The organism is Pseudomonas brenneri (assembly GCF_007858285.1).
Taxonomy (GTDB): Bacteria; Pseudomonadota; Gammaproteobacteria; order Pseudomonadales; family Pseudomonadaceae; genus Aquipseudomonas; species Aquipseudomonas brenneri.
Genome location: NZ_VFIL01000002.1, coordinates 1 through 56,230 on the forward strand (window position 1 = coordinate 1; position 56,230 = coordinate 56,230).

53 protein-coding genes (1 of these 53 cut by a window edge) are annotated in these 56,230 nt (G+C 59.9%); 34 read left to right on the forward strand and 19 right to left on the reverse strand.

The genetic code is table 11. From position 1 onward, the window contains the following. Positions 1-195 (forward strand): IS3 family transposase (locus FJD34_RS03245; RefSeq protein ID WP_146552175.1); only part of this gene is annotated, 195 nt, incomplete at its 5' end. A 158-nt stretch (positions 196-353) separates the two neighbouring features. Here the strand turns inward: FJD34_RS03245 and trmA are convergent. Beyond that, on the reverse strand, positions 354-1,433 hold the full coding sequence (trmA, locus tag FJD34_RS03250; RefSeq protein WP_065942818.1) for a tRNA (uridine(54)-C5)-methyltransferase TrmA: 1,080 nt from the start codon (positions 1,431-1,433) through the stop codon (positions 354-356). Continuing rightward, positions 1,430-2,725, reverse strand: a complete 1,296-nt coding sequence (locus tag FJD34_RS03255) for an NCS2 family permease (protein ID WP_032861840.1) — start codon at positions 2,723-2,725, stop codon at positions 1,430-1,432. The genes trmA and FJD34_RS03255 overlap by 4 nt, the downstream gene beginning before the upstream one ends. 211 nt (positions 2,726-2,936) lie before the next feature. On the opposite strand from FJD34_RS03255, the gene FJD34_RS03260 reads away from it, so the two are divergent. Then, positions 2,937-3,383, forward strand: a complete 447-nt coding sequence (locus tag FJD34_RS03260; protein ID WP_032861841.1) for a DUF4879 domain-containing protein — start codon at positions 2,937-2,939, stop codon at positions 3,381-3,383. Positions 3,384-3,404: 21 nt separating this feature from the next. On the opposite strand, the gene FJD34_RS03265 is transcribed toward FJD34_RS03260, so the two are convergent. Then, complete coding sequence (locus FJD34_RS03265; protein ID WP_065942819.1) at positions 3,405-4,637, reverse strand: MFS transporter; 1,233 nt, start codon at positions 4,635-4,637, stop codon at positions 3,405-3,407. Between the two features lie 344 nt (positions 4,638-4,981). On the opposite strand from FJD34_RS03265, the gene FJD34_RS03270 reads away from it, so the two are divergent. The 3 genes from FJD34_RS03270 to FJD34_RS03280 are packed head-to-tail and all read left to right on the forward strand — an operon-like array spanning position 4,982 to position 7,612. Next, a complete protein-coding gene (locus tag FJD34_RS03270) occupies positions 4,982-6,421 on the forward strand; it encodes a cytochrome ubiquinol oxidase subunit I (protein WP_032861843.1) in 1,440 nt (479 codons plus the stop codon). A 3-nt stretch (positions 6,422-6,424) separates the two neighbouring features. Beyond that, on the forward strand, positions 6,425-7,432 hold the full coding sequence (cydB, locus tag FJD34_RS03275; protein ID WP_032861844.1) for a cytochrome d ubiquinol oxidase subunit II: 1,008 nt from the start codon (positions 6,425-6,427) through the stop codon (positions 7,430-7,432). Between the two features lie 12 nt (positions 7,433-7,444). Beyond that, positions 7,445-7,612, forward strand: a complete 168-nt coding sequence (locus FJD34_RS03280) for a DUF2474 domain-containing protein (protein ID WP_065942821.1) — start codon at positions 7,445-7,447, stop codon at positions 7,610-7,612. 49 nt (positions 7,613-7,661) lie between these two features. Here FJD34_RS03280 and FJD34_RS03285 read toward each other — a convergent pair whose 3' ends face one another. Both FJD34_RS03285 and FJD34_RS03290 read right to left on the reverse strand, forming a co-directional pair. Beyond that, positions 7,662-8,786 carry a methyltransferase gene (locus tag FJD34_RS03285; protein WP_090292106.1) on the reverse strand — a complete coding sequence of 375 codons (1,125 nt, stop codon included), beginning with the start codon at positions 8,784-8,786 and terminating at the stop codon, positions 7,662-7,664. Between the two features lie 164 nt (positions 8,787-8,950). Beyond that, complete coding sequence (locus FJD34_RS03290; protein WP_090292104.1) at positions 8,951-9,661, reverse strand: helix-turn-helix transcriptional regulator; 711 nt, start codon at positions 9,659-9,661, stop codon at positions 8,951-8,953. 305 nt (positions 9,662-9,966) lie between these two features. On the opposite strand from FJD34_RS03290, the gene FJD34_RS03295 reads away from it, so the two are divergent. Continuing rightward, positions 9,967-10,743 carry a ferredoxin--NADP reductase gene (locus FJD34_RS03295; RefSeq protein ID WP_032861847.1) on the forward strand — a complete coding sequence of 259 codons (777 nt, stop codon included), beginning with the start codon at positions 9,967-9,969 and terminating at the stop codon, positions 10,741-10,743. A gap of 45 nt (positions 10,744-10,788) precedes the next feature. Here the strand turns inward: FJD34_RS03295 and mscL are convergent, their stop codons facing one another. Next, positions 10,789-11,205 (reverse strand): large-conductance mechanosensitive channel protein MscL, encoded by a 417-nt coding sequence (gene mscL / locus FJD34_RS03300; RefSeq protein WP_032861849.1) that lies wholly within the window; start codon positions 11,203-11,205, stop codon positions 10,789-10,791. A 286-nt stretch (positions 11,206-11,491) separates the two neighbouring features. On the opposite strand from mscL, the gene katB reads away from it, so the two are divergent. From katB to radA, 3 genes are all read left to right on the forward strand, one after another. Then, positions 11,492-13,033 (forward strand): catalase KatB, encoded by a 1,542-nt coding sequence (gene katB / locus FJD34_RS03305; RefSeq protein WP_090292102.1) that lies wholly within the window; start codon positions 11,492-11,494, stop codon positions 13,031-13,033. A 134-nt stretch (positions 13,034-13,167) separates the two neighbouring features. Next, complete coding sequence (locus FJD34_RS03310; protein ID WP_032861973.1) at positions 13,168-13,698, forward strand: ankyrin repeat domain-containing protein; 531 nt, start codon at positions 13,168-13,170, stop codon at positions 13,696-13,698. 35 nt (positions 13,699-13,733) lie between these two features. Continuing rightward, on the forward strand, positions 13,734-15,101 hold the full coding sequence (gene radA, locus FJD34_RS03315) for a DNA repair protein RadA (RefSeq protein ID WP_032861851.1): 1,368 nt from the start codon (positions 13,734-13,736) through the stop codon (positions 15,099-15,101). 67 nt (positions 15,102-15,168) lie between these two features. Here the strand turns inward: radA and FJD34_RS03320 are convergent, their stop codons facing one another. Then, positions 15,169-15,537 carry a PilZ domain-containing protein gene (locus FJD34_RS03320; RefSeq protein WP_032861853.1) on the reverse strand — a complete coding sequence of 123 codons (369 nt, stop codon included), beginning with the start codon at positions 15,535-15,537 and terminating at the stop codon, positions 15,169-15,171. Positions 15,538-15,711: 174 nt separating this feature from the next. Between FJD34_RS03320 and FJD34_RS03325 the strand changes: the two genes are divergently transcribed. From FJD34_RS03325 to yjiA, 3 genes are all read left to right on the forward strand, one after another. Then, the gene (locus tag FJD34_RS03325; RefSeq protein ID WP_065942823.1) at positions 15,712-17,778 is read left to right on the forward strand and encodes a carbon starvation CstA family protein; all 2,067 of its coding nucleotides are present in this window, start codon (positions 15,712-15,714) and stop codon (positions 17,776-17,778) included. Between the two features lie 15 nt (positions 17,779-17,793). Further along, a complete protein-coding gene (locus FJD34_RS03330; RefSeq protein WP_032861855.1) occupies positions 17,794-17,991 on the forward strand; it encodes a YbdD/YjiX family protein in 198 nt (65 codons plus the stop codon). A gap of 156 nt (positions 17,992-18,147) precedes the next feature. After that, positions 18,148-19,107: a GTPase gene (gene yjiA, locus FJD34_RS03335; RefSeq protein ID WP_090292099.1), complete on the forward strand. Its 960-nt coding sequence runs from the start codon at positions 18,148-18,150 to the stop codon at positions 19,105-19,107. A 140-nt stretch (positions 19,108-19,247) separates the two neighbouring features. Here the strand turns inward: yjiA and glyA are convergent, their stop codons facing one another. From glyA to FJD34_RS03350, 3 genes are all read right to left on the reverse strand, one after another. Next, positions 19,248-20,501 carry a serine hydroxymethyltransferase gene (gene glyA / locus FJD34_RS03340; protein ID WP_032861858.1) on the reverse strand — a complete coding sequence of 418 codons (1,254 nt, stop codon included), beginning with the start codon at positions 20,499-20,501 and terminating at the stop codon, positions 19,248-19,250. A 178-nt stretch (positions 20,502-20,679) separates the two neighbouring features. Then, positions 20,680-24,531: a bifunctional diguanylate cyclase/phosphodiesterase gene (locus FJD34_RS03345; RefSeq protein ID WP_090292097.1), complete on the reverse strand. Its 3,852-nt coding sequence runs from the start codon at positions 24,529-24,531 to the stop codon at positions 20,680-20,682. 118 nt (positions 24,532-24,649) lie between these two features. Further along, on the reverse strand, positions 24,650-25,255 hold the full coding sequence (locus FJD34_RS03350; protein WP_090292096.1) for a LysE family translocator: 606 nt from the start codon (positions 25,253-25,255) through the stop codon (positions 24,650-24,652). 254 nt (positions 25,256-25,509) lie between these two features. On the opposite strand from FJD34_RS03350, the gene ettA reads away from it, so the two are divergent. Together ettA and gdhA are read left to right on the forward strand one after the other, a co-directional pair. Then, positions 25,510-27,174 (forward strand): energy-dependent translational throttle protein EttA, encoded by a 1,665-nt coding sequence (ettA, locus tag FJD34_RS03355; RefSeq protein WP_032861975.1) that lies wholly within the window; start codon positions 25,510-25,512, stop codon positions 27,172-27,174. Positions 27,175-27,452: 278 nt separating this feature from the next. Next, positions 27,453-28,790: an NADP-specific glutamate dehydrogenase gene (gene gdhA / locus FJD34_RS03360; protein ID WP_032861862.1), complete on the forward strand. Its 1,338-nt coding sequence runs from the start codon at positions 27,453-27,455 to the stop codon at positions 28,788-28,790. A gap of 108 nt (positions 28,791-28,898) precedes the next feature. Here gdhA and FJD34_RS03365 read toward each other — a convergent pair whose 3' ends face one another. The 3 genes from FJD34_RS03365 to FJD34_RS03375 form a co-directional block, all read right to left on the reverse strand. Further along, a complete protein-coding gene (locus FJD34_RS03365) occupies positions 28,899-29,255 on the reverse strand; it encodes a hypothetical protein (RefSeq protein ID WP_090292094.1) in 357 nt (118 codons plus the stop codon). A 176-nt stretch (positions 29,256-29,431) separates the two neighbouring features. Next, positions 29,432-31,285 (reverse strand): Lnb N-terminal periplasmic domain-containing protein, encoded by a 1,854-nt coding sequence (locus tag FJD34_RS03370; protein WP_032861864.1) that lies wholly within the window; start codon positions 31,283-31,285, stop codon positions 29,432-29,434. Between the two features lie 91 nt (positions 31,286-31,376). Further along, positions 31,377-31,865, reverse strand: a complete 489-nt coding sequence (locus FJD34_RS03375) for a DUF3015 domain-containing protein (RefSeq protein WP_032861865.1) — start codon at positions 31,863-31,865, stop codon at positions 31,377-31,379. Positions 31,866-32,130: 265 nt separating this feature from the next. Here FJD34_RS03375 and FJD34_RS03380 point away from each other — a divergent pair, with 265 nt between their 5' ends. Both FJD34_RS03380 and FJD34_RS03385 read left to right on the forward strand, forming a co-directional pair. Beyond that, positions 32,131-34,569 carry a Lon protease family protein gene (locus FJD34_RS03380; RefSeq protein WP_032861867.1) on the forward strand — a complete coding sequence of 813 codons (2,439 nt, stop codon included), beginning with the start codon at positions 32,131-32,133 and terminating at the stop codon, positions 34,567-34,569. Between the two features lie 288 nt (positions 34,570-34,857). Next, complete coding sequence (locus tag FJD34_RS03385) at positions 34,858-35,178, forward strand: PA4575 family protein (RefSeq protein ID WP_032861868.1); 321 nt, start codon at positions 34,858-34,860, stop codon at positions 35,176-35,178. 10 nt (positions 35,179-35,188) lie between these two features. On the opposite strand, the gene FJD34_RS03390 is transcribed toward FJD34_RS03385, so the two are convergent. Beyond that, a complete protein-coding gene (locus tag FJD34_RS03390; protein ID WP_090292092.1) occupies positions 35,189-37,009 on the reverse strand; it encodes a hypothetical protein in 1,821 nt (606 codons plus the stop codon). Between the two features lie 165 nt (positions 37,010-37,174). Here FJD34_RS03390 and FJD34_RS03395 point away from each other — a divergent pair, with 165 nt between their 5' ends. Together FJD34_RS03395 and FJD34_RS03400 are read left to right on the forward strand one after the other, a co-directional pair. After that, complete coding sequence (locus FJD34_RS03395; protein WP_029292073.1) at positions 37,175-37,663, forward strand: TIGR00645 family protein; 489 nt, start codon at positions 37,175-37,177, stop codon at positions 37,661-37,663. Positions 37,664-37,809: 146 nt separating this feature from the next. Next, positions 37,810-38,427: an FKBP-type peptidyl-prolyl cis-trans isomerase gene (locus FJD34_RS03400; RefSeq protein WP_032861870.1), complete on the forward strand. Its 618-nt coding sequence runs from the start codon at positions 37,810-37,812 to the stop codon at positions 38,425-38,427. A gap of 136 nt (positions 38,428-38,563) precedes the next feature. Here FJD34_RS03400 and FJD34_RS03405 read toward each other — a convergent pair whose 3' ends face one another. The 3 genes from FJD34_RS03405 to FJD34_RS03415 form a co-directional block, all read right to left on the reverse strand. Further along, complete coding sequence (locus FJD34_RS03405; RefSeq protein WP_090292090.1) at positions 38,564-38,821, reverse strand: PA4570 family protein; 258 nt, start codon at positions 38,819-38,821, stop codon at positions 38,564-38,566. Between the two features lie 196 nt (positions 38,822-39,017). After that, positions 39,018-39,359 (reverse strand): zinc ribbon domain-containing protein YjdM, encoded by a 342-nt coding sequence (locus tag FJD34_RS03410; protein WP_032861873.1) that lies wholly within the window; start codon positions 39,357-39,359, stop codon positions 39,018-39,020. Positions 39,360-39,541: 182 nt separating this feature from the next. Continuing rightward, positions 39,542-40,510, reverse strand: a complete 969-nt coding sequence (locus FJD34_RS03415; protein ID WP_032861875.1) for a polyprenyl synthetase family protein — start codon at positions 40,508-40,510, stop codon at positions 39,542-39,544. Positions 40,511-40,887: 377 nt separating this feature from the next. Here FJD34_RS03415 and rplU point away from each other — a divergent pair, with 377 nt between their 5' ends. The 5 genes from rplU to FJD34_RS03440 all read left to right on the forward strand — a co-directional run bounded on the left by rplU (position 40,888) and on the right by FJD34_RS03440 (position 44,632). After that, positions 40,888-41,202, forward strand: a complete 315-nt coding sequence (gene rplU, locus FJD34_RS03420) for a 50S ribosomal protein L21 (RefSeq protein ID WP_003176051.1) — start codon at positions 40,888-40,890, stop codon at positions 41,200-41,202. A 34-nt stretch (positions 41,203-41,236) separates the two neighbouring features. Then, on the forward strand, positions 41,237-41,494 hold the full coding sequence (rpmA, locus tag FJD34_RS03425) for a 50S ribosomal protein L27 (protein ID WP_029292052.1): 258 nt from the start codon (positions 41,237-41,239) through the stop codon (positions 41,492-41,494). A 194-nt stretch (positions 41,495-41,688) separates the two neighbouring features. Beyond that, positions 41,689-42,912 carry an Obg family GTPase CgtA gene (gene cgtA / locus FJD34_RS03430; RefSeq protein ID WP_032861876.1) on the forward strand — a complete coding sequence of 408 codons (1,224 nt, stop codon included), beginning with the start codon at positions 41,689-41,691 and terminating at the stop codon, positions 42,910-42,912. A gap of 123 nt (positions 42,913-43,035) precedes the next feature. After that, positions 43,036-44,154, forward strand: a complete 1,119-nt coding sequence (gene proB / locus FJD34_RS03435; protein WP_032861877.1) for a glutamate 5-kinase — start codon at positions 43,036-43,038, stop codon at positions 44,152-44,154. A gap of 13 nt (positions 44,155-44,167) precedes the next feature. Then, the gene (locus FJD34_RS03440; protein WP_032861878.1) at positions 44,168-44,632 is read left to right on the forward strand and encodes a CreA family protein; all 465 of its coding nucleotides are present in this window, start codon (positions 44,168-44,170) and stop codon (positions 44,630-44,632) included. Between the two features lie 127 nt (positions 44,633-44,759). On the opposite strand, the gene rpsT is transcribed toward FJD34_RS03440, so the two are convergent. After that, on the reverse strand, positions 44,760-45,038 hold the full coding sequence (rpsT, locus tag FJD34_RS03445) for a 30S ribosomal protein S20 (RefSeq protein ID WP_032861879.1): 279 nt from the start codon (positions 45,036-45,038) through the stop codon (positions 44,760-44,762). A gap of 253 nt (positions 45,039-45,291) precedes the next feature. Between rpsT and murJ the strand changes: the two genes are divergently transcribed. From murJ to ispH, 6 genes are all read left to right on the forward strand, one after another. Continuing rightward, the gene (gene murJ / locus FJD34_RS03450; protein ID WP_065944248.1) at positions 45,292-46,830 is read left to right on the forward strand and encodes a murein biosynthesis integral membrane protein MurJ; all 1,539 of its coding nucleotides are present in this window, start codon (positions 45,292-45,294) and stop codon (positions 46,828-46,830) included. Positions 46,831-46,948: 118 nt separating this feature from the next. Continuing rightward, positions 46,949-47,887 (forward strand): bifunctional riboflavin kinase/FAD synthetase, encoded by a 939-nt coding sequence (gene ribF, locus FJD34_RS03455; RefSeq protein WP_090292089.1) that lies wholly within the window; start codon positions 46,949-46,951, stop codon positions 47,885-47,887. A 13-nt stretch (positions 47,888-47,900) separates the two neighbouring features. Beyond that, positions 47,901-50,732 (forward strand): isoleucine--tRNA ligase, encoded by a 2,832-nt coding sequence (gene ileS, locus FJD34_RS03460; RefSeq protein WP_090292087.1) that lies wholly within the window; start codon positions 47,901-47,903, stop codon positions 50,730-50,732. Then, complete coding sequence (gene lspA / locus FJD34_RS03465; protein ID WP_065944246.1) at positions 50,725-51,234, forward strand: signal peptidase II; 510 nt, start codon at positions 50,725-50,727, stop codon at positions 51,232-51,234. The genes ileS and lspA overlap by 8 nt, the downstream gene beginning before the upstream one ends. A 7-nt stretch (positions 51,235-51,241) precedes the next feature. Next, the gene (fkpB, locus tag FJD34_RS03470) at positions 51,242-51,679 is read left to right on the forward strand and encodes an FKBP-type peptidyl-prolyl cis-trans isomerase (protein WP_174553312.1); all 438 of its coding nucleotides are present in this window, start codon (positions 51,242-51,244) and stop codon (positions 51,677-51,679) included. 139 nt (positions 51,680-51,818) lie between these two features. Then, positions 51,819-52,766: a 4-hydroxy-3-methylbut-2-enyl diphosphate reductase gene (gene ispH / locus FJD34_RS03475; RefSeq protein WP_065944245.1), complete on the forward strand. Its 948-nt coding sequence runs from the start codon at positions 51,819-51,821 to the stop codon at positions 52,764-52,766. On the opposite strand, the gene FJD34_RS03480 is transcribed toward ispH, so the two are convergent. Beyond that, positions 52,720-53,298 carry a GspH/FimT family pseudopilin gene (locus tag FJD34_RS03480; RefSeq protein WP_090292085.1) on the reverse strand — a complete coding sequence of 193 codons (579 nt, stop codon included), beginning with the start codon at positions 53,296-53,298 and terminating at the stop codon, positions 52,720-52,722. The two genes, ispH and FJD34_RS03480, sit on opposite strands and share 47 nt — an antisense overlap. Positions 53,299-53,501: 203 nt before the next feature. On the opposite strand from FJD34_RS03480, the gene pilV reads away from it, so the two are divergent. The 5 genes in view from pilV to thiO are tightly spaced (at most 42 nt apart) and all read left to right on the forward strand, a layout consistent with a single transcriptional unit that may run on beyond the window. After that, a complete protein-coding gene (pilV, locus tag FJD34_RS03485; RefSeq protein ID WP_032861887.1) occupies positions 53,502-53,987 on the forward strand; it encodes a type IV pilus modification protein PilV in 486 nt (161 codons plus the stop codon). Continuing rightward, a complete protein-coding gene (locus tag FJD34_RS03490) occupies positions 53,984-54,691 on the forward strand; it encodes a PilW family protein (RefSeq protein WP_090292083.1) in 708 nt (235 codons plus the stop codon). The genes pilV and FJD34_RS03490 overlap by 4 nt, the downstream gene beginning before the upstream one ends. A 34-nt stretch (positions 54,692-54,725) precedes the next feature. Then, on the forward strand, positions 54,726-55,223 hold the full coding sequence (locus FJD34_RS03495; protein ID WP_090292081.1) for a pilus assembly PilX family protein: 498 nt from the start codon (positions 54,726-54,728) through the stop codon (positions 55,221-55,223). Positions 55,224-55,235: 12 nt separating this feature from the next. Continuing rightward, complete coding sequence (locus tag FJD34_RS03500; protein ID WP_090292079.1) at positions 55,236-55,634, forward strand: type IV pilin protein; 399 nt, start codon at positions 55,236-55,238, stop codon at positions 55,632-55,634. Between the two features lie 42 nt (positions 55,635-55,676). Continuing rightward, positions 55,677-56,230: the 5' portion of a glycine oxidase ThiO gene (gene thiO, locus FJD34_RS03505; RefSeq protein ID WP_090292076.1), read on the forward strand. Its footprint extends 547 nt past the window's final position; only the first 554 of its 1,101 coding nucleotides appear in the window; it begins with the start codon at positions 55,677-55,679; its stop codon lies beyond the right edge, outside the window.

Genomic DNA, 56,230 nt, shown 5'->3' on the forward strand with positions numbered 1-56,230 from the left:
AATGCGGCAATGGAGAGCTTTTTTGGTACGCTTAAGTCCGAGTTTTTCTACCTGAAGCGTTTCGAGAGCGCTGAGGAACTGAAAGCCGGTCTGGACGAGTACATCCACTACTACAACCATGACCGCATCAAGCTAAAGCTCAATGGCATGAGCCCTGTGAAATACAGGACTCATGCTGCTGAGGCTGCTAGCTGAAACTGTCCAACTTTTCGGGGGCAGTCCACTTATGTGGGAGCGGGCTTGCTCGCGAATGCGGTGGGTCAGCCAACTACTTGGCAACTGATCCACCGCCATCGCAGCCTCGCCGGGGCTCGAAAACTCCCACATTTCTGGATCTGCTGTGCCCTGACGGGTTAGCGCCGGGTCAGCAGGACGCCCGACTCCATATGGTGGGTCCACGGGAATTGGTCGAACATGGCACAACGGGTGATGCGGTGCGTGTCATGCAGTTGCGCGATGTTGGCCGCCAGCGTTTCCGGGTTGCAGGAGATGTACAGGATGTTCTCGAAGCGCCGGGTCAACTCGCAGGTGTCCGGGTCCATGCCCGCGCGAGGTGGGTCGACGAATACGCTACCGAACTCGTAGCTCTTGAGGTCGATGCCGTGCAGGCGTCGGAACGGCCGCACTTCGTTCAGGGCTTCGGTCAGTTCTTCGGCGGACAGGCGCACCAGGGTGACGTTATCCACCGCGTTTTCATCGAGGTTGCTCAGGGCGGCATTGACCGACGTCTTGCTGATCTCGGTGGCCAGAACCTTGCGCACGCGGGTCGCCAGGGGCAGGGTGAAGTTGCCATTGCCGCAATACAACTCCAGCAGGTCATCACTGCGATCGCCCAGGGCGTCATAGGCCCAGTTGAGCATCTTCTGGTTCACCGTGCCGTTGGGCTGGGTGAAGGCGCCTTCGGGTTGGCGATAGCTGAAGGTGCGACCGCCGACAGCGAGTTTCTCGATCACGTAGTCGTGGCCGATCACATCACGCTTGCCCTTGGAGCGGCCGATGATGCTGACGTTCAGGTCGGCAGCCAGCTGGTTGGCAGCGGTGTGCCAGTGTTCGTCCAGCGGGCGGTGATAGCACAACGTGATCATCGCGTCGCCGGCCAGGGTGGTGAGGAACTCCACTTGGAACAGCTTGTGGCTCAGGGCGGCGCTGGCTTGCCAGGCGGCCTTGAGTTGCGGCATCAACTGATTGATGCGCAGGCTGGCGATGGGGAATTCTTCGATCAGGATCGGCGTGCGCTTGTCGTCCTGGGAGAACATCGCGTAGTGGCGCTGGCCACCTTCGCGCCACAGGCGGAACTCGGCGCGCAGGCGGAAGTTCTGCAGGGGCGAATCGAAGACCTGCGGCTCGGGCGCGTCGAACGGCGCGAGCAGGTCACGCAAACGCGTGACCTTGTCTTGCAGTTGCAGGGCGTAACTTGCTGCATCAAAAGTCATGCGGGGAACCAGCCTAGCTTGATCACGAACAGGATCGACAGAATCACCAGCGCTGGGTTGAGTTCACGGTAGCGGCCCGTAAGCAGCTTGATACCGGTCCAGGCGATGAAGCCGAAGGCGATGCCGTTGGCGATGGAGTAAGTGAAGGGCATCGCCAGGGCGGTGATCACCACCGGCGCGGCAACAGTAATGTCGTCCCAGTCGATTTCCGCCAGGCCCGAGGTCATCAGCACCGCGACAAACAGCAGCGCGGGAGCGGTGGCAAACGCCGGGACGCTGGCCGCCAGCGGCGAGAAGAACAGCGCCAGCAGGAACAAGATCGCCACCACGATGGCGGTCAGGCCGGTGCGGCCGCCGGCACTCACGCCAGCAGCAGACTCGATGTAGCTGGTGGTGGTCGAGGTGCCCAGCAGTGAACCGGCCATGGCGGCGGTGCTGTCGGCGATCAGGGCGCGGCCCATTTTCGGCATGTGGCCGTCCTTGCCCATCAGGCCGGCGCGCTTGGCGACGCCGATCAGGGTGCCGGAGTTGTCGAACAGGTCAACGAACAGGAAGGCGAAGATCACGCTGATCAAGCCCACGTCCAGGGCGCCGGCGATGTCCAGTTGCAGGAAGGTCGGGGCCAGGGACGGTGGCATCGATACCACGCCGCCGAATGGGGTCACGCCGAGCGCGATGGCTGCGATGGTCACCGCGAGGATGCCGATCAACACCGCGCCGCGCACTTTCAGGGCTTCCAGGGCCACGATCAGGAAAAAGCCCAGGGTCGCCAGGATCGGTGCAGGTTTGGCCAGGTCGCCCATGCCCAGCATGGTCGCCGGGTTGCTGACCACGATCCCGGCGTTATGCAGGGCGATCAGCGCCAGGAACAGGCCGATACCGGCGGCAATCGCCGAGCGCAGGGGCAGCGGGATCGCATTGATGATCCATTCGCGGATGCGGAAGATCGACAGCAGGAAAAACAGCACGGCGGAGATAAATACCGCACCGAGCGCCACTTGCCAGGTATGGCCCAGGTGCAGGACCACGGTGTAGGTAAAGAAGGCGTTCAGGCCCATGCCCGGTGCCAGGGCGATCGGGTAGTTGGCGATCAGGCCCATGATCGTCGAACCGATGGCCGCCGCCAGGCAAGTGGCGACAAACAGCGCGCCCTTGTCCATGCCGGTCTCGCCGAGGATGCTCGGGTTGACGAACAGAATGTAGGCCATGGCCAGGAACGTTGTGATACCGGCGAGAATCTCGGTACGCACGTTGGTGTTGTGTGCCTTGAGTTGAAACAGCTTTTCCAGCATGCCTGCTCCCTGTGGCGCGCTTGGCGCCGTGATTTGTTGACCTCAAAGTCAAAGCACAAACTGCGCCAAGCGCCGCGTGTTTTCTAGAGAGGATCGGAAAAAGCGGCGCATCATACCAGCAGGTCGACGGCCTGTGGCGCCCAGCCTCGGTTTTGTTGAGTGTGGCCTTGAGGCATACTCCGTCGACGTTCAGTCCTGAGTCATCCAAAGCATGAAAAAAGCCATCGCGTGCAGTCTAGCCCCGTTCGCCTGTATCGGCCTGTGGCTGGCGGCGGCACCGGCATGGGGCGCGCCTGCACCGGCCTTGAGCGAGGTGCGGGTGTTCCAGGTGCAGTCCCAGGCGTGCAACGAGTCCATCGCCGAGGGCGCCGACAGCACCCGGCAGTGCCAGCACCGTGGGCCGACGCAGGTCTCGGTGATGGAAGTGGGCCTTGGCAATAATTCCATCGCCACCTTTGATGGGGCGCGGCTTGCGGGGCGCAGTACGGCTATCTGCCAAGTCGGCTCCAGCAGCCAGGCGTGCAATGGCGCTGGTACGTTGATGGGCTACGTCTATGTCTTTGACGTGGATATCCGCGCAGCGGGCTGGTTCGAGTACAGCAACACGTCCATCAATGTGCCGCGCAACACCTTGAAGACTCAGCTACGCATCCAGTAATGGCCCCATGTAATTACAGGGTCAGGGCGCCTCGGCCGGCGTATGCATGCGGTCCCGCTTGGCCAGCGTCGGGAACAGTTTGATCCACACCCCGGTCACCACCAGCGTGCCGACCCCGCCCAGCACCACGGCGGGCACCGTGCCCAACCAGTGGGCGGTAACGCCGGACTCGAACTCGCCCAACTGATTGGACGCCCCGATAAACAAGCCATTGACCGCACTGACCCGCCCGCGCATTTCATCGGGGGTTTCCAGTTGCACGAATGAGGCACGGATCACCATGCTGATCATGTCCGCCGCCCCCAGCACCACCAGCACCGCCAGGGAGAACCAGAATGACGTGGACAGGCCGAAGGCAATGGTCGCCACGCCAAACACGCCGACGGCGGTAAACATCACACGGCCCACGTGCCGGTCCACGGCAAACCGCGCCAGCCACAACGACATCAGCAGCGCGCCCACCGCTGGCGCCGAACGCAGCAGCCCCAGGCCCCATGGGCCGGTCAACAGGATGTCCTTGGCAAACACCGGCAGCAACGCGGTGGCGCCGCCCAGCAACACGGCGAACAGGTCCAGGGAGATCGCCCCGAGGATGTCCGGCCGGCTGCGGATAAAGCGAATCCCCGCCAGCAACGAGTCCAGCGTTGCCTTGCCTTTGTTCAGCGGGGTTTGCCGCGCCGGCAGGTTGAGGGTCAGCACACAAGCAATCAGGTACAGCAGCACCGTCGGGCCATACACCCAGGCGCTACCGAAGGCATAAAGCAAACCGCCCAGGGCCGGCGCGACGATGGTTGCCGATTGCTGGGCCGACTGCGCCGCTGCCACCGCCCGTGGGAACAGGGCACTGGGCACGATGCTCGGCAGCAGGGCCTGGGTGGTGGGCATTTCGAAGGAGCGGGCAGCGCCGAGCAGGAACGCCAGGATAAAAATCATCTCGCGGGTGACATTGCCCGTCAGGCTGCCAATCACCAGCGCCAGGGCGATCATCGCCTGCAACGTCTGGCAAATGGCGGCGACCTTGCGTCGTTCGTAACGGTCGGCGACATGCCCGGTGTGCAGCATGAACAGCACCCGCGGTACAAACTCCACCAGGCCTACCAACCCCAGGTCCAGCACGTTGCCAGTCAGTTGATAGAGGTTCCAGCCGATGGCCACGGTGAGCATCTGGAAGCCACTGGCGGTAAAAATCCGTGCCAGCCAGAACGCTATAAAAGGACGGTGATGACGTAACAGCAGCGGGGTTTCACTGGGCATCGGCAGGGACTGGACTGAGCGTGGGGAAAGGCGAGATTAGCACCAACCTGTAACAAATAGTTGCTGCTTCGGAAATATCCTTAGCAAGGCATCTATTTTGCTGAGTCAACCTGTCACGCGGCAAAAGACCACACAGTCCAACCTGGAAAATGGGACTACTCTTTCATCGTTGCTTGATCCAGATCAATGCTGACTTGAGTGTTGTGCTGGCGGCCGCAAGGCCAGAATCCCTACGTGGTTGGTAAAAAAAGAACGAATTGCAATTCGCCACACTCCATATCCGTGGGGGCAGTGGGTGCAGGCCTCCCTGCTTGCAGCCGGTATTACCTGACAGAGGAAGACTTATGTTCGGTTTGGAGGCGCTAGATCTCGCCCGAATTCAATTCGCGTTCACCATCTCGTTCCATATCCTGTTCCCGGCCATCACCATTGGCCTGGCCAGTTACCTCGCGGTGCTGGAGGGCCTGTGGCTCAAGACCCACAACGATACCTACCGTGACCTCTACCACTTCTGGTCGAAGATCTTTGCCGTCAACTTCGGCATGGGCGTGGTCTCGGGCCTGGTCATGGCCTATCAGTTCGGCACCAACTGGAGCCGCTTCTCGGACTTCGCCGGTTCCGTCACGGGGCCCTTGCTGACCTATGAAGTGCTCACCGCGTTCTTCCTTGAAGCGGGCTTTCTTGGGGTGATGCTGTTTGGCTGGAACAAGGTCGGGCGCAAGCTGCACTTCTTTGCCACGGTGATGGTGGCCGTCGGTACGTTGATCTCGACGTTCTGGATCCTTGCCTCCAACAGTTGGATGCAAACCCCGCAAGGTTTTGAAATCGTCGATGGCCGGGTGATCCCGACCGATTGGCTGGCGGTGATCTTCAACCCCTCGTTCCCCTATCGTCTGGCGCACATGGCCACGGCGGCGTTTGTCGCCACCGCGTTCTTCGTCGGCTCCTCGGCGGCCTGGCACTTGCTGCGGGGCAAGGACAACCCGGCGATCCGCACCATGCTGTCGATGGCAATGTGGATGGCGTTGATCGTCGCACCAATCCAGGCGGTCATCGGTGACTTCCACGGCCTCAATACGCTGAAGCACCAACCGGCGAAAATCGCCGCCATCGAAGGCCACTGGGAAAACATCGGCAATGAGCCGACCCCGCTGATCCTGTTCGGCTGGCCGGACATGAAGGAAGAGCGGACCAAGTACAAGGTGGAAATCCCCTACCTGGGCAGCCTGATTCTCACCCACTCCCTGGACAAGCAAGTGCCGGCCCTCAAGGAGTTCCCGCCCGAGGATCGCGCCAACTCGACCATCGTGTTCTGGTCGTTCCGGATCATGGTCGGCCTGGGCATGTTGATGATCTTCACCGGCCTGTTCAGCCTCTGGCTGCGCAAGGGCGGCAAGCTCTATAGCAACAAACCCTTCCTGTACCTGGTGCTATGGATGGGCCCGTCGGGGTTGATTGCGATCCTGGCCGGCTGGTTCACCACCGAAATCGGGCGCCAGCCCTGGGTGGTCTACGGCTTGATGCGCACGGCGGACGCCTCCTCCAACCACAGCGTGGTGCAGATGAGCATCACCCTGGCGCTGTTTGTGGTGGTGTACTTCGCCCTGTTTGGCGCCGGCCTGGGCTACATGATGCGCCTGGTGCGCAAAGGCCCGGTGACCCACGAAAGCACCGAGCCGGCCCACGGTGGCCCCGGGCAGCAACGCACCCCGGCGCGTCCATTGTCGGCGGCCGATGACAGCGGCGACGCCGATCACGGCGACACTCTGAACAAGGGGAATTGAGTCATGGGTATTGATCTTCCGCTGATCTGGGCCGTGATCATCATCTTCGGCATCATGATGTACGTGGTCATGGATGGCTTTGACCTGGGGATTGGCATTCTCTTCCCCTTTATCCCGGGCAAGACTGACCGCGACGTGATGATGAACACCGTCGCCCCGGTCTGGGACGGCAACGAAACCTGGCTGGTACTGGGGGGCGCGGCGTTGTTCGGCGCGTTCCCGCTGGCCTATTCGGTGGTGCTCTCGGCGCTGTACCTGCCGTTGATCCTGATGCTGATCGGCCTGATCTTCCGCGGCGTGGCCTTTGAGTTCCGCTTCAAGGCCAAGGATGACAAGCGCCACCTGTGGGACAAGGCGTTTATCGGCGGCTCGCTGGCCGCCACCTTCTTCCAGGGCGTGGCGCTGGGGGCATTCATCGAGGGCATTCCGGTGGTCGACCGCCAGTTCGCCGGTGGTTCATTGGACTGGTTCTCGCCGTTTGCTTTGTTTTGCGGTGTGGCCTTGATCGTGGCCTATGCGCTGCTGGGCTGCACCTGGCTGATCATGAAGACTGAAGGCAAGTTGCAGGAGCAGATGCACAACCTGGCACGACCGCTGGCGTTCGTGGTGTTGGCGGTGATTGGCATCGTCAGTATCTGGACGCCCCTGGCTCACCCGGACATCGCTTCGCGCTGGTTCACCCTGCCGAACCTGTTCTGGTTCCTGCCGGTGCCGATCCTGGTCCTGGTGACCATGTACGCCCTGGTGCGTGCCGTGGCCCGCAATGCTCATTACGCGCCGTTCCTGTTGACACTGGTGTTGATCTTCCTGGGGTACAGCGGCCTGGGCATCAGCTTGTGGCCGAACATCATCCCGCCGTCGATCTCGATCTGGGACGCTGCCGCGCCGCCGCAAAGCCAGGGCTTCATGCTGGTAGGCACGCTGTTCATCATCCCATTCATCCTGGGCTACACCTTCTGGAGCTATTACGTGTTCCGCGGCAAGGTGACCCATGAAGACGGCTATCACTAGGAGGCGTGCACCATGAGCGGTAAACCTTCACTGGACGACATCGAACAGGCCGAGAAAAAGCCGCTCTGGCAGCGCCTGGGCTGGCTGGCGATGATCTGGACCGGCAGCGTCCTGGCCCTGTTCGTGGTGGCCAGCCTGATGCGCATGTTCATGAACGCCGCTGGCTTGAGCACTCACTGACATCCCACGCTGTCTTGACCCTCCTTGCGGAGGGTTTTTTTTGCGTGGCTTATTTACGGGCCTTGAGGATCACGAACTTTGGCGTCGCCGCCACCTGCTCCACCCCACGGAACAGGCGCGCCAGCTTGCTGTGATAACCCAGGTGGCGGTTGCCGACGATGTACAAGGCGCCGCCGACCACCAGCGCTTCGCGGGCCTGCTGGAACATGCGCCAGGCGAGGAAATCGCCCACCACCTGCTGTTGGTGGAACGGTGGGTTGCACAACACCACGTCCAAAGATTGCGGCTCCTGGTCTGCCAGGCCGTCGCCGGGGCGAATAGTCACTGGCCGCTCGCCCAGTGCCGCCTGCCAGTTTTCGGCCGCTGATTGCACGGCCATATAGGACTCGTCCACCAGGGTGTATTGCGCTTCGGGGTTTTGCAGGGCGCTGGCAATCGCCAGTACGCCATTGCCGCAACCCAGGTCTGCCACGCGGGCACTGCCCAGGTTTTGCGGCAGGTGGGGGAGGAAGGCGCGGGTGCCGATGTCCAGGCCTTCGCGGCAGAACACGTTGGCGTGGTTAAGCAATTCGATGGCCGGTACGTCCAGGCGATAGCGCGTGGGGTAGGGCGACACGGCCTGCGGTCGATCAGCCTGGGTGGCGATCAGCAGCCGGGCCTTTTTTACCGCCAGCGACGCGTGCATCGGCCCGATGTAACGCTCCAGCAGTTCACCGGCGGCGCGGGGCAGGTGCTTGACCATTGCGCCCGCGATCACTTCGGCGCCGGGTGCCAATTGGCCTTGCAGACGGATCAGTTGCTCTTCCAGCAGCGCCAGGGTTTTCGGCACCCGGATCAGCACACGGTCGAATGGCCCGTGAGGGATCTGGCTGGCGGGAACCACGGTGACGGCATCGAAGGTCTTGTGATTGCGCACCAGGTTTTTTTGCAGGGCCTGGGTGCCGAGGAACGAATCGCCGCTGGTGGTGACATGCACATGCCCCTCAAGACTGGCCGCCAGTGCGCCAAAGCTGTCATTGAGCACCAGCACGCGGGTGCTGCTGGCCGGTTGCTGCTCGGCCAGGTGGGCGAGCAAATACTCGTCGGCCGCATCGAACGCCTGCAGCGGTTCATTTTGCTGCTCGGGCTGGCGGATCAAGTCGAGTTGGGCGAAGGGGCTTTCGAGCAGGGGCATGGCGGGGGGAACTCTGGATGATCGACGGGTGTTCCCGGCTGGGCGAGGAACCTCCTGAGTGGACTGCGACGCGGGTGTTGAAGGGCTGCGTCATCACTCAGAACTGGCCGTAAATGTTACGTTTTTTTCCAGAGGATTACATTCGGTGTTTTAACCCGCAGCCTTTAAAAGAGGCCATGTTTCACGGCGCTCATCACGGCGGCAATCTTATTGTTGACCCCCAGCTTTCTCATCGCGCTACTGATATGAAACCCCACGGTGCGTTCTGACAGGCACAGGATCGTGGCGATATCGGCCGCCGTTTTGCCCAGTGCCGACCATTGCAGGATCTCGGTCTCGCGACTGCTGAGTTTGCTGGGACACTGGAAATCAGGCGCCTTGGCATATTTCTGTACCGCTACGGTATGCAAGGCATGACATATCCACAGTACCTGGCCGGTTTTCTCGTAGAGTTCATGGGCTTGCACCAGGCCATTGCGCCGCGCCAGGCAGATCATGCTGAAAAAGCCGTGGAAGTCATGCACCGACTGTGCCCAGCCATGACTCAGACCGTGGGTTTGGGCATGTGCCCACATGTCAGGGACTGCGGAAAAGGTTTTTTCCTCCCAGACGATCGGTAGCACATTGTGTTTGCAGTGGCTGACCAGCGGGTCCAGTTCGAAGTAGTGTTGTGTTTTGTAGAGGGTGTTCCATTCATCCGGATAGTTGTTGAGGTTGATGTTCTGGGACAGGCGATAGAGGGCATTGGAGCCCATGGTAAAACCGCAGTATTCGAAGCCTAGCTCATACGTGATGTTCAGGGCCGCTTCGAACATTGTGGTCACTTCATCCTCACCTTCCAGTTTAGGGAGACGTGTGTTGCGCCAGTGGACCATCGGTAACTCTCCATGAGGTACATATTGGTTTGTACATGACGCACTTCCTATAGCGTCACCGGGTCGAGTGTAGGACAGCATCTAAACGCTAGGTGGGATATTTCGCACTTATCGCGGCGGTTTTTAGCAGTTTTGACAGGGGTACAGACGCCAGGAGGCCTGTGTGTGGGACTTCGCCAGATCGTATGAGTCGTAGGTCCGTACAACATGGTCTGTCAGCCTGGCTGGATGCCACTACAAACCGGCGGTGTTTCCGGGCGACACTTTGGGCGACACTAGGGATTACCTGTAAACCGGAGCCCCCCATGACGGCCAGTGCTGAAAAATTCACCCGCCAGACCCTGATTGATGTGCAGTCATTGACCCCCAGCCTGTTCACCCTGCGTACCACCCGCGATCCGGGTTTTCGGTTCACCGCCGGGCAGTTTGTTCGCCTGGGCGTGACCAAGCCCGATGGGAGCCTGGTGTGGCGTGCTTATTCGGTGGTGTCATCGCCCTTTGATGAGTTCCTGGAGTTTTTCTCCATCGTGGTGCCTGGCGGCGAGTTCACCAGTGAACTGAGCCGCCTGCGCGTTGGCGATGAGTTGCTGGTGGAGCGCCAGGCCACCGGTTTTTTGACCTTGAATCGCTTTGTCGATGGTCGCGACCTATGGCTGCTGGGCACCGGCACGGGCATTGCGCCATTTCTGTCGATCCTGCAGGACTTTGAAGTCTGGGAGAAATTCGAGCGGATCATCCTGGTCTACAGCGCCAGGGAAGCCCGGGAACTGGCCTACCAGACACTGATCGCGCAATTGGGTGAGCGTGAATACCTGAGCGAATACGCCCATAAACTCACCTACCTGCCCATCGTGACGCGTGAGCAGCACCCGGGCGCATTGAATGGGCGTATTACCACCCTGATCGAAAATGGCGAACTGGAGCGGGCGGCGGGCGTGGACCTGACGCCGGAGCATTCACGGGTGATGATTTGCGGCAACCCGCAGATGATCGATGACACCCGCCAGTTGCTTAAACAACGGGATATGCAATTGAGCCTGGCCCGCAGACCGGGGCAAGTCGCCGTAGAAAACTACTGGTAGAAAAAAGGCGCCTGGTCAGAGGCGCCTTTTCATGTTGCGAGTCGGTTACAAGGGCTTGTTGTTCTGGGCCTTGAGCAGATCGCGGATCTCCCCCAGCAGTTCCTCTTCCTTGGTGGGCACCGGTGGCAGGGTTGGTGCCACGGCTTCTTCGCGCTTGAGGCGGTTGATGGCCTTGACGCCCATGAAGATTGCGAACGCAATGATCACGAAGTCGATGATGCTCTGGATGAATTTGCCGTAGGCCAGGACTACTGCAGGGATATCGCCCTGAGCGGCCTTGAGCGTTACCGCCAGGTCCCCGAAGTTCACACCGCCGATCAACACGCCGATGGGTGGCATCACTACGTCGCCCACAAAGGATGAAACAATTTTGCCGAAGGCGGCGCCGATGATAATACCGACCGCCATGTCGACCACATTACCTTTGACCGCGAAGGCCTTGAACTCACTGAGCACGCCCATAGGTTATTCCTTGTTACAGTTGAGAGGGGAGAGTGCAGTGTAAGTCAGTCTGCAGTGGCTTGCGCGACACAACTGTTAACACTGTTCGTTGTTATCGACATATTAAATCGCAAATAGTTTGCAAAGTGCCATCATTCGCGCGCGGATTACCCGTGATTTCAGGGCTTTACCAGATTATTTTTTCAATCGGGTAGGTCAGGGTTTTCTATTTATCTTCTGGCGTTCAGGGCTCTAGCCTCTGGCAAGCACCTGTTCGAGTGCAATAAAACAACCAGAGGAACGCCTGATGAAAAACCTTATTAGTCGCAGGTCTATTGCTGCGCGAACTGTATTGATAATTGCCAGTGCCAGTCTGCTATCGGTGTCTGTACAGGCCGCTAACTTGACGCGCGATAATGGTGCGGCGGTTGGCGATAATCAGAACTCGCAAACGGCTGGCGCGACCGGCCCGGTATTACTGCAAGATGTGCAGTTGATCCAGAAACTGCAGCGCTTTGATCGTGAACGTATCCCCGAGCGTGTGGTACATGCCCGTGGTACCGGGGCCCATGGCACCTTCACGGTCACCGACAACCTCAGCGACCTGACCAAAGCCAAGGTATTTGCCGCAGGCGAGGCCACACCGGTGTTCGTACGCTTCTCTGCCGTCGTCCATGGCAACCATTCCCCGGAAACCCTGCGCGATCCTCGCGGTTTCGCCACCAAGTTCTATACCACCGAAGGTAACTGGGACTTGGTGGGCAATAATTTCCCCACCTTCTTTATTCGCGATGCGATCAAGTTCCCGGATATGGTGCACGCCTTCAAACCTGACCCGCGCACTAACCTGGATGACGACTCCCGCCGCTTCGACTTCTTCTCCCATGTTCCAGAAGCCACCCGCACATTGACCGAGTTGTATTCGGACTCCGGTACGCCGGCCAGTTACCGGGAAATGGACGGTAATGGTGTACATGCCTACAAGTTGATCAATGCCAAGGGGCAAGTGCACTACGTCAAGTTTCACTGGAAGAGCCTGCAGGGCATCAAGAACCTGGACCCCAAACAAGTTGTCGACGTCCAGGGTCGTGATTACAGCCATATGACTAACGACTTGGTCACCCATATCAACAAGGGCGACTTCCCCAAGTGGGATTTGTATGTGCAGGTCCTCAAGCCCGAAGAACTGGCCAAGTTTGATTTCGACCCCTTGGATGCCACCAAGATCTGGCCCGATGTGCCCGAGCGCAAAGTCGGGCAAATGGTGCTGAACCGTAACCCGGCCAACGTTTTCCAGGAAACCGAGCAAGTGGCCATGGCCCCGGCGAACCTCGTCCCGGGCATCGAACCGTCGGAAGACCGGATGTTGCAAGGTCGGGTGTTCTCCTACGCCGATACGCAAATGTATCGCCTGGGAGCCAACGCCCTGCAACTGCCGATCAACGCCCCACGGATTACCGTCAACAACGGCAACCAGGATGGCGCCATGAACTTCGGCAAGACCACCAGCGGCGTGAACTACCAACCAAGTCGCCTGGTACCACGCGAAGAGTTGCAAAGTGCACGTTACAGCCAGATGCCCCTGGCCGGCAGCACCCAGCAGGCGAAGATCCAGCGTGAGCAGAACTTCAAGCAGGCGGGCGACTTGTACCGCTCCTACAGCCAGAAGGAACGCCAGGACTTGATCGATAACTTCGGTGGCTCCCTGGCGACTACGGATGACGAGAGCAAGCACATCATCCTGTCGTTCCTCTACAAGGCCGACCCGGAATACGGCACTGGCGTGGCCAAGGTCGCCAAGGGCGATCTGGCGCGGGTCAAGGCACTGGCTGAAAAGCTGAACGACTGATTAACTCCTCTGTGTAGGCGCGAGCTTGCTCGCGAAGCTCTCAAAGGCACCGCGTAGATTCAGGATTAACGCGGTGCCCTTGCGTTTTTCGCGAGCAAGCTCGCTCCTACAGGGGGCCATGGAGGAATTTGATGATGCGTAGCTTTATAGGAGCGCTTTTGGCCTGTTGGTCCTTGAGTGTGTTCGCTGACCCACAGGCCCTCAAGGCGCAGTTGCAGGACTACTACTTCGATGCCGCCCGGCGTGGCGACGTGGAAATGCTCAATACCTTTATCGAGGCCGGCTATTCCCTGAGTACCGTTGATGACAAGGGCTACACGGCGCTGATTCTCGCCGCCTATCACGGGCAGGGGCCGGCCGTGGAGCGGTTGCTGGCTGCCGGTGCCGATGCCTGTGTCCAGGACAAGCGCGGCAATACCGCGTTGATGGGCGCCATTTTCAAGGGCGAGTTGAAAATCGCTCAGCGTTTGCTGGGTGCCGACTGCAATCCCGACCAGCGTAATGGCGCCGGGCAGACGGCGGCGATGTTCGCCGGGCTGTTCCAGCGCGTCGAATTACTGGATGCACTCAAGGCCAAGGGCGCCGACCTGAACGCCGAAGACCCGGTGGGAAACAGCGCTTCACGATTGGTCAACGGGGAAATCCGGACCCCGGCGCCACGCTGAGCTATCATCGCGGTTTTTCGGTTGGAGGTTCTCAGGTGGCAAAGGCCAAGCGCATGTACGGCTGCACGGAGTGCGGCGCGACCTTTCCCAAGTGGGCGGGCCAGTGTGGCGAGTGCGGTGCGTGGAACACCCTCACGGAAACCATGATTGAAAGCGGCGGTGCGGCGGCGCCTAGCGGTCGCGCAGGCTGGACCGGGCAACAAGCCCAGATCAAGACCCTGGCCGAGGTCAGTGTCGAAGAGATACCGCGTTTTTCCACGGCGTCCGGCGAACTTGACCGGGTGCTCGGTGGCGGTCTGGTGGACGGTTCGGTGGTGCTGATTGGCGGTGACCCGGGTATCGGTAAGTCGACCATCCTCCTGCAGACCCTGTGCAGTATTGCCAGCCGCATGCCGGCCCTGTACGTCACTGGCGAAGAATCCCAGCAACAGGTGGCCATGCGCGCCCGGCGCCTGGGCCTGCCCCAGGACCAACTGCGGGTCATGACCGAAACCTGTATCGAAAGCATCATCGCCACCGCCCGTGTGGAAAAGCCCAAGGTGATGGTGATCGACTCGATCCAGACGATCTTCACCGAGCAACTGCAATCGGCGCCGGGTGGGGTATCCCAGGTGCGGGAAAGTGCGGCGTTGCTGGTGCGCTACGCCAAGCAGAGCGGCACGGCGATTTTCCTGGTGGGCCATGTGACAAAAGAAGGCGCGTTGGCCGGTCCTCGGGTGCTGGAGCACATGGTTGATACAGTGTTGTATTTCGAAGGCGAGTCCGATGGGCGCCTACGCTTGTTGCGGGCGGTGAAAAACCGTTTCGGCGCGGTCAACGAGTTGGGTGTATTCGCCATGACGGATCGGGGGCTGAAAGAAGTCTCCAACCCGTCGGCGATCTTTCTGACCCGTGCCCAGGAAGAAGTACCGGGCAGCGTGGTGATGGCAACGTGGGAAGGTACCCGGCCGATGCTGGTGGAAGTCCAGGCCCTGGTGGACGACAGCCACCTGGCCAACCCGCGCCGCGTGACCCTGGGCCTGGATCAGAACCGCCTGGCGATGTTACTGGCGGTGCTGCATCGCCACGGTGGGATCCCGACCCATGACCAGGACGTGTTCCTCAACGTGGTGGGCGGGGTCAAGGTGCTGGAAACCGCGTCGGACCTGGCATTGATGGCGGCGGTGATGTCCAGCCTGCGTAACCGGCCGCTGCCCCATGACCTGTTGGTGTTTGGTGAGGTCGGCCTGTCGGGCGAGGTGCGCCCGGTGCCCAGCGGCCAGGAGCGCCTCAAGGAAGCGGCCAAGCATGGCTTCAAGCGCGCCATCGTGCCCAAGGGCAATGCGCCGAAGGAGTCGCCGCCGGGGCTGCAGATTATTGCGGTCACGCGCCTGGAACAGGCACTGGATGCCTTGTTCGAATAACCAACAACACCACAAAACCAATGTGGGAGGGAGCAGGCCCCTTCCATATTTTGTCCTGTGTTGTCAGTCAGATGTTCAGCAACTCCCCCAGCTCTCGATGCAGTTCATCCTCATCGCCAAGATTCAGCTCGATCAGCCTGCGCAAATGGGTGATCGAATCCAGGTCGATATGCTCGCAGACAAACCCCAACTGACCCTTGTCGTCATGGGTTAACCGCACTTGCATCTGCACATCGGTCTCGGCGTCCAGATGGATGTCCACATCAAACGGCTCGTCACCCTTGCCCAACCACGGCGCGGGTTTTTGCACCAACAACCCCTTGAGCGATAAATCCACCAGTTGCACCGGCCATTGCTGGCCGTTCTGCTTGAGTTCAGTCCTGGCATCGAAGGCAATCCGCCGAAAACGGCGGCGATCTGACGGCTGGTCGCTCATGGTGAAACCCTCTGTAGATACAGGGATTGTAGCCTTGCGCCATTATCGGGCGTTTATTTCGCTTTTTTTTCACCCCGGCAAGGCTCTAGACCAACGTAGGGGGCTGGTCTTTAGGGCCCAGCGCGCTAAACTCCGGATGGCTGTCTTTCTGTCCAACCTGGCTGGAATATAAAAATGAAAAATAATAATAGCCTGCTACGCCACCTACCCTGGCTGTTGCTGGCAATCGTAGGAGCGTGCGCCCTGGGCGTAGTGGCCTTGCGTCGCGGCGAGGCGATCAACGCCTTGTGGATTGTAGTCGCGGCAGTCGCCATTTATCTGGTGGCTTATCGTTACTACAGCCTGTTCATCGCAAATAATGTGATGCAACTCGATCCACGGCGGGCCACCCCCGCAGTGCTCAACAACGACGGTCTGGACTATGTGCCGACCAACAAACATATTCTGTTCGGTCACCACTTCGCGGCCATCGCTGGCGCGGGGCCGTTGGTCGGCCCGGTATTGGCGGCGCAGATGGGCTACCTGCCAGGTACCCTGTGGCTGATTGCTGGCGTGGTGCTGGCGGGTGCAGTGCAAGACTTCATGGTCCTGTTCCTGTCCACCCGTCGCAACGGCCGCTCCCTGGGGGACATGGTCCGCGAAGAAATGGGCCGCATTCCCGGGACCATCGCGCTGTTTGGCTGCTTCCTGATCATGATCATCATCCTTGCGGTGCTGTCGCTGATCGTGGTCAAGGCCCTGGCCGAAAGCCCGTGGGGCATCTTCACGGTGATGGCGACCATCCCGATCGCGATGTTCATGGGCGTGTACATGCGCTACATCCGCCCGGGCCGCATCGGCGAAATCTCGATCATCGGCGTGTTGCTGCTGCTGGGTTCGATCTGGCTGGGCGGGCAGATTGCCGCTGATCCGGTATGGGCCAAGGCCTTCACCTTCACCGGGATCCAGATCACCTGGATGTTGGTCGGCTACGGGTTCGTGGCCGCGGTATTGCCGGTGTGGCTGATCCTGGCTCCGCGTGACTACCTGTCTACCTTCCTGAAAATCGGCACCATCATCGCCCTGGCGATTGGCATCCTGGTCACCATGCCTGACCTGAAAATGCCGGCGCTGACCCAGTTTATCGATGGCACTGGCCCGGTGTGGAAGGGCGGCCTGTTCCCGTTCCTGTTCATCACCATCGCCTGTGGCGCGGTATCGGGTTTCCACGCGCTGATTTCCTCGGGCACCACGCCCAAGCTGCTGGATAACGAAACCAACGCCCGTTACATCGGCTACGGCGGCATGTTGATGGAGTCCTTCGTGGCCATCATGGCCATGGTTGCCGCCTCGGTGATCGAGCCGGGTGTGTACTTCGCCATGAACAGCCCGGCTGCCGTGGTTGGCAGTGACGTGGTGACCGTGGCGCAGACCGTCAGCAGTTGGGGCTTTGCGATTACTCCGGAAGCGCTCCAGGCGGTGGCCAACGATATCGGTGAAACCACCATCCTGGCCCGTGCCGGTGGTGCACCGACCCTGGCGGTCGGTATCGCACAGATCCTGCACAGTGTGCTGCCGGGTGAAAACACCATGGCATTCTGGTACCACTTTGCGATCCTGTTCGAAGCACTGTTCATCCTGACCGCAGTCGACGCCGGTACCCGTGCCGGTCGCTTCATGCTCCAGGATCTGCTCGGCTCCTTCGTCCCGGCGCTCAAGCGTACCGAGTCCTGGACCGCCAACCTGATCGCGACCGCAGGCTGCGTGGCAATGTGGGGTTACCTGTTGTATCAGGGCGTGATCGATCCGCTGGGTGGCATCAACACCTTGTGGCCGCTGTTCGGCATCTCCAACCAGATGCTGGCCGGTATCGCACTGATGCTCGCCACCGTTGTACTGATCAAAATGAAGCGCCAGCGCTACATCTGGGTCACCCTGCTGCCGGCTGTGTGGCTGCTGATCTGCACCACCACCGCAGGCTTCATCAAGCTGTTCGACGCTAACCCTGCGATCGGCTTCCTGTCGCTGGCCAAGAAGTACAGCGATGCCTTGGCCAACGGGCAGATCCTCGCTCCGGCGAAGAACATCGACCAGATGCAGCACGTGATCTGGAACGCCTACACCAACGCGACGCTGACGGTACTGTTCCTGTTCGTGGTCTTCAGCATCCTGTTCTATGCGATCAAGGTCGGCGTAGCCGCCTGGGGCAGCAAGGAACGCACGGATAAAGAAGCACCATTCCAAGCCATGCCGGACGCGTAATAGAGGGTTGCAAACATGTTCAATGACATTGGTCGCCTCGGTAAATACCTCGGTCAGGCCGCGCGCCTGATGGTCGGAATGCCCGACTACGACACCTACGTCGAGCATATGCAAACCAAGCACCCGGACAAGCCGGTGATGGACTACAAGGCGTTCTTCCGGGAGCGCCAGGAAGCCCGTTACGGCGGCAAGGGCGGGCCCAAGTGCTGTTAAGTTGGTAAAACCGCTTTACCTGTAGGAGCGAGCTTGCTCGCGAAAAACCCAAGGACACCACGTGCATCCAGATAGCACGCGTTATCGTTGACGTTCTTCGCGAGCAAGCTCGCTCCTACAGTTGTTTTTGCGCTCCCATTTTTCAGGAGAATATTTTTGATCTCTCCCATCCCCGTCACCGTCCTCAGCGGCTTCCTCGGCGCTGGCAAGACCACCTTGTTGCGCCACCTGCTCAAGGCCGAACACGGCTTGAAAATCGCCGTGATCGAAAACGAATTCAGCGACGCCGGCATCGACACCCAGCTCCTGGGCGATGAGCCGGTGCAAGTCATGACCCTGTCCAACGGCTGCGTGTGCTGCACCATCCACACCGACCTGACCAAAGCCCTGTACCTGCTGCTCGAACGCCTGGACAGCGGCGAGATCGCCTTCGACCGCCTGGTGATCGAATGCACCGGCCTGGCCGACCCGGCGCCGGTGGCCCAGACCTTTTTCATCGATGAAGAACTGCGCGAGCGCTACATCCTCGACGGCATCATCACCCTGGTGGACGCGGCCCACGCAGAACACCACCTGACGCAGACCATCGCCCAGGCGCAGATCGGCTTTGCCGATCGTCTGCTGGTGAGCAAGCGCGACCTGGTCGACGACGCCAGCTTCGATGCCCTCAGCCAGCGCCTGACCCGCATCAACCGACGCGCGCCGATTCGTGTGGTGGAGCACGGCAAGATCGATCTCGCCGAGTTGCTGGACGTGCGCGGCTTCAACCTCAACGCCGGCATGACCCTGCGCCCGGTCAGCCAGGCGCCGTCTATCGATCGTATCTCCAGCCTGGTGTTACGTACTGACCAGCCGCTGGATATCGACCGTCTCAGCGACTTCATGAACGAGCTGTTGGAAGAGCACGGCAAGCAACTGCTGCGCTACAAGGGCGTGCTGAACATCGCCGGAGAAGACCGGCGCATGGTGTTCCAGGGCGTGCTCAAGCTCTACGGTTTCGATTGGGATACCGAATGGGCCGAAGGCGAGGCGCGGGAGAGTGTGATTGTGTTTATTGCCGATGAGTTGCCCGAAGACAAAATCCGTGCAGGCTTTGCCCGGGTTTACCAGGCGTAAAAAAGCCCGCCTGTAGGAGCGAGCTTGCTCGCGAAGAACTCATAGGCACCGCGTGCATTCAGGATGCGCGCGTTATCGTTGACGTTTTTCGCGAGCAAGCTCGCTGCTACACAGCGGGCTTTTCATTCAAGCAACTGCAATCAAGCGCCGTATACCGGCAGCTTCTTGCAGATGGCCTTGACCTTCTCACGGACCGCATCGATCACGGCTTCGTTGGAAAGGTCTGCCAGGATGTCGCAGATCCAGCCAGCCAGTTCCTTGCACTCTGCTTCCTTGAAGCCACGAGTGGTCACGGCCGGGGTGCCGAAGCGCAGGCCCGAGGTGACGAACGGCGAACGTGGGTCGTTCGGTACCGAGTTCTTGTTCACGGTGATGAAGGCTTTGCCCAGGGCAGCGTCAGCATCTTTACCGGAGATGTCCTGCTTGATCAGCGACAGCAGGAACAGGTGGTTTTCAGTACCGCCGGAAACCACGTCAAAACCGCGCTCGATGAACACAGTGGCCATGGCCTGGGCGTTTTTCACCACTTGTTGCTGGTAAGTCTTGAACTCAGGCTGCAACGCTTCCTTGAAGCAGATCGCTTTGGCGGCGATCACGTGCTCCAGCGGGCCACCCTGGGCGCCCGGGAATACCGCGGAGTTCAGCTTCTTCTCGATCTCGGCGTTGGCGCGCGCCAGGATCAGGCCTCCACGTGGACCGCGCAGGGTCTTGTGGGTCGTGGTGGTCACGACGTCAGCGTAAGGTACCGGGTTCGGGTAGACGCCAGCGGCGACCAGACCGGCCACGTGGGCCATGTCGACGAACAGGTAGGCGCCAACCTTGTCGGCAATTTCACGGAAGCGTGGGAAGTCGAGGATCTGCGAGTAGGCAGAGAAACCGGCCACGATCATTTTTGGCTTGTGCTCGACCGCCAGGCGCTCGACTTCGTCGTAGTCGATCAGGCCGTTGCCGTCGATGCCGTACTGCACAGCGTTGTACAGCTTGCCGGAGGACGAAACGCTGGCGCCGTGGGTCAGGTGACCGCCGTGGGCCAGGCTCATGCCCAGGATGGTGTCGCCGCCTTGCAGCAGGGCCAGGTAAACGGCCGCGTTGGCTTGGGAGCCGGCGTGAGGCTGGACGTTGGCGTAATCGGCGCCGAACAGTTCCTTGGCGCGGTCGATGGCCAGTTGCTCAACCACGTCGACGAATTCGCAACCGCCGTAGTAGCGCTTGCCTGGGTAACCTTCGGCGTACTTGTTGGTCAGAACCGAACCTTGAGCCTCCATCACCGCAGGGCTGGTGTAGTTTTCCGAAGCGATCAGCTCAATGTGCTCTTCCTGGCGCACGGCTTCTTGCTCCATGGCGGCAAAGAGATCGGCGTCGTACTTGGCAATAGTCAAATCACGGCTGAACATGGCGGTCCTCAAGGATCGGGGGCAGAAAAGAGGGGCATTCTAACCCAATGGGTTTTAGATGGCATATGAAAGGACATCATGTCGCGGACAAGTGGCGTTCATCCAGAGATGGATGGCGTATTTGAGGGCCTCTTCGCGGGCTTGCTCGCGATGAGGCCATCAGCCTCACCGTAAAACTTCAGTCAAACATGAACAGTGCATCATTACAGAACTGCGCCTCAAACCGATTGGCCGGCATCGGTCGCCCAAACAGGTAACCTTGCACCTCGTCGCACCCGTGCTCACGCAGGAAGTCCAGTTGCTCATGGGTTTCCACGCCTTCGGCGATCACCGCCAGGTTCAGGCTGTGGGCCATGGCGATGATTGCGCGGGCGATCTGTGCGTCCTGCTCGCCGGATGGCAAACCATCCACGAAGGTGCGGTCGATCTTCAGCACGTCGATGGGGAATTGCTTGAGGTAGTTGAGCGATGAGTAACCGGTGCCGAAGTCGTCCACCGCGATGCTCAGGCCGAGGTTTTTCAGGCTGGCGAGGATCTGCAGGGCTTCGTTGACTTCGCGCATCAGGATACTTTCGGTCAGCTCCAGTTCCAGGCACGCCGGCGGCAGGCCGGTTTCCTTGAGGATGGTGGCGATCCGCGTACCCAACTGCCCGTCGGAGAACTGCCGCGCCGAAATGTTTACCGAGACCTTGGGCACCCGCACCTTGTTCTGGTGCCAGGTCTTGAGTTGCCGGCAGGCCTCGTCGATTACCCAGTCACCCACATCTACCACCAGGCCCAATTCTTCCAGTACTGGGATGAAGTCCCCTGGCGGCACCAGGCCACGACGGGGGTGGCGCCAGCGCAGCAGGGCTTCGGCGCCGGTCAAACGTTTGCCATCGCCGCTGAACTGCGGCTGGTAATACAGTACGAATTCGTTCTGCTCCAGGGCGTGGCGCAGGTCGCTTTCCAACTCCAGGCGTTCCAGGGCGCTGGCGTTCATGTCGGCCTGGTAGAACTGGAAGTTGTTCTTGCCGCGTTCCTTGGCGTGGTACATCGCGGTGTCGGCGTTTTTCATCAGTTGGCTCAGTTCGTTGCCGTCCTGCGGGCTCAGGGCGATACCGATACTGGCGGTGACAAAAAACTCGCGACCTTCAAGCACGAACGGCTTCACCAGGCTGGCGAGGATCTGCTCGGCCACATGAATGGCCCGGTTCAGCGCCATTTCGCGGCTGACCCGCGGTTGCAGGAGCAAGGTGAACTCGTCCCCGCCCATGCGCGCCACGGTGTCGTCTTCGGCCACGCAACCGAGCAGGCGGGTGGCCATTTCCTTGAGCATGCGATCGCCGGCGGCGTGGCCCAGGGAGTCGTTGATCGGTTTGAAACGGTCGAGGTCGAGGAACATCAGCACCACCCACGACTTCTGCCGTTCGGCCGACTGCAAGGCGGTGTGCAGGCGGTCCTGGAACAAAGTGCGGTTGGGCAGGTGGGTCAGGGCATCGTAGTAGGCCAGGCGGTGGATGCGCTGCTCGCTGGCCTTGCGCTCGCTAATGTCGCTGAAGAAGCACACGTAGCTGGCGAGGTCGCCTTCATCATCGAGCACGGCGGTAATGCCGACCCACGCCGGGTAATGCTCACCGCTGCGGCGCTTGAGCCACACTTCGCCTTCCCAGGTGCTGTGCTGGTGCAGTTGCTTAAGCACGTAGCGCAGGTGCGCTTCCTGCTGTTCGTCGACGGTCAGCATGTTCGGCAACTGGTCGAGGACGTCGGCCACCGCATAACCGCTGACCCGGCTGAAGGCTTCGTTGGCCTGCACAATATAGCCGGCAGGGTCAGTGATCAGGATCGCCGAGGTGGAGTGTTCGAATACCGTGGCCGCCATGCGCAAGTCTTTCTCGGCGCGGCGTTGCTGGCTGATATCGCGACCTACGCCAAGGATGCCTTCGAACGCGCCGTGCTCGTCCCACACCAGCACCAGGCGCAGTTCGATCGGTACTTTGCGCCCGTCGGCCCGCAGGCAATCGAACAGAAACAATTGGGTCTGCACGTCATCGCGCAGCAGGGCCAGGGCTTGGGGCTGGTCGAGGGAGCGGCTGACCCGCTCAACCAGGGTGTAGATGCCAGTCAGTTGCTGGGGGTTGGCGATCGTCGATTGCCAGCCGTTCTTGAAGATCCAGTCGACGTCATAGCCCAATACCGCATGCACCGACGGGCTGACGTAGTTTAGGGCCAGCTTGCTGTCGGTGGAGAAGATCACGTCACTGATGCTTTCGGCCAGCATGCGGTAGCGTTGCTCGCTGTCGCGCAGGGATTCACTGGCTTCGATCTGATCGGTAATGTCCTTGGCCACGCCGATAATCCGCGTAACCTGATCGGACTTGTCCCGGGCCAGGGCCTGTTCGCGGATCTCGAAGCGCCGCCACTGGTTGTTGCGGTGCCGAAAGCGCAACTGGCACTGCAACTGCGTCAGGTAACCGGCTTCGCGCTGTTGCTGGCGCAGGTCGTGATAGTACTCGGCGTCTTCGGGGTGCAGCAGGATTTCCCAGAAGTATTCGCCCATTTGCTGCAGTTCGTGCTTGTTGTAGCCCAGGGTGTGGCCCAGGTGGTGGTTGCTGAAAATCATCCGCTGGCTGATCACATCCTGCACATACAGATGATCAGGCACGGTGCGCACCACGTCCGACCAGAAACTTTCGCGCTCCACCAGGGACAGTTCGATCAGCTTGCGGCTGGTGATATCACTGATGCTGAGGATCACTGCTTTATAGTCGTGCTGTTCTTCCGGCAGGCGCATCACCAGCCACAGGTACTGGTCGTTGCCTTCGATGTCGCTGAGTTGAATCTCCAGCTCCAACTGTTTTTGCTGGGTCAGCACCGCTTCAAGTACTTGATAGCCAATGGCGCTGGTGTTCAGTGCACAACCGTCGATCAAGCGCTCCCACGCCTGTTCGCAGGACGCCACATTCAACAGGCGTACCGCCACCTGGTTGACCTCGGTGATACGCAATTCCTTGAGCAGTTGCTGACGTTGCTCGGGGCTGTTGTGCAGCCAGTCCTGCAATTGTTCGCGACTGTGCAATTGGGCCTTGTCGAAGAAGCTTCGCAGGCCCGACAGGTCGAGCACACACAAGGCCACGCCGGTGCCGTCGAAAATATCCTGGTAGCGGCGCCGGCCTTCGTTGACCTGGCGCTGGCGGCGGCGCATGTTCAGCAGGACCAGCACCGGGATCAGTGAAAAGGCCAGGCCCAGCAGACACTTGCCGATAAACGCCGGCAGCAGTTGTTCCAGCACGGCGGCGCGATCAAACAGGCCGCGCAGTTGCCAGTCGCTTTTGCTCAGGGGCGTGACCAGTACGGTTTTCTTCAGTTCTTCCGGGGTCAGCCCGGCCGACCACTGGCTGGGCATGCCGCTGTCGCGACTGACGACCCGGTGGTTCAACTGGTTTTCTATGGCCCACATCGGGCGCGCTCCCTGACCGTCCTGACGGGTCAGGTTGGCCAGGTAATTGGGTGCCAGGCGCAATGCCCAATACATCTTGGCGCCGCCGCTGGGCTGGTGCAGCAGCAGGTAGATGATGGAACCGTCGCTGCTATTGCTCAGGTAATAGGACTGGGCATGGCTGCGCTTGACCAGTTCTTCGAGCCAGGCACTGTCCTGGCTGTTGTCGGCCGTGTCGGTGATCACCGCGCCGCTGGGGGCGAGCAGGGCAACACTGCGCAGTTCCGGCAACGAACGTTGCAAGGCGCGCATCAGGGCTTGGTGCTGTTCATCGTTGCGCGGCGGCTCGACGATGGGTAGCAGGTTGAGGGCGATTTGCGCACTCAAGGCCATGTTCAGGCTGATCTGTTCGGCCAAGTCCGCGCTGTAGTCGATGGTGTATTGCTGCTGGTTTTTCTGGTTTTGCTGCAATTGATCCAGCAGTTGCCAGAACAATAATGCAAGCAGCAGCAGGACCAGCGTCGCCAATGCGCCCTTGAGGGTTCCGTGCAGGGGAGCGCCTGGCGCAATATGAGCTGCGCGCAAGGGGCTTGGCTTTGTTACGTTGGACAAGCTGTGATCCTGCGGTTTGGCTGGACTGGCGCGCGACGTGCACTATAAGCCGGACGCCCGGAGGGCGGCTAGCATGCCTTGAGTTGTGGCAAAGTGCCAGCCCCGCTTAGCGGGACTATCAGGCCGGGCCAGTGCTGATCAAGGCATCTGCCAGTCTGAATAGAATCGCCAGCGCAAAGCAACTAATAACCAAGGCTGTACGGTTGATGTTCTGTGGAGTCAGCCATACATGCCGGCTGCGTTTGATGCGCGCGCCGAACAGCACCCAGGCGCAGCCAACGGGGATCACCACTGCCGTGAATTGCATGACGAACTGCCCGTACAAGGTTATATCGGCAAAGGTCTGCACCGGCACGATGAACGAAACCACCAGCAAACCCTTCGGGTTGATCAGCGTCAGTAAAAAGAAATGCCACCTCGACACCCGCGCCCCGGGCAGTGGGGACGGATCGGCGGCAGGCTCGCGCCACAGGCCGTATGAGGTCTTGACCAGGTAACAGATCGAGATGAACTGCATCACCTTCAGGCACCACGGCGCATTGGCGCCAATATGGCTGAGCAGGTAGCCCCAAAATGAAATCTGCAGCAGGTAAGCCAGGCACTCCAACAGGCTCAGGGGCCAGGCCAGCCTGAAGCCCGAGAGCACGCCAGAGCGCAATAACAGGGTATTGGTCGGCCCCGGCATCAATAGCAAAAACCCCAGCGCAGACATGACGCTAAGCATGGAAGCTGTCTCCCGGGACCGTCAGGGGGTAAGGCGTGGTCCAGCATGCATGTGCCATGTGTCTTCTTCATGTAGGACGGTGTTGCTGGGTATTGTGTTCCATCTGGCCCTCAGTAGGAAAAAGCGCGGCTCAAAAGCGCCTGTCAATCTGCCCGCCGCTGCTGACTTAGGTTAACCTTGATCATTCGATGTGCTACGTACAGCGCCATGACGCTACGCAGGCCCTGTTCTCATCTTTTTACGAGGTCCACATTTTGGCTCAATACGTTTTTACCATGCATCGGTTGGGCAAAGTTGTTCCACCGAAGCGGGAAATCCTCAAGAACATTTCGCTGTCCTTCTTCCCTGGCGCCAAGATCGGCGTGCTCGGTCTCAACGGTTCGGGTAAATCCACGCTGCTGAAAATCATGGCCGGCGTCGACACCGAGTTCGAAGGCGAAGCCCGCCCGATGCCCGAGCTGAACATCGGCTACCTGCCGCAAGAGCCGATCCTGGACCCGTCCAAGACCGTGCGTGAAGTGGTCGAGGAAGCTGTCAGCGTGATCAAGAACGCCCAGGCCCGCCTGGACGAGGTCTACGCCGCCTACGCCGATGAAGATGCCGACTTCGACAAGCTCGCCGCTGAACAGGCCAAGCTCGAAGCCATCCTGCAGGCCAGCGACGGCCACAACCTGGAGCGCCAGCTGGAAGTCGCCGCCGATGCGCTGCGCCTGCCGGCCTGGGACGCCAAGGTCGAACACCTGTCCGGTGGTGAGAAGCGCCGTGTGGCCTTGTGCCGCCTGCTGCTGTCGGCCCCCGACATGCTGCTGCTCGACGAACCGACCAACCACTTGGACGCCGACTCCGTGGCCTGGCTGGAACACTTCCTCCATGATTTCCCGGGCACCGTGGTTGCGATCACGCACGACCGGTACTTCCTGGACAACGTCGCCGGCTGGATCCTGGAACTCGACCGTGGCGCCGGTATCCCTTACGAGGGCAACTACTCCGGTTGGCTGGAAGCCAAGTCCGACCGTCTGGCGGCCGAATCCAAGCAGCAGTCGGCCCATGAAAAGGCCATGAAAGACGAGCTGGAATGGGTACGAAAAGGCGCCAAGGCCCGTCAGTCGAAATCCAAGGCCCGTCTGCAACGCTTCGAGGAAATGCAGTCCCAGGAATTCCAGAAGCGCAGCGAGACCAACGAAATCTACATCCCGGCCGGTCCACGCCTGGGTGACAAGGTCATCGAGTTCAAGAACGTCTGCAAGGGTTATGGCGATCGCGTGCTGATCGACAACCTGTCGTTCTCCATGCCTAAAGGCGCCATCGTCGGCGTGATCGGCGGCAACGGCGCGGGTAAATCCACCCTGTTCCGCATGCTGATGGGCAAGGAACAACCGGATTCGGGCACCATCGAAGTCGGCGAAACCGTGCAACTGGCCTGTGTCGACCAGAGCCGCGAAGACCTCGATGGCAGCAAGACTGTGTTCCAGCAGATTTCCGACGGTTCCGACCAGATCCGCATCGGCAACTATGAAATCCCGTCGCGCACCTACGTCGGCCGCTTCAACTTCAAGGGCGGCGACCAGCAGAAGTTCGTCAAGGACCTGTCTGGTGGTGAGCGTGGTCGCTTGCACCTGGCCTTGACCCTGAAAGAGGGCGGCAACGTCCTGCTGCTCGACGAACCGTCCAACGACCTCGACGTTGAAACCCTGCGTTCCCTGGAAGAAGCCCTGCTGGACTTCCCGGGCGCCGCGATTGTGATCTCTCACGATCGCTGGTTCCTTGACCGTGTGGCGACACACATCCTCGCGTACGAAGACGACTCCCAGGCGGTGTTCTTCGAAGGCAACTACACCGAGTACGAAGCGGATCGCAAGAAACGTCTGGGCGAAGCTGCTGCCCAGCCGCACCGTGTGCGGCACAAGAAACTGGCCTGAATCGGGTCGGTGGTTTGAAAAGCGGAGCCTTCGGGCTCCGTTTTTTTTGCCTGTGTTTCGGGAGTACCGCGTTGAGTTCTTTCGCGAGCAAGCGGTTTAACTGTTGGTGCATGCTTTAAGCTGAAATACCCTTTTTGGGGCGTCAAGTCGCAGTTATTTATATCTATTGCACCATTTAAATTCACAAAAGCGACATTTTGCCCTGTCGCGGTGCAGCATGAGTTGATAAAGTCCTGGGCAAATCGCCATTAACGACAATAAATCTGCCGAGACTTTTCATGATCGAATCCGTCGAATCCTTCCTTGCCCGCCTGAAAAAACGCGACCCGGACCAGCCGGAATTTCACCAGGCCGTAGAAGAAGTCCTACGCAGCCTGTGGCCGTTTCTAGAAGCCAATCCCCACTACCTGACCTCGGGCATCCTGGAGCGCATCTGCGAGCCGGAACGCGCCATTACCTTCCGAGTGTCGTGGGTAGATGACCAGGGCAAGGTCCAGGTCAATCGCGGTTTCCGTATCCAGATGAACAGCGCCATTGGTCCCTATAAAGGCGGCCTGCGCTTCCATCCGTCGGTCAACCTGGGGGTGCTGAAATTCCTCGCCTTCGAGCAGACCTTCAAGAACTCCCTGACCTCGCTGCCCATGGGCGGCGGCAAGGGCGGCTCGGACTTTGATCCCAAGGGCAAGAGCGACGCTGAAGTCATGCGTTTCTGCCAGTCGTTCATGAGCGAGTTGTACCGCCATATCGGCGCGGACGTAGACGTTCCTGCTGGCGACATTGGTGTTGGGGCCCGGGAAATCGGTTTCCTGTTCGGTCAGTACAAGCGCCTGAGCAATCAATTCACCTCGGTGTTTACCGGCAAGGGCATGAGCTACGGCGGCAGCCTGATCCGCCCTGAAGCCACCGGTTTTGGTTGTGTGTACTTCGCTGAAGAAATGCTCAAGCGCCAGGGCCAGCGCGTCGAAGGCAAGCGCGTGGCGGTTTCCGGCTCTGGCAACGTTGCGCAATACGCCGCGCGCAAGGTCATGGACCTGGGCGGCAAGGTGATTTCCCTGTCCGACTCCGAAGGCACCCTGTATTGCGAAAGCGGTTTGACCGAGGAGCAATGGTCGGCGTTGCTGGAGCTGAAAAACGTGCAGCGCGGGCGTATCAGCGAGTTGGCCGCGCGTTTCGGCCTGGAATTTTGCGCCGGCAAAACCCCATGGGAACTGGCCTGCGATATTGCCCTGCCATGTGCGACCCAGAACGAACTGGACGCTCAAGCCGCACGTACCTTGCTGCGCAACGGCTGCATCTGCGTGGCCGAAGGCGCCAACATGCCGACCACTCTTGAGGCTGTGGATATCTTTATCGACGCCGGCATCCTGTTCGCTCCGGGCAAGGCATCCAATGCCGGCGGCGTGGCGGTAAGTGGCCTGGAAATGTCCCAAAACGCCATGCGCCTGTTGTGGACCGCCGGTGAAGTGGACAGCAAGCTGCACAACATCATGCAGTCGATCCACCATGCCTGCGTGCACTACGGCGAGGAAAATGGCCGGGTCAACTACGTGAAAGGCGCGAACATCGCAGGCTTCGTGAAAGTGGCTGATGCGATGCTGGCGCAGGGCATCGTCTAAGCCATAACGCTGATCAACTGTAGGGGCCGGCTTGCCGGTGATGATGGCAGACGCTGGTGCGTTGATCTTCCGGCCGCCATCGCTGGCAAGCCAGCTCCTACAGAGGTTTTATTGGCTGCGATAGGCCCGTGCGGCGTCGCGGTCCTTCTCTTGCTGCCAGGCGCGCTCGCGCTCGTCCCAGTGGCGGTCCCTGTAGTCATTACGCTCCTCGCTCTCGCGCATGGCCTTGCACTGGCGAAAACCGTCCTCCCAGCCTTCGGCGTACGCATGGTCTTTTAAATAGCGTGGGACGTCCTTGCGAAACTCTCCGGTGATCACCCCGGCTGCCTGGCGCCCGCTGTTGCAGCCATCGTCAAAACCGTCGGCGAAGGGCGGTGGATACCCCCTGGCCAGCAATTGATCGTGGGTTGATTGGCACCCTGACAGCGCCATCACCACGCCCAGCATTACCGCGAACCGCCACATCTCATACTCCAACGCCATTGAACGGCTGATAGAGCAAGTCTAGGAGGCGATTCGTTGAGGAGATGTGAAAGGGGGGTGAGAAATCTGTTGGGAGGCTATGTCACTGGGTTGGCCGCCAGGGCAACATGCTCAGGGATAAACGCAAACCCAATGTGGGAGCGGGCTTTGGAGGCGGGTCAGTAGTGATACCACTTCACTTCCAGCATTACCTCGTTCACCGGCGTCGCCAAGTGGCTGAACTCTCGCTGCGCGCTCAGGCGTACGCCGAGGTTGCGCGATACTTCCCACTGTTGATTGAGGCTGATACTGCGCCGTACTTCGCCATTGGTGAAGAAATCGCCCTTGGCTTCCAGGCTCAGGTTACCCAGTGGGTTTCTCCACAGCAGGCCGGTGTTGAAACCGGCCGCGGGGGAGATGAATTCGCTGAAGTCATTGTTATGTTCCACGCGTACGGTACCGAGGGCGAAGCCAAGCATGTCGTCGCGTAGTTGCCAGGTGCCGCCGGCGCCGCCGTTGACGTGGCTGACCAGGGTTTCGTCGTTGTGTTTGCCCGGTACCCGTTCCAGGCCGCCGGTGACTTGCCAGGACAACGGTTGCAGCAAGTCATTGCGTGGTGTCAGTGAACGGATGGTCGCCAGGTCCAGTTGTTGCAGCTGCCAGTTATTGCCCTCGTACTGGCGCAGTTTCATCTGCAGGATTTCGATCTGTGCCCCCAGGGGGAACCCTTCGGCGTTGTCGTTGAGGTCGTGGTAAGCCATGCGCAGGCCGTATTCGCCGAAGGCCTTGTCGCCCCGGGTGCCGATGCCGGCCTGCCAGGTGCGTGATTCGTGGCCGTTCTCGGGCAGGCCCGGGCGTTCGATCTGCAGGTCAGGCGCGGGGTTCTGGTTGATTGCCCGCAGCAATTCGAAACTGCGCTGGGAGCGTTCGGCGTCGCGCTCCAGGCCATTGGCGCGGTAGCGGCCAAGGCGGTAGGCCGCGTCGATGATCAGGGCCTGGCGATCTTTGCCGATGGCTTTGAATGCCGGGTCTTGCAGTTGTTTCTGGTCATCGCTGATCTTCAATACCCATTGCTGCTCGTCGCTGTCCAGCGGCTTGGCGCGCTCCAGCAACTCGCGTTCGCGGGACGGGCGATAATCGATTTTCTCCACCAGGCCTGCGTCTTTCACCGCTTTTACGGTGTCGGTGGGAATGGCGGTGAGCGGGAACTGTTCGGTCAGGCGCAGGCCCGGGCGGGCCACTTGCAGCAGTTCCAGCAGGCGGTACGAGCAGTTTTCATCGAAGAAGAAATAGTCGAACTGGATCTGCTTGAGCTCCCACACGTGCTCGACCATGCGCTCGGTCTCGACCTGGGTCAGGTTCAGGCGGTATTCCCACAGGTCGCGGTTTTCCAGGCTACGGTATTCGGAGAGTTTTTCCTGGTAGGGCACCAGGGCGAACAGGCCAGGATAACCGCCCATCAGGCCTTTCCAGGCGTAGAGGAGGCTGTTGTCCGAGCCTTCGATATAGGCGCCGAAGTTGATCGCGTAGCTGAGCAGCGCGGTCTTGTTGCTCTGTACATCAGCCTGGTCGATACGCAGCAAGGTGTGGCCGAACATCGAGGACGGGCTGTTGAGGTAGGCTGCCGGGAAGATCATCACCGCACTGTGGGGCGCGACGTCCTTGAACCATTGCTTGAACTCGACACAGTCCACGGCCGGCAGGTCAGTCAGTTGCAACTGGTCCTTGAGCCAGCGGGTACGGGCCGGGTACACGCATTGGGTGTGTTTTTCACCGAGGCTGGCCGGGGCGTACAGCGCCTCTACGGTGGCCTTGAGTTCGGCGTCAGGGTGGTGCGCGCCGTCTTTGGCGAGAAAGAATTTCTGGTCGCTGACATAGCTGCGCCAGCCGCTGATCTTGCCGGCTTCGTAGTGCCCCAGCGAGAGCCAGAACGGATCATTGGCCAGTTGCTGCAAACGTTGATCATCAAGGTGCGGCGCCGCAGATAGCGGGGCGCAGGCGAAGAGTGCCAGGTAGGCAAGGCGTTTGAGCATAGGGGCAACTTAAGTCGGAATAAATAAAGACCCAAAGCGGGCAGGTCCAAAAAATAAAACCCGCGCCGGGTAGGGCGCGGGCAGGTCGAGCTTAAGCCTGGGTGGCGTATTTCGCCAGGCGGGCATCGCCCTTGAGGATGGCGAGGGTGTTGGTGTGCACGTCTTCGGCGGTCACGTCAGCCTTGCTGAAGATCTGCTGGAAGTGTTCGTGGGTCACTGCTGCGAAGTGATCACGATCCTCTGGAGCAACGCCCAGGACCACGGCATAGGTGGTCAGCGCTTCGCCATTGCCTTTGGCCATGTCTTCGGACAGCTCGTTCATCATGCCATTCATGGCAATCCACGATTTGCCGCCGTAAGTCAGCGCGCTGTTGGTGCTGCAACCGTTGGTGCCCGAGGTCATGCCGAAGGTGGCGTTACCGGAGGTGCCGTTGGTGGTGGAAGCCAGGAAGTGAGCGGGAGTACCGCGCTGGCCTTCGAACAGCATGTTGCCCCAACCGCAGTTCGGGCCACCTGGTGCTTCAGCCATTGCATTGAGGGAGACGACGGTGAAGAGAGTACCGAGAAGGATCCGTTTCATAGCTTTGTTCTCTTTGTGTGCAAACCAATGGACAAGGGTTCAGGCGCCTCATGGCGCCCTAGGGGCCAGTTATTAGTCCAACCCGCGCAGTTTGGAGTTTAGGCATGTTCCAAGGGTTCCGTGGGTTTTTGTAAAACAATCAATGCAGACTGGTTTTTTTACGGGCGGCATCCCGTGTCTATGCTTTACCTCAGTCGTGCCTTGCCAGCCGGCTACGCACGGCGCCAGAATGCCGCCATTGCCCCGCCTGATGTAAGGAAGCCCGATGCCTGATCCTGTTGCTGCCAGCTTGCGTCTAGCGCCCGAAGCGCTGACTCGTCCTTTCTCCGCTGAACAGTTCAGCTTCTCGACCACCAATGATCTGGAGCCCTTTCGCGGTGTGCTTGGCCAGGAACGCGCGGTTGAAGCATTGCAGTTCGGTGTGGCGATGCCACGCCCCGGTTACAACGTGTTTGTCATGGGCGAGCCCGGTACCGGTCGCTTTTCGTTCGTCAAACGCTACCTCAAGGCTGAAGGCAAGCGCCTGCAGACCCCGGCAGACTGGGTTTACGTCAATAACTTCGACGAACCCCGCGAGCCCCGCGCCCTGGAATTGCCTGCGGGCGGTGCGGCCCCGTTCATCGCCGATATCAGTGGTTTGGTCGACAATTTGGTCGCCACGTTCCCGGCGGTATTCGAGCACCCGACGTATCAACAGCGCAAAAGTGCCATCGATCGTGCCTTCAACCAGCGCTACGACCGTGCCCTGGACGTGATCGAGCGCCTGGCCTTGGAAAAGGACGTGGCGCTGTACCGTGACAGCAGCAACATCGCCTTTACCCCGATGCTCGATGGCAAGGCCCTGGATGAGGCCGAGTTTTCGCAGCTGCCGGAAGTCGACCGCGAGCGTTTCCACACCGATATTTCCGAGCTCGAAGAGCGCCTCAACGAAGAACTCGCCAGCTTGCCGCAGTGGAAGCGCGAGTCCAACAACCAGATGCGCCAGTTCAACGAAGAGACCATCACCCTGGCCTTGCAGCCGTTGCTGGCACCGTTGTCCGAGAAGTACGCCGAGAACGCCGGTGTCTGCGGTTACCTGCAGGCGATGCAGGTCTATCTGCTCAAGACCGTGGTCGAGTTGCTGGTGGACGACGCGAAAACCGACGCCCAGGCGCGTAAGCTGCTCGAAGAGCAGTACTGCCCGAGCCTGGTGGTGGGCCATCCGCTCAATGGTGGCGCGCCGGTGGTGTTCGAACCACACCCGACTTACGACAACCTGTTCGGCCGGATCGAATACAGCACCGACCAGGGCGCGCTCTACACCACCTATCGGCAACTGCGCCCCGGTGCGTTGCATCGCGCCAACGGCGGTTTCCTGATCCTGGAAGCCGAGAAAATGCTCAGCGAGCCGTTTGTCTGGGACGCCCTCAAGCGGGCCCTGCAATCGCGCAAGCTGAAGATGGAATCGCCACTGGGCGAACTGGGCCGCCTGGCCACCGTGACCCTCAATCCGCAAGTGATCCCGTTGCAGGTCAAGGTCATCATCATCGGCGCCCGTTCGTTGTACTACACCCTGCAAGACCTGGATCCGGACTTCCAGGAGATGTTCCGGGTGCTGGTGGATTTCGATGAAGACATCCCGATGGTCGATGAAAGCCTGGAGCAGTTCGCCCAGTTGCTGAAAACCCGGACCTCGGAAGAAGGCATGGCGCCGCTGACATCGGATGCGGTGGCGCGGCTGGCAACCTACAGCGCACGGCTGGCGGAGCATCAGGGGCGTTTGTCGGCGCGTATCGGGGATCTGTTCCAACTGGTCAGCGAGGCGGACTTCATTCGTCATCTGGCGGGCGACGAGCGCACCGACGCAGGGCATATCGAGCGTGCGTTGAAGGCCAAGGCCACGCGTACCGGGCGAGTATCGGCGCGGATTCTTGACGACATGCTCGCCGGGGTCATCCTGATCGACACCGCCGGCGCAGCCGTGGGCAAGTGCAACGGGCTGACGGTGCTGGAGGTCGGTGATTCGGCGTTTGGTGTACCTGCGCGGATTTCCGCCACGGTGTACCCGGGTGGCAGCGGCATCGTCGATATCGAGCGTGAGGTCAACCTAGGGCAGCCGATCCACTCCAAGGGCGTGATGATCCTCACCGGTTACCTGGGTAGCCGTTATGCCCAGGAATTCCCCCTGGCGATCTCCGCGAGCATCGCCCTGGAGCAGTCCTACGGTTATGTCGACGGCGACAGCGCCTCGTTGGGCGAGGCTTGCACGTTGATTTCGGCGCTGTCGAAGACGCCGCTCAAGCAGTGCTTTGCCATCACCGGCTCGATCAACCAGTTTGGCGAAGTGCAGGCAGTGGGCGGGGTCAACGAGAAGATCGAAGGCTTCTTCCGTCTGTGCGAAGCTCGTGGCTTGACCGGCGAGCAGGGCGCGATCATTCCCCAGGCCAACGTCGCGACGTTGATGCTCGATGAGAAGGTCTTGCAGGCGGTGCGGGCAGGGCAGTTCCATGTGTATGCCGTGCGCCAGGCCGACGAGGCGCTGAGCCTGCTGGTGGGCGAGCCGGCCGGTGAGCCGGATGCCGAAGGGCAATTCCCCGAGGGCAGCGTCAACGCCCGTGTGGTTGAGCGTCTGCGAGCCATTGCCGAGATGATCAGCGAAGAAGACCTCAAGGAAGCGGAAAAGGAACTGGCGCAGCAGGCGTTGGCTGAGGCCAAGCCCACCTGATGCGTTCACTCATGTAGGCGCGAGCTTGCTCGCGAAGATCGACAACGATAACGCGTGTCTTCTGGATTAACGCGTTGTGCTTGAGACCTTCGCGAGCAAGCTCGCTCCTACAGAAAGCGTGTCATGATTTTGACTGGATTTTTCGGGGCCAACCGCCGTTGGTCCCTACAACCTTGGTTTGTACCGGTTTTCTTCTATTCTCAGCTCAAGGGACATCTACAGGAGTCATGGGATAGAGACAGCCTTGTATCTGGAGGCTGAACACCGGATCTACCGAGGGTCGCCGCCATGCCGCGCAGCCTTTGCCTCACCCGCCAGTGCCTGGGCCTGGTCACCCGAATTGAATGTTCCATTCGCCCTCTAGCGGGGGATACCGGGATGTGGACTTTGTTGTTTGCCGCTGGAATGACGGGCGAACAGCCCTCGACCATCAAGTCCCAAGGGCCCTTCCATGGGCCGTTCGTCGCGGAAAATATTCTTGAGTCCATCGTGCAAAGCCTGACCCTGCACGGCTACGAGCTGGCCGATGACCCGCAGATCTGGTGCATTCACCTGCAAGCCCACCTGCGACAGCTTAATGGTGGGCGGCCCCAGGCCCTGCACCTGTAGACCTGGCGGGCTATTTGGTCTCGGGCTTGTCCAGCTTGACTTCAAAGCCGTACTGCACCGTGTTCAACGCCGTACGCTGGTAGGTTTCAAACTCGGTCGGCTGGCCATAAAAGTAATGCACATCAAACAGTGCGGTGCCGTATTCCTGGGCGCGATGGCTGACGCCGAGGATTTCCTTCAAGTAGTTGCCACTGGCGTCCTTGGCAAAGAACCGCCAGCTATCGGATGGGAAAAGCGCCTGGTCGACAATCAGCGCGTTGTCCTGGACCGACAGGCCCTTGGGCAATTGTGCAGTGCTGACGGTGCTTTTTTCGATGCTGGCCAGGAACAGCGGGATTGATCCCACGGCAAACCCTGGGTTTTCCGGGAATAAATTCAGGTCGTAGGTGATCGTGCCGCGCCATGGGTCGACTTCAAAGGCCTCGGTGGGCAACTCGATGGGCTCGCCGCGCTTGCCTTCATCGTTTGCCGTAAAGAACGTCAGTGGTGCATCGCTGCTGGTGCGGGTCGAGCCGATCAGGTCGTCATTGAACGTGAAAGGATGGTCAAAGGCGATGTGGGCGGCGCTGGCGTCCTCCACTGACTGGCTGATGCTGATGCTGCTTTTCAACTGGTCTTCGGAGAGGCTGGCGCTTTGGAGCCAGTCTGCGGCCTGGTCGTCATACACCGTGACCGGCATGGGTAGGGCCTGCACGGTTTTTTCCAGGCTGTTTTTGTCGAAGCGCCGTATCGGCAGCTCAAGGTCCTTGCGGGTGACGGTCGCTTCGGAAAAGTCCAGCACGTTGACCTGCAGGTTATCGATCTGCCCATTGAAGTAGACCTTGGCGTAGTGGCTGGCCTGCTTTTGTTCAAAGGCTTTCTGCTCGTCTCCCAACTGCCTCTCAAAGTCGTCGGACCAGGTTTTCTGCTTGCGCATCTGAGAAAGTTGCTGCTCGTAGAACGCCACCTGGGCGGCGCTTTCGTTGATTGAGCCGGAGCGGGAAAGAAACTGCCCCGTAGTGTCCCGGGCCTGGACCAGCAGTGGGTTGGGCGATTCATCCGCCACTTGCGGCGCCAGGGGCGCGGTGTTGGTCAGTTCGATCTCGGCGTAGTTGTTTTCCAGGGCCAGGAGGGTCAGGGTGATGTTTTCCTCGCTGCGTTTCTGGCCCACGTCTTTGCGAGTCAGGTCGAAGGTCAGGACTTTACGCGGTGCGATGACCTCGACCTGGCCCTTGAGCGTGACGGGTTGGGGTTGGCTCTTGTTGTCCGTCTCGATGCCTTCGATGAACGGATAGGTGACGGTCAGGTCGTCCGGGTTGGTCAGGTTGGAACTGCTGGGGCTCAACTGGATACCGGGGTCGGTTTCCGACCATTCCGGCTGGAACGGGATGATCTTGTTGTTGCTCAAGGTTACCGATTGCCATTCCAGGCCGTGGGGGAAAGGGAATTGGTCCGGCATATTGAAACTGAACGGGAACACCGGTTGCAGGTCGGTCAGGTAGTCCGAGTGCGAGTTCTTGCGCAGGACGAATAGCCCGTTGATGTAGGTATCCACCAGTGCTTGTGGCGTCGGGTAGTGCGCAAGCGCGGCCAGGGTGTTTTCACCGTACTCGGTCTCGACAGGCTTGGTGTCGAGCTTGATGCGCGCACGCTCCAGCAACAGCAACGAGCCGCCCAGTTCGGCTACGGCTTCCTTGAGGCGGGGATCCTGGATCGTGTCCAGGGATTGCTCGAACTGGACGGTTTTTTCTTCGAGACTGGCTTGCTTGTGCTCGTCGCTGGGGGAGCAGCCGCCGGCCGCCAGCAACGCCACACACAGGCCAAGACTGGCCAAGGGAGATCGCACATCCATTATTTGAGATTCCTGTCCGGCAGCATCGAGCCACGTTGATGAGGCCGACACTAGCAGAAAAATTGTCTTACAGAAGCGCTACAGGTCAGTTTTCCGGGTGGTTATGGCGCAATGTGCGTGGCTGATATACTCGCCGCCATTTCTAGCCAAGCTGTGTGAGATTCCATGGAACGCTTTATCGAAAATGCAATGTACGCCTCCCGCTGGCTACTGGCGCCGATCTATTTCGGCTTGTCCCTCGGGCTGCTGGCGTTGGCGCTGAAATTCTTCCAGGAAGTGATCCACCTGCTGCCCAACGTCTTTGCGATGGCCGAGTCGGAGCTGATCCTGGTGCTGCTGTCGTTGATCGACATGGCCCTGGTGGGGGGGCTGCTGGTGATGGTGATGATTTCCGGCTACGAGAACTTCGTCTCGCAACTGGATATTGATGACAACAAGGAAAAGCTCAACTGGCTGGGCACCATGGACTCTTCGTCGCTGAAGATGAAAGTGGCGGCGTCCATCGTGGCGATTTCCTCGATCCACCTGCTGCGCATCTTCATGGATGCCAAGAACGTCGATCCACAGCACCTGATGTGGTACGTGATCATTCACATGACCTTCGTGATCTCGGCGTTTGCCATGGGTTACCTGGATAAAGTCACCAAGCATTGATCCGTGCCTGGTGCCTTCGGGCCTGGGATTTTGGGCTCATCAAGCGTAGGGCGAGTGTGCTAGTCTGCTCGCCCTTTTAGTTTGGATGACACGCAGAAACTGCGCTTTTGCAGGCCTTTGCGGTTGTCCTACAGCGGAGCCTTTCCATGTCCGAAGTCAATCTGTCCACCGACGAAACCCGCGTCAGCTACGGCATTGGCCGCCAGCTGGGCGACCAACTGCGCGACAACCCGCCACCGGGCGTGAACCTGGACGCGATCCTGACCGGCCTGACCGACGCGTTCGGCGGCAAGCCAAGCCGTGTTGACCAGGAACAAATGGCTGCCAGCTTCAAAGTGATCCGCGACATCATGCAAGCCGAAGCAGCAGCCAAGGCTGAAGCAGCAGCTGGCGCTGGCCTGGCGTTCCTGGCTGAAAACGCCAAGCGTGATGGCATCACCACCCTGGCTTCCGGCCTGCAGTTTGAAGTGCTGACAGCCGGTGACGGCGCCAAGCCGACCCGTGAAGACCAGGTGCGTACCCACTACCATGGCACCCTGATCGACGGCACTGTGTTCGACAGCTCCTACGAGCGTGGCCAGCCGGCAGAATTCCCGGTCGGCGGCGTGATCGCTGGCTGGACCGAAGCCCTGCAACTGATGAATGCCGGCAGCAAATGGCGCCTGTACGTGCCGAGCGAACTGGCCTACGGCGCACAAGGCGTTGGCAGCATTCCGCCGCACAGCGTTCTGGTTTTTGACGTCGAGCTGCTCGACGTTCTGTAAGACCTTCTGCTGAATTACCTGTAGGAGCGAGCTTGCTCGCGAAGGGCGTCAACGATAACGCGTAGTTCCTGGATTAACGCGGTGCCTTTGATACCTTCGCGAGCAAGCTCGCTCCTACAGTGTTTTGCAGGGTGGCTCATGGGTGAAATTTGCCATGCAGCTCCGTCACCGGGCGCAATGCTCGGGCATAGCAGAACAGAAACAGGTTCCTCACTACCTCCTTCAGCACCCCAGGTTCATTGGAGCTCAGGCCGTTGACGTCCAGGTCGCCCTGGTCCTGTAGTTCACTCAGCGCTTCTTCTTCCAGCACGGCACACACTTCCCCGGTTTCCCGATGAAGGATCCGCAGGTAAGGGTGCGGACGGTCCAGCCAGGCATCAATCAAATAAGTCATGGGTCGCATCTCCTTGAAAAGGTTTCAATGAGAATAATTCTTATTCAAGGAATAGCAAGTCCCTATTGGTAATTTCCTGGTTTTTCTGTGTGGGCATTGTGCAGGGTCAAAAGGGCTGGCCTTTTGCTATTGGGGAGGGCGATGCGGGGAGGGTGAGGCACCATCCCGCGCGAGGCACGGGATGGAGGCAGGCAGGTCAGACCTTGCGGACGAACTCAGACTTGAGTTTCATCGGGCCGATACCGTCGATCTTGCAGTCGATATCGTGGTCGCCATCGCACAGGCGGATGTTCTTGACCTTGGTACCGACCTTGACCACCAGCGAGGTGCCCTTGACCTTGAGGTCCTTGATCACGGTGATGGTGTCGCCGTCTTGCAGGACGTTACCGACGGAGTCTTTCTTCACGGTTTCATCGCTGGCTGCCTCGGCTTCACCACCGACGGACCACTCATGGGCGCATTCCGGGCAGATCAGCTGGGCGCCGTCTTCGTAGGTGTATTCGGAATTGCATTTTGGGCAGGGTGGCAACGTGCTCACTAAGGCTCCTTGAAAGTCAGGATGGCTAAAAGTCGCACATTATATAGGGTTTTAGCGCAAAGGGATCAACGCTGTAGGAGCGAGCTTGCTCGCGAAGCACTCAAGAACACCGCGTAAAGCCAGAATCAGCGCGTTATCGTTGACGTTTTTCGCGAGCAAGCTCGCTCCTACAGTTGGCGCAATCAGTGAGTACGGGCTACCGCAAACTCACTCAGCTCCACCAGGGCATCCCGGTATTCGCTGGCTGGAAGGGCTTCCAGGCATTTGATGGCGCGAGCTACGTAGTCGCGGGCCAGTTGTGCGGTGTAGTCGAGCGAGCCCGAGGCTTCCACGGCTGCGCGGATGCTTTCCAGGTCTTCGATGCCACCTTTCTGGATTGCCTTGCGCACCAGGGCTGCCTGTTCCGGCGTGCCTTCGCGCATGGTGTAGATCAGCGGCAGGGTCGGCTTGCCTTCGGCCAGGTCGTCACCGACGTTCTTGCCCAGGGTTTCGGCGTCGCCGCGATAATCGAGCAGGTCATCCACCAGTTGGAAGGCCACGCCCAGGTGATCGCCAAAGGTGCGCAAGGCTTCGGCCTGCTCGGCGGTCGCCTCGCACAGAGCGGCTGCGCTGTGGGTCGAGGCTTCGAAGAGCATTGCGGTCTTGCCGCGAATCACTTCCATGTAGGTTTCTTCGGTGGTGCTCGCGTCCCGCACCTTGGACAGCTGCAGCACTTCGCCTTCAGCGATGATGCGCGTGGCCTGGGACAGGATCTTCATCACGGGCATCGAGCCCAGCTCGACCATCATTTCGAACGAGCGCGAATACAGGAAGTCGCCCACCAGCACGCTGGGTGCGTTGCCCCACATGGCGTTGGCGGTCTCGCGACCACGGCGCATACCGGACATGTCGACCACGTCGTCGTGCAGCAGGGTGGCGGTGTGCAGGAACTCGATAGTGGCGGCCAGCAGGCGCAGGTCATCGCCTTCACGACCCAGGGCCTTGCCACACAGCAACACTAATAAAGGACGCAGGCGTTTGCCGCCGGCCGAAGTAATATAGTCGCCAATTTTGGAGACCAGCGGCACTTTAGAAGTCAGCTGCTTCTTGATGATGCCGTCGACGGCGCTAAAATCGTCCGCCACCGCGCGGTAGAAAGCTTGGGGTTGCATCAGCGACAGTCGCTCCAGAAGGGTTGCGCGGCATGCTAGGACCCGCGCCTCCGGGTGTCAAGGCGCGTCCAGTCACCGTGAAAGCTACTGCGCTCGGTAATCCTGCGTCAAAAACAGGCTCGGAATGCTCATTTACAACCAGTAAACTCCGCCTCCTCGCCTGTTTTTTCCTTGTCTTCCCTTCGCTCGCTACGCTTTCACGGCGACTGGCGGCTACTTGCAAGCCTTCCACAGCTTGCGTACAATCGCGCACCCTGAACTTCCTGGGCAGCACCTGCCTTACGCAATTGCATTCGGGACGTCCATCCCATGCAGCCATGCCAGCCAATACCTCTTCTTATAAAGCGCTGGGTGAGCAGGATTATCGGAGAAATACCATGTCGTACGCAGTAATTGTTACTGGTGGCAAGCAATACAAGGTCGCCCCAGGTGAATACCTGAAGATCGAAAAACTGGAAATCGCTACCGGCGAATCCGTTACTTTTGATCGCGTTCTGTTGGTCGCCAATGGCGATGACGTGAACATCGGCGCTCCAGTTGTTGCTGGCGCTACCGTTGTGGCTGAAGTGATCTCCCAAGGTCGTCACGATAAAGTCCGCATCATCAAGTTCCGTCGTCGTAAGCACCACATGAAGCGTATGGGCCACCGCCAGTGGTACACCGAGATCAAAATCACCGGTATTCAGGCTTAATTTCAGCCTAATTCCTCACTAGGAGAATTGACTCATGGCACACAAAAAAGCTGGTGGTAGTACCCGTAACGGTCGCGACTCAGAAGCCAAACGCCTTGGCGTTAAGATGTATGGCGGCCAGAAAATCATTCCGGGCAACATCATCGTGCGTCAGCGCGGCACCCAATTCCACGCCGGTTACGGTGTAGGCATGGGTAAAGATCACACCCTCTTCGCGAAAATCGAAGGCGTGATCAAGTTTGAAGTAAAAGGCGCGTTCAACCGCCGTTACGTGAGCGTTGTCTCGGCTTAATTGCGAGCTCGCTGGAAAAGCCCTGTCTTGCGACGGGGCTTTTTCGTTTGTGGGGTGAGTCTCTTGCAAAGCTGTTTGTGGTGGGCGAAGGCAGCGGGATTTGCAGTCGTCGATTGAGGTCGCTGCGCTCATTTTTGCAAGAGTCTTATGTCTTGGTTTCTTAAGCTCGTCCGTGCGGCGAGAGGCGTTTTGTTATGAAGTTCGTTGATGAAGTTTCTATCCGAGTAAAAGCAGGCGACGGCGGTAACGGTTGCATGAGTTTCCGTCGCGAAAAGTTCATTGAAAACGGTGGCCCGAACGGCGGCGACGGTGGTGATGGCGGTTCCATCTATATGATGGCCGACGAAAACCTCAATACCCTGGTGGACTACCGTTACACCCGGCACTTCGATGCCGAGCGTGGCTCCAACGGCGGCAGCACCGACTGCACCGGTAAAAAAGGTGAGGACATGGTGCTGCGCGTACCGGTCGGCACCACGATCATCGACTCCGCGACCCAGGAAGTGATCGGCGACCTGACCAAGGCCGGCCAGAAGCTGATGGTTGTGCAGGGTGGCTGGCACGGTCTGGGTAACACCCGATTCAAGTCCAGTACCAACCGTGCGCCACGCCAGACTACGCCGGGCAAGCCGGGTGAGCAGCGTGACCTGAAGCTGGAAATGAAAGTGCTGGCGGACGTTGGCCTGCTGGGCCTGCCAAACGCCGGCAAAAGTACCTTCATTCGCTCGGTGTCTGCGGCCAAGCCGAAAGTGGCTGATTATCCGTTCACCACCCTGGTGCCGAACCTGGGTGTGGTCAGTGTCGACCGCTGGAAGAGTTTCGTGGTCGCGGATATTCCGGGCCTGATCGAAGGTGCTTCCGATGGCGCTGGCCTGGGGATTCGCTTCCTCAAGCACTTGTCCCGTACCCGTCTGTTGCTGCACCTCGTCGATATGGCGCCGCTGGATGAAACCAGTGCCCCGGACGCTGCCGAAGTGATCGTCAACGAGCTGGCCAAGTTCAGCCCGTCCCTGGCTGAGCGTGACCGTTGGCTGGTGCTGAACAAGTGCGACCAGATCCTCGAAGAGGAGCACGAAGAGCGGGTCAAGGAAATCGTTGACCGCCTGCAGTGGGAAGGTCCGGTCTACGTGATCTCGGCCATTGCCAAAGAAGGCACGGAGCGTCTGACCCGTGACATCATGCGCTACCTGGAAGATCGTGCAGATCGCCTGGCTGCCGACCCGGTCTACAAGGCCGAACTGGCGGATCTTGACCAGCGCATCGAAGACGAGGCGCGCGCGCAATTGCAGGCGCTGGATGACCAGCGTGCCCTGCGTCGCAGTGGCGTCAAGTCGGTCCATGACATCGGTGACGATGATTGGGACGAGGAAGACGTGGATGATGAAGATGGTCCGGAAATCATTTACGTGCGTGACTGATCCGTTGCGATAAACTTAAGCGCCGCTCAATCGAGCGGCGTTTTAGTATCTGGAAATCGGTAGTCACGAATAACGTTATGGGCGGCGCTGGGTCGCGCGGCCCTCAATCTAAGGTTGAAGATGATGCGGAGCAAAGTGACGGGTGCGCAACGCTGGGTCGTGAAGATCGGTAGTGCGTTGCTGACGGCGGATGGCAAGGGGCTGGATCGTGCGGCCATGAGCGTCTGGGTTGAGCAGATGGTGGCCTTGCATGAGGCAGGTGTCGAGTTGGTGCTGGTGTCGTCCGGGGCGGTTGCCGCCGGGATGAGCCGCCTCGGCTGGACCGCGCGACCCAGCGCGATGCATGAATTGCAGGCTGCAGCGGCGATTGGCCAGATGGGGTTGGTGCAGGCTTGGGAATCCAGCTTCGCCGAGCATGGTCGCCATACTGCGCAGATTCTGCTGACCCATGATGACCTGTCTGACCGCAAGCGCTACCTTAACGCCCGCAGCACCTTGCGTGCCCTGGTCGAGCTCAAGGTGATCCCGGTGATCAATGAGAACGACACTGTGGTGACCGACGAAATCCGTTTTGGCGACAACGACACCCTGGCCGCGCTGGTGGCCAACCTGGTGGAAGCGGACCTGCTGGTGATTCTCACGGATCGCGATGGCATGTTCGATGCCGATCCGCGCAACAACCCAGATGCCCAACTGATTTACGAGGCGCGGGCCGATGATCCGGCGCTCGATGCGGTGGCGGGCAGTGTCGGCGGTGCGCTGGGGCGTGGTGGCATGCAGACCAAGCTGCGCGCGGCGCGCCTGGCGGCCCGTTCCGGTGCGCATACGATCATTGTCGGTGGGCGCATTGAGCGCGTGCTGGATCGCCTCAAGGCGGGCGAGCGCATCGGTACGCTGCTGTCGCCTGAGCGCGGCATGTTGGCGGCGCGCAAACAGTGGCTGGCTGGCCATTTGCAGACGCGCGGCACCTTGGTGCTGGATGCGGGGGCTGTTTCGGCGTTGTCCCAGGGCAACAAGAGCTTGCTGCCGGTGGGGGTCAAGCTGGTCCAGGGCAGTTTCCGTCGGGGTGAAATGGTTGTGTGCGTGGCGCCGGATGGTCGTGAGATTGCCCGTGGCCTGGCCAACTACAGCGCCCTGGAGGCGCAGAAAATCATTGGGCAGTCGTCTGAGTCGATTGTCGGTCTGTTGGGATACATGGCTGAGCCAGAGCTGGTTCACCGCGATAACCTGATTCTGGTCTAAAGGGAGCATATCGATGCGTGTAATGAAGGGGTTGCTCGGCCTGCTGATGGCGGTGCCGTTGCTGGCTTCGGCTGAAGAGATTGGTCAGGTGTCGACCGTGTTCAAGTTTGTCGGCCCGAATGATCGGATCGTGGTCGAAGCCTTTGATGATCCCAAGGTGGATGGCGTGACCTGCTACCTGTCCCGGGCCAAGACGGGCGGGGTGAAAGGTGGCCTGGGTCTGGCCGAAGACCGCGCCGAGGCATCGATTGCCTGTCGCCAGGTGGGGCCAATCCGCTTCAAGGGTGAGCTCAAGGATGGCGACGAAGTGTTCAAGGAGCGCACATCGCTGGTGTTCAAGACCATGCAAGTGGTGCGTTTCCTCGACAAGAAGCGCAATACCCTGGTGTACCTGGTCTACAGCGACCGCCTGATCGAAGGCAGTCCGCAGAATGCGGTGACGGCAATTCCGATCCTGCCGTGGCCTGGCGCGCAGTAAGCCTGGTGGTGCAGTGTTGCTTTATGTGGGAGCTGGCAAGCCAGCTCCCACATTTTTTTGGGGCGTGGCATAAATCGTAGGCAATAAAAAACCGACCCTGGGGTCGGTTTTTTAACAAGCTTATCGCTTAGGCTGCAACAGCAAGGTTCAGAGCCTTGATGTGGCCATTCAGACGACCTTTATGGCGAGCAGCTTTGTTCTTGTGGATGATGCCTTTATCGGCCATGCGGTCGATAACTGGCACGGCCAGAACGTAAGCGGCTTGAGCTTTAGCAGCGTCTTTTGCGTCGATGGCCTTAACTACATTCTTGATGTAGGTACGAACCATGGAACGCAGGCTGGCGTTGTGGCTGCGACGCTTCTCAGCCTGTTTTGCACGTTTTTTGGCGGAAGGTGTGTTGGCCACCGTCGAGCTCCTCGAAAGACTTTTTAGGAAATAGCAAACAAAATAGGCCGCGAATCATGCCGATGAGTTGAAGTCTTGTCAAGGGCGGCTGATGCGAACTGCTGAGTGGTCGATCTGAAGAGGCGGGTGATTTATTTCCGGCGCTTGACCTGTAAACTCGCGAGCTTTGGCTCTGTGCTGTTGCAGACGCGTAGTATCGCATAAGTAGGCGCTTTGTTCGCCTGCTCTTTATCTATAGGCAAAAACTCTTTCAATGAATCTGCTCAAGTCGTTGGCCGCTGTCAGCTCTATCACGATGATTTCCCGGGTTCTGGGGTTTGTGCGTGACACCCTCATCGCGCGTATTTTTGGCGCGAGCATGGCCACGGATGCCTTCTTTATCGCGTTCAAGCTGCCCAACCTGCTACGGCGGATCTTCGCCGAGGGTGCGTTTTCCCAGGCATTTGTGCCGATTCTGGCGGAGTACAAGACCCAGCAAGGCGAAGAGGCCACCCGCACATTCATTGCCTATGTCTCGGGTCTTTTGACGCTGGTGCTGATGTTGGTGACCATCGCCGGGATGCTCGCCGCGCCCTGGATTATCTGGGCCACGGCACCCGGGTTTGCCAACACCCCGGAAAAGTTCGCCCTGACCAGTGATCTGCTGCGGGTGACCTTTCCTTATATATTGCTGATTTCCCTGTCGTCCCTGGCCGGCGCGATCCTCAATACCTGGAACCGTTTCTCGGTGCCGGCGTTTGTGCCGACCCTGCTTAACGTCAGCATGATCATCTTTGCCCTGTTCCTTACGCCGTATTTCGATCCGCCGGTCATGGCGCTCGGCTGGGCAGTGCTGGCCGGTGGCCTGGCGCAACTGTTGTACCAACTGCCGCACCTGAAAAAGATCGGTATGCTCGTGTTGCCGCGCCTCAATCTCAAGGATACCGGCGTGTGGCGCGTGATGAAAAACATGCTGCCGGCGATTCTCGGGGTGTCGGTCAGCCAGATCTCCCTGATCATCAACACCGCGTTTGCTTCGCTGCTGGTCTCTGGCTCCGTGTCGTGGATGTATTACGCCGACCGCCTGATGGAATTGCCCTCCGGCGTGCTGGGCGTGGCGTTGGGCACCATTTTGCTGCCGACCCTGGCGCGTACCTATGCCAGCAAGGATCGCCATGAATACTCGCGCATTCTCGACTGGGGCCTGCGCCTGTGCTTTGTGTTGGTGCTGCCATGCGCCCTGGCCCTGGGGATCCTGGCCGAGCCGCTGACCGTTTCGTTGTTCCAGTACGGCCAGTTCAGCGCCTTCGACGCCTTGATGACCCAGCGTGCGCTGATCGCTTATTCGGTGGGCCTGCTGGGGATTATTGTGATCAAGGTGTTGGCGCCGGGTTTTTACGCCCAGCAAAACATCCGGACTCCAGTGAAAATCGCGATTTTCACCCTGGTGGTCACCCAACTGTTCAACCTGATATTCATCGGGCCGCTGGCTCACGCGGGCCTGGCCTTGGCGATCAGCGCCGGCGCCTGCATCAACGCCGGCCTGCTGTTTTATCAACTGCGCAAACAAAAAATGTACCAGCCGCAACCGGGCTGGGGCGTGTTTGCCCTCAAGTTGCTGTTGGCCGTGGCCGTGATGTCGGCGGTATTGCTGGGGCTGATGCACTGGATGCCCGCGTGGGACGAAGGGCAGATGCTGGAGCGATTCCTGCGCCTGGGCCTGCTGGTCGTGGCCGGGGTGATCGCCTACTTTGGCATGTTATTGCTGCTGGGCTTCCGTCTGCGGGATTTCAATCGCAAGGCGCTGAATTGATCGCAATCAACAATAAGCTGGCTGTTTTTTCGATTCGAATCACTTGGCCTGTGCTGTTGCCTGTCGTCCGGGGCCGGGTGTGGTTATAATCGACCACTTTATGAGCAAGAAGCGCGTTATGCAGCTGGTTCGAGGTCTCCACAACCTGCGCCCCGAGCATCGGGGCTGCGTCGCCACTATTGGCAACTTTGACGGTGTTCACCGTGGCCACCAGGCTATCCTGGCGCGGCTGCGCGAGCGTGCAGTCGAGTTGGGCGTGCCCAGCTGCGTGGTGATTTTCGAGCCGCAGCCCCGTGAGTTCTTCACTCCCGAGACGGCCCCGGCCCGTTTGGCCCGCCTGCGGGACAAACTGCAGTTGCTGGCCGAAGAAGGCGTGGACCGGGTTCTGTGCCTGGCCTTCAACCAGCGTTTGCGCAGTCTCAGCGCCACCGAGTTCGTCGACCGTATCCTTGTCGATGGCTTGGGTGTGCAGCATTTGGAGGTCGGTGACGACTTCCGCTTCGGTTGCGACCGGGTAGGGGATTTCGATTTCCTGCAACAAGCCGGCGTAACCCAGGGTTTTACCGTCGAAGCCGCGCAAACCGTTGAACTGGACGGTCTGCGCGTGAGCAGCACCCAGGTGCGAAATGCCCTGGCCGCTGCCGACTTCGCTTTGGCCGAGCGTTTGCTCGGTCGCCCGTTCCGGATTGCCGGGCGGGTCTTGCACGGCCAGAAGCTGGCGCGCCAACTGGGCACGCCAACCGCCAACGTGCAACTCAAGCGCCGTCGCGTGCCACTGACCGGGGTCTACCTGGTGAGTGTCGAGATCGACGGCCAGCCGTGGTCCGGAGTCGCCAATATAGGTGTCAGGCCTACGGTTGCAGGTGATGGCAAGGCCCACCTGGAAGTTCACCTTTTGGATTTTGCCGGGGATTTGTATGACCGGCGTTTGACGGTGGTTTTCCACCAAAAGCTGCGTGAAGAGCAGCGATTCGCCTCCCTTGAGGCGTTGAAAACGGCGATCAATGCGGATGTCGCCGCCGCCCGTGCACTAGCCGCACCTAGCGCCCATCGCTAATGAAGAGCCTTAAATGACCGACTATAAAGCCACGCTAAACCTTCCGGACACCGCCTTCCCAATGAAGGCCGGCCTGCCACAGCGCGAACCGCAGATCCTGCAGCGCTGGGACAGTATTGGCCTGTACGGAAAGTTGCGCGAGATTGGCAAGGATCGTCCGAAATTCGTCCTGCACGACGGCCCTCCTTATGCCAACGGCACGATTCACATCGGTCATGCGCTGAACAAGATTCTCAAGGACATGATCATCCGCTCGAAAACCCTTTCGGGCTTCGACGCGCCTTATGTCCCGGGTTGGGACTGCCACGGCCTGCCGATCGAACACAAGGTCGAAGTGACCCACGGCAAGAACCTGGGTGCCGACAAGACCCGCGAGCTGTGCCGTGCCTACGCCACCGAGCAGATCGAAGGGCAGAAGTCCGAATTCATCCGCCTGGGTGTGTTGGGCGACTGGGACAACCCGTACAAGACCATGAATTTCAAGAACGAGGCCGGTGAAATCCGTGCCTTGGCCGAAATCGTCAAGGGCGGCTTCGTGTTCAAGGGCCTCAAGCCCGTGAACTGGTGCTTTGACTGCGGCTCGGCCCTGGCCGAAGCGGAAGTCGAGTACGAAGACAAGAAGTCCTCGACCATCGACGTCGCGTTCCCGATCGCCGACGACGCCAAGCTGGCCCAGGCGTTCGGCCAGGCGAGCCTGGCCAAGCCAGCTGCCATCGTGATCTGGACCACCACCCCATGGACCATTCCGGCCAACCAGGCGCTGAACGTGCACCCGGAATTCACCTACGCCCTGGTGGACGCTGGTGATCGCCTGCTGGTGCTGGCCGAGGAAATGGTCGAGGCCTGTCTGGCCCGTTACGAGCTGCAGGGTTCGGTGATCGCTACCGCCACCGGCTCCGCGCTGGAACTGATCAACTTCCGTCACCCGTTCTATGAGCGCCTGTCGCCGGTGTACCTGGCCGACTATGTCGAGCTGGGTTCGGGTACCGGTGTGGTTCACTCCGCGCCGGCCTACGGTGTGGACGACTTCGTGACCTGCAAAGCCTATGGCATGGTCAACGATGACATCCTCAACCCGGTGCAGAGCAATGGCGTGTACGCGCCTTCGCTGGAGTTCTTCGGCGGCCAGTTCATCTTCAAGGCCAACCAGCCGATCATCGACAAATTGACGGAAGTCGGTGCGCTGCTGCACACCGAAACCATCAAGCACAGCTACATGCACTGCTGGCGCCACAAGACCCCGCTGATCTACCGCGCCACCGCGCAGTGGTTCATCGGCATGGACAAAGAGCCGGTTGCCGGCGAAACCCTGCGCAAGCGTGCGATCAAGGCCATCGAAGACACCCAGTTCGTCCCGGCCTGGGGCCAGGCGCGCCTGCACTCGATGATCGCCAACCGTCCGGACTGGTGCATCTCCCGCCAGCGCAACTGGGGCGTGCCGATCCCGTTCTTCCTGAACAAGGAAAGCGGCGAACTGCACCCACGTACCGTCGAGTTGATGGAAGTGGTGGCCCAGCGTGTTGAACAGGAAGGCATCGAAGCCTGGTTCAAGCTGGATGCCGCTGAGCTGCTGGGCGACGAAGCGCCGCTGTACGACAAGATCAGCGACACCCTCGATGTGTGGTTCGACTCCGGTACCACCCACTGGCACGTACTGCGCGGCTCGCACCCGATGGGTCACGAGACCGGCCCGCGTGCCGACCTGTACCTGGAAGGTTCGGACCAGCACCGTGGCTGGTTCCACTCGTCCCTGCTGACCGGCTGCGCCATCGACGATCACGCCCCGTACCGCGAACTGCTGACCCACGGCTTCACCGTCGACGAGAACGGCCGCAAGATGTCCAAGTCCCTGGGCAACGTGATCGCGCCGCAGAAGGTCAATGACACCCTGGGCGCCGATATCATGCGCCTGTGGGTGGCGTCGACCGACTACTCGGGCGAGATGGCCGTTTCGGAGCAGATCCTGCAGCGTAGCGCCGATGCCTACCGTCGTATCCGCAATACCGCGCGCTTCATGCTGTCGAACCTGACCGGCTTCAACCCGGCCACCGACATCCTGCCGGCCGAGGAAATGCTCGCCCTGGACCGTTGGGCCGTGGACCGTACCCTGTTGCTGCAGCGCGAGTTGCAGGAACACTACGGCGAATACCGTTTCTGGAACGTCTACTCGAAGATCCACAACTTCTGCGTGCAGGAGTTGGGTGGCTTCTACCTCGACATCATCAAGGATCGCCAGTACACCACCGGCGCCGACAGCAAGGCACGCCGTTCGGCGCAGACCGCGCTGTACCACATCACCGAAGCGCTGGTGCGCTGGATCGCCCCGATCCTGGCCTTCACCGCCGACGAACTGTGGGAATACCTGCCGGGCGAGCGGAACGAGTCCGTGATGCTCAATACCTGGTACGAAGGCCTGACCGAATTGCCGGCTGACTTCGAACTAGGCCGTGAGTACTGGGAAGGCGTGATGGCCGTCAAGGTCGCGGTGAACAAGGAGCTGGAAGTCCAGCGTGCGGCCAAGGCCGTGGGTGGCAACCTGCAAGCCGAAGTCACGCTGTTTGCCGAGGAGGGCCTGAGCGCCGACCTGGGCAAGTTGAGCAACGAACTGCGCTTCGTGCTGATTACTTCCACAGCCAGCCTGGCGCCATTCGCCCAGGCCCCGGCTGATGCGGTCGCTACCGAAGTACCGGGCCTCAAGCTCAAGGTGGTCAAGTCGGCCTTCGCCAAGTGCGCCCGTTGCTGGCACTGCCGTGAAGACGTCGGCGTGAACCCTGAGCATCCGGAAATCTGCGGTCGTTGCGTCGACAACATTTCGGGCGCTGGTGAGGTTCGCCACTATGCCTAACGCCAGCCGTTTCGGACGTCTGGGCTGGCTCGTCCTGAGCTTGCTGGTCCTGGTCATCGACCAGGTCAGCAAGGCTCACTTCGAGGGCACCCTGGAAATGTTCCAGCAGATCGTGGTGATTCCTGACTACTTCAGCTGGACCCTGGCCTACAACACCGGCGCTGCATTCAGCTTCCTGGCTGACAGCGGTGGTTGGCAGCGTTGGCTGTTCGCCCTGATCGCGGTGGTGGTCAGTGCGGTGCTGGTGGTCTGGCTCAAGCGCCTGGGCCGCAATGACACCTGGCTGGCTATCGCCCTGGCGTTGGTGCTGGGCGGTGCCTTGGGCAACCTGTACGACCGCATCGCCCTGGGCCATGTGATCGACTTCATTCTGGTGCATTGGCAGAACCGCTATTATTTCCCTGCGTTCAACTTTGCCGATAGCGCCATCTGTGTTGGCGCTGTCATGCTGGCGCTGGATATGTTCAAGGGCAACAAACCCGGAGAGACCGTAAATGACTGAACAAGTATTGGCCGAACAACGCATTGGCCAGAACACGGAAGTCACCTTGCATTTTGCATTGCGCCTGGAGAACGGCGACACGGTCGACAGCACGTTCGACAAGGCCCCGGCGACCTTCAAGGTCGGCGACGGTAACCTGTTGCCGGGCTTCGAGGCTGCGTTGTTCGGTTTCAAGGCCGGCGACAAGCGCACCCTGCAGATCCTCCCGGAAAACGCCTTTGGCCAGCCCAACCCGCAAAACGTACAGATCATCCCGCGTTCGCAGTTCCAGGATATGGAACTGTCGGAAGGCTTGCTGGTGATCTTCAATGATGCGGCGAATACCGAGCTGCCCGGCGTGGTAAAAACCTTCGATGACACTCAAGTGACCATCGATTTCAACCACCCGCTGGCCGGCAAGACCTTGACCTTTGATGTTGAAATCTTCGACGTTAAAGCGCTCTAACTGACGATTCCGGCCTACTGTAGGAGCGAGCTTGCTCGCGAAGGTCTTCACCGATAATGCTGACATCCTGAATGATCGCGGTGTCTGTGAAATTTTCGCGAGCAAGCTCGCTCCTACATGGCAAGACACGAGGCACAGCATGCAAATCAAACTCGCCAACCCCCGTGGCTTCTGCGCTGGTGTGGACCGGGCGATCGAAATCGTCAATCGCGCCCTGGAAGTCTTCGGGCCGCCGATCTATGTGCGTCATGAAGTGGTCCACAACAAGTTCGTGGTCGAAGACCTGCGAGCTCGCGGCGCGATTTTTGTCGAAGAGCTGGATCAGGTACCAGATGACGTTATCGTCATTTTCAGCGCCCATGGTGTTTCCCAGGCTGTACGCACAGAAGCAGCAGGCCGGGGCCTGAAAGTGTTCGACGCGACTTGCCCGCTGGTGACCAAGGTGCATATCGAGGTGGCGCGCTACAGCCGCGACGGCCGTGAGTGCATCCTGATCGGCCATGCCGGCCACCCGGAAGTCGAAGGCACCATGGGCCAGTACGACGCCAGCAATGGCGGCGCGATCTACTTGGTGGAAGACGAAAAAGACGTCGCCGAGTTGCAAGTGCATAACCCTGAAAAGTTGGCATTCGTGACCCAGACCACCTTGTCTATGGATGACACCAGCCGTGTCATCGACGCCCTGCGTACCCGTTTCCCCGCCATTGGTGGGCCACGCAAGGACGACATCTGCTACGCCACGCAAAACCGCCAGGATGCCGTCAAGCAACTGGCCGACGAATGTGACGTGGTGCTGGTTGTGGGGAGCCCCAACAGCTCCAACTCCAATCGTCTGCGTGAACTGGCTGAACGCATGGCCACCCCGGCGTACCTGATCGATGGTGCCGAAGACTTGCAGCGCAGCTGGTTCGACGGTATCGAGCGTATCGGTATCACGGCAGGCGCCTCGGCGCCGGAAGTCCTGGTGCGGGGCGTGATCCAGCAGTTGCAGGCGTGGGGCGCCACAGGTGCCGACGAGTTGGCAGGGCGTGAAGAAAACATCACTTTTTCCATGCCCAAGGAGCTGCGGGTTCGTTCGCTGCTCTGAGCCCCAGTTCATCGTACCCCCGGCACAAGGCCTGCTCGGTCTTGTCGCTGCGCAGGCTGATACGACCGGTGGGCGCCAGCACCACCTGATGCAGGCTCAACGGCTGGTCCGTTGAGCACACATGCACAGTGCCGGCGCGAAACCCTCCCGCAGCCAGCAGGGGTTCGCCCAACCCGCTGAAGTGAATCTGCGTGCGCACCGGGGTATTGCCGATGATGGGGATCCGTCCATTGTCCTGGCGCTCCAGCAATACCGGGTTGTCGTCGTCCAGATGGCCGCGCCCATTCATGTCCACCACCACCTTCCAGCCTCGGCTCCAGTCATCATCCCGTGCATGGATGATCACCGTTCGATTGCGTGCAATGGCCTGGGTGCGGGCGTAGCGCAGGCCGGACGCCAGGGTCTGCGCCGCGCTCAGTCGTGTTTGTGAGTCCAGCAGGCTCTTGAAACTGGGTACTGCCAGTTGTGCCAGGATGCCGCTGAAGATCAATCCGAACAGCAACTCGATCAATGTGAAACCGCGTTGTTTCATACCTCGTCCCTCCATGGACAGTTCATTGGGCTGTGGCTGTACTAGTTATAGCGGTGGTCTACGTCCGTGCAGTGATGGCCTTCCTGTCCAAAGTATTTCCCTTTATTCCTAGGGGCGGCGCGGCTGCGAGTGTGGCGCTAGTCTTGGGCAACACACGGCTATTTCGGCCGTTTCGATGACCCTCGACAAGGATGACGATGGCTATGCGCGCTTGCCCGGCAACGTCTTGTGCCCCCTCTGGTGCCACCCGGCAGGTCGGCATGAGCCTGATCGAAGTGCTGGTCTCGCTGCTGATTCTCGGCGTTGGCCTGCTTGGGGTCGGGCTGATCCAGTTGAATGTGCTCAAGTACACCGACAGCTCCAGGATGATCAGCCAGGCGAGTTTCATTGCCTATGACATGCTCGACCGGATCCGCGCCAATGCCGGTGCCGACTACGCCTGGGAGAGCGGCGATGTTGCGCTCACCACCACCGTGGCCGCGAGTGTCCGGGATCTGGATTTGCACGACTTCGAGGCCAATATCAGTCACTTTGCCGGCGATACCGCCAAAGGATCGATTGCGATCAATCAGCGTGAAGTCACCATCAGTATCAGTTGGGATGATTCGCGCGCAGCCAATGCTGGTAATACCCGTGAAACATTCACCCTGACCAGTCGTGTCGCGGTTGACCCGAGGCCTGCGCGATGAGGCGCTCCAGTACGGGGTTTGGGCTGGTCGAAGTATTGCTGGCGGCGAGCTTGGGGCTGATCGTGGTCCTGGCGGCCGTCCAGATAACATTGGCGGCGCAAAGCACCGCTGCCAGCCAGCACGCGTCGGCGTTATTGCAGGATGAGGGTCGATTTGTCCTGGGCAAGATGATCCAGGAGATTCGTCTGGCGGGGATGTTCGGTTGCCTGTCCCTGCCTTTGATTGCTCAGGCGCCTGCTGACTTTTCCAGGCCGGTCAGCGTGGTGGTCAATGGTGCCTCAACCAGCTTGACACTGGTTACCAGCGATGTCGGTAGCCCGGGCAGTCGGCCAGACTGGACGGTGCTCAGCAATTGTGTCGACAGCGCCCAGGCCTATTCGGGGCTGCCACCCAAGCCAGGGGCCGGGCAGATCGCTTTTCCCGTACGCAAACTGACCTACAGCTTTGAGTCGGGGCAACTGAAACTAAGCACTCCGGCATCCCCCGCCAAGGCAGTGCTGGTGGATAACGTGGGGGCGTTCGAGTTGAGCTTCGGGGTGGCTAGCCAGCCTGGCTCCAGTGTCGTGACCCGGTATGACAGCGATCCCGATGATGACTTGCTGATCCGCAGTGTGCGTGTGGTGTTGACGCTCCGCGATCCGGCAGGCCGCGTGCGGGACCAGGTCTATAGCGCTGTCGCTGCCGTGCGTAATCGTCTTGAATAGCGCGCTCCGGATATCGGCCCCCAGACAGCGTGGCATGGTGCTGTTGATCAGCCTGGTGTTGCTGCTGTTGTTGATGGTTCTCGGGCTGTCATCGATGCAGGGCGCAACGTCGCAGGAACAGCTCGTTGGCAGCCTCCGGCATCGCAACCAATCGTTTCAGGCTGCCGAAAGCGGACTCAGGCGCGGTGAGTCGGCTGTGCAGGCGCAAGGATTCGGTTTGCCGCCCTGTCAGTCACTTGTCACCTGCGCACCGCCGAAAGAGGCGTATGTCATCAGCCGGCCGGGCGTCGATCCGGTCTCGGCCGTTACCTGGGTCGGTATGAAGGCGGGTATTTATGGCATTCAAAACCTGGGCGTCGGTATCGGATTGGCGCATTTGCCGCCCGACACCCCGGCGACTTTGTATCGGGTCACGGCAGTGGGAATCAGCGGCCAGTCGCGCAGCGTTCTGGAGAGCGTCTATGCACGGGTAGCCTCGGCTGATGACGCCGGTGAGCGATTTCGACGAATTCTATGGCGACAACTTCAGTAGGTGGACATCGCGATGAGCGGCAACTGCAAAGGATTCACCTTGATCGAATTACTGATCGCACTGGCGGTTATTGCCACATTGGCCGCGGTGATTTATCCGGGGTACACCGCCCATGTGAAAAAAGCCTATCGCACGGAAATTGTCGGGCTGCTCACGGAGCAAGCCCAGCATCTGGAGCGCTATTACGTGAGAAATGGCACTTTTATTGATGCAAGCGGCGTCAGCACCGGCAATGATCGCTATAGAATCACGGTGATTCTGAATCCCCAGGATTTCACGCTAACCGCGACGCCCTTTGCCGTCGCGATGCTGGGTGATCCTTGTGGTGGGTTCAGTTTGACCAGCACTGGCGCACGGGCTAATCCCGGCGCTGTGCCCGGCACGACGCGTCAGGAATGCTGGGGGCGCTGAGGCTGGTGGGCACTCCTTTCTTTTTATGGGCTGAATGGAACAATGACCAAGCAACAGCAAGTCGTGGTTGTGGGTGGTGGTGTTATCGGGCTGTTGACGGCGTTCAACCTGGCAACTCAAGGGCGGGCGGTGGTCGTTCTGGACCGTTCGTCGTTTGGGCAGGAGTCCTCCTGGGCCGGTGGCGGGATTGTTTCGCCGTTATATCCATGGCGCTACAGCCCGGCAGTCACGGCGCTGGCGCACTGGTCCCAGGATTTCTACCCACAGTTGGCCCAGCGTCTGTTTGCGGCCACGGGTGTGGACCCTGAGGTTCATACCACGGGCCTGTATTGGCTGGATCTGGACGATGAAGCCGATGCCCTGGCCTGGGCCGTTCAGGAAGGCCGGCCATTGAGCAAGGTGGATGTTTCGGCCGCCCGTGACGCGGTGCCGGTGCTGGGTGCTGGGTTTGCACAGGCTATCTATATGGCGGACGTGGCCAACGTGCGCAATCCGCGCCTGGTCAAATCCCTCAAGGCTGCGTTGTTGGCGTTGCCCGGCGTAACCCTGCATGAGCATTGCGCGGTACAGGGCTTTATCCAGGAGGGCGGCAGCAT

What these genes read in the sequence shown, in the direction of transcription:
- FJD34_RS03270 (WP_032861843.1), top strand. Translation starts at nt 4,982, where the DNA reads ATGTTCGGTTTGGAGGCGCTAGATCTCGCCCGAATTCAATTCGCGTTC.
- FJD34_RS03330 (WP_032861855.1), top strand. Translation starts at nt 17,794, where the DNA reads ATGTTCAATGACATTGGTCGCCTCGGTAAATACCTCGGTCAGGCCGCG.
- FJD34_RS03375 (WP_032861865.1), bottom strand. Translation starts at nt 31,865, where the DNA reads ATGAAACGGATCCTTCTCGGTACTCTCTTCACCGTCGTCTCCCTCAAT.
- pilV (WP_032861887.1), top strand. Translation starts at nt 53,502, where the DNA reads ATGCGCGCTTGCCCGGCAACGTCTTGTGCCCCCTCTGGTGCCACCCGG.
- FJD34_RS03500 (WP_090292079.1), top strand. Translation starts at nt 55,236, where the DNA reads ATGAGCGGCAACTGCAAAGGATTCACCTTGATCGAATTACTGATCGCA.
- rpmA (WP_029292052.1), top strand. Translation starts at nt 41,237, where the DNA reads ATGGCACACAAAAAAGCTGGTGGTAGTACCCGTAACGGTCGCGACTCA.
- FJD34_RS03260 (WP_032861841.1), top strand. Translation starts at nt 2,937, where the DNA reads ATGAAAAAAGCCATCGCGTGCAGTCTAGCCCCGTTCGCCTGTATCGGC.
- lspA (WP_065944246.1), top strand. Translation starts at nt 50,725, where the DNA reads ATGCCTAACGCCAGCCGTTTCGGACGTCTGGGCTGGCTCGTCCTGAGC.
- FJD34_RS03320 (WP_032861853.1), bottom strand. Translation starts at nt 15,537, where the DNA reads ATGAGCGACCAGCCGTCAGATCGCCGCCGTTTTCGGCGGATTGCCTTC.
- FJD34_RS03490 (WP_090292083.1), top strand. Translation starts at nt 53,984, where the DNA reads ATGAGGCGCTCCAGTACGGGGTTTGGGCTGGTCGAAGTATTGCTGGCG.
- FJD34_RS03390 (WP_090292092.1), bottom strand. Translation starts at nt 37,009, where the DNA reads ATGGATGTGCGATCTCCCTTGGCCAGTCTTGGCCTGTGTGTGGCGTTG.
- FJD34_RS03400 (WP_032861870.1), top strand. Translation starts at nt 37,810, where the DNA reads ATGTCCGAAGTCAATCTGTCCACCGACGAAACCCGCGTCAGCTACGGC.
- FJD34_RS03280 (WP_065942821.1), top strand. Translation starts at nt 7,445, where the DNA reads ATGAGCGGTAAACCTTCACTGGACGACATCGAACAGGCCGAGAAAAAG.
- FJD34_RS03480 (WP_090292085.1), bottom strand. Translation starts at nt 53,298, where the DNA reads ATGAAACAACGCGGTTTCACATTGATCGAGTTGCTGTTCGGATTGATC.
- FJD34_RS03395 (WP_029292073.1), top strand. Translation starts at nt 37,175, where the DNA reads ATGGAACGCTTTATCGAAAATGCAATGTACGCCTCCCGCTGGCTACTG.
- FJD34_RS03365 (WP_090292094.1), bottom strand. Translation starts at nt 29,255, where the DNA reads ATGTGGCGGTTCGCGGTAATGCTGGGCGTGGTGATGGCGCTGTCAGGG.
- FJD34_RS03310 (WP_032861973.1), top strand. Translation starts at nt 13,168, where the DNA reads ATGCGTAGCTTTATAGGAGCGCTTTTGGCCTGTTGGTCCTTGAGTGTG.
- FJD34_RS03350 (WP_090292096.1), bottom strand. Translation starts at nt 25,255, where the DNA reads ATGCTTAGCGTCATGTCTGCGCTGGGGTTTTTGCTATTGATGCCGGGG.
- FJD34_RS03265 (WP_065942819.1), bottom strand. Translation starts at nt 4,637, where the DNA reads ATGCCCAGTGAAACCCCGCTGCTGTTACGTCATCACCGTCCTTTTATA.
- cydB (WP_032861844.1), top strand. Translation starts at nt 6,425, where the DNA reads ATGGGTATTGATCTTCCGCTGATCTGGGCCGTGATCATCATCTTCGGC.
- murJ (WP_065944248.1), top strand. Translation starts at nt 45,292, where the DNA reads ATGAATCTGCTCAAGTCGTTGGCCGCTGTCAGCTCTATCACGATGATT.
- FJD34_RS03290 (WP_090292104.1), bottom strand. Translation starts at nt 9,661, where the DNA reads ATGGTCCACTGGCGCAACACACGTCTCCCTAAACTGGAAGGTGAGGAT.
- FJD34_RS03405 (WP_090292090.1), bottom strand. Translation starts at nt 38,821, where the DNA reads ATGACTTATTTGATTGATGCCTGGCTGGACCGTCCGCACCCTTACCTG.
- FJD34_RS03440 (WP_032861878.1), top strand. Translation starts at nt 44,168, where the DNA reads ATGCGTGTAATGAAGGGGTTGCTCGGCCTGCTGATGGCGGTGCCGTTG.
- FJD34_RS03325 (WP_065942823.1), top strand. Translation starts at nt 15,712, where the DNA reads ATGAAAAATAATAATAGCCTGCTACGCCACCTACCCTGGCTGTTGCTG.
- ribF (WP_090292089.1), top strand. Translation starts at nt 46,949, where the DNA reads ATGCAGCTGGTTCGAGGTCTCCACAACCTGCGCCCCGAGCATCGGGGC.
- mscL (WP_032861849.1), bottom strand. Translation starts at nt 11,205, where the DNA reads ATGGGCGTGCTCAGTGAGTTCAAGGCCTTCGCGGTCAAAGGTAATGTG.
- trmA (WP_065942818.1), bottom strand. Translation starts at nt 1,433, where the DNA reads ATGACTTTTGATGCAGCAAGTTACGCCCTGCAACTGCAAGACAAGGTC.
- FJD34_RS03255 (WP_032861840.1), bottom strand. Translation starts at nt 2,725, where the DNA reads ATGCTGGAAAAGCTGTTTCAACTCAAGGCACACAACACCAACGTGCGT.
- FJD34_RS03415 (WP_032861875.1), bottom strand. Translation starts at nt 40,510, where the DNA reads ATGCAACCCCAAGCTTTCTACCGCGCGGTGGCGGACGATTTTAGCGCC.
- proB (WP_032861877.1), top strand. Translation starts at nt 43,036, where the DNA reads ATGCGGAGCAAAGTGACGGGTGCGCAACGCTGGGTCGTGAAGATCGGT.
- FJD34_RS03285 (WP_090292106.1), bottom strand. Translation starts at nt 8,786, where the DNA reads ATGCCCCTGCTCGAAAGCCCCTTCGCCCAACTCGACTTGATCCGCCAG.
- ileS (WP_090292087.1), top strand. Translation starts at nt 47,901, where the DNA reads ATGACCGACTATAAAGCCACGCTAAACCTTCCGGACACCGCCTTCCCA.
- FJD34_RS03380 (WP_032861867.1), top strand. Translation starts at nt 32,131, where the DNA reads ATGCCTGATCCTGTTGCTGCCAGCTTGCGTCTAGCGCCCGAAGCGCTG.
- ispH (WP_065944245.1), top strand. Translation starts at nt 51,819, where the DNA reads ATGCAAATCAAACTCGCCAACCCCCGTGGCTTCTGCGCTGGTGTGGAC.
- rplU (WP_003176051.1), top strand. Translation starts at nt 40,888, where the DNA reads ATGTCGTACGCAGTAATTGTTACTGGTGGCAAGCAATACAAGGTCGCC.
- FJD34_RS03370 (WP_032861864.1), bottom strand. Translation starts at nt 31,285, where the DNA reads ATGCTCAAACGCCTTGCCTACCTGGCACTCTTCGCCTGCGCCCCGCTA.
- gdhA (WP_032861862.1), top strand. Translation starts at nt 27,453, where the DNA reads ATGATCGAATCCGTCGAATCCTTCCTTGCCCGCCTGAAAAAACGCGAC.
- katB (WP_090292102.1), top strand. Translation starts at nt 11,492, where the DNA reads ATGAAAAACCTTATTAGTCGCAGGTCTATTGCTGCGCGAACTGTATTG.
- FJD34_RS03295 (WP_032861847.1), top strand. Translation starts at nt 9,967, where the DNA reads ATGACGGCCAGTGCTGAAAAATTCACCCGCCAGACCCTGATTGATGTG.
- FJD34_RS03495 (WP_090292081.1), top strand. Translation starts at nt 54,726, where the DNA reads ATGGTGCTGTTGATCAGCCTGGTGTTGCTGCTGTTGTTGATGGTTCTC.
- FJD34_RS03385 (WP_032861868.1), top strand. Translation starts at nt 34,858, where the DNA reads ATGCCGCGCAGCCTTTGCCTCACCCGCCAGTGCCTGGGCCTGGTCACC.
- cgtA (WP_032861876.1), top strand. Translation starts at nt 41,689, where the DNA reads ATGAAGTTCGTTGATGAAGTTTCTATCCGAGTAAAAGCAGGCGACGGC.
- glyA (WP_032861858.1), bottom strand. Translation starts at nt 20,501, where the DNA reads ATGTTCAGCCGTGATTTGACTATTGCCAAGTACGACGCCGATCTCTTT.